Source organism: Campylobacteraceae bacterium (assembly GCA_013215945.1).
GTDB lineage: Bacteria > Campylobacterota > Campylobacteria > Campylobacterales > Arcobacteraceae > NORP36.
Genome location: JABSOM010000013.1, coordinates 57,672 through 112,354, shown reverse-complemented (window position 1 = coordinate 112,354; position 54,683 = coordinate 57,672). Strand labels below are relative to the sequence as shown.

At 28.9% G+C, this 54,683-nt stretch carries 51 protein-coding genes and 2 pseudogenes (1 of these 53 only partly in view); 42 read left to right on the top strand and 11 right to left on the bottom strand.

Features of this window, described 5'->3' with window-relative positions; genetic code table 11:
• Positions 1-141: phosphopyruvate hydratase (eno, locus tag HRT41_13260; GenBank protein NQY24990.1), on the bottom strand; the 141-nt coding region annotated here is incomplete at its 3' end.
• Positions 142-328: 187 nt separating this feature from the next.
• The gene (gene recA / locus HRT41_13255; protein ID NQY24989.1) at positions 329-1,357 is read right to left on the bottom strand and encodes a recombinase RecA; all 1,029 of its coding nucleotides are present in this window, start codon (positions 1,355-1,357) and stop codon (positions 329-331) included.
• A gap of 178 nt (positions 1,358-1,535) precedes the next feature.
• Between recA and HRT41_13250 the strand changes: the two genes are divergently transcribed.
• The 14 genes from HRT41_13250 (at position 1,536) to HRT41_13185 (ending at position 15,778) form a co-directional block, all read left to right on the top strand.
• The gene (locus tag HRT41_13250) at positions 1,536-2,228 is read left to right on the top strand and encodes a class I SAM-dependent methyltransferase (protein ID NQY24988.1); all 693 of its coding nucleotides are present in this window, start codon (positions 1,536-1,538) and stop codon (positions 2,226-2,228) included.
• A 195-nt stretch (positions 2,229-2,423) separates the two neighbouring features.
• Positions 2,424-3,125: an NTP transferase domain-containing protein gene (locus HRT41_13245; GenBank protein ID NQY24987.1), complete on the top strand. Its 702-nt coding sequence runs from the start codon at positions 2,424-2,426 to the stop codon at positions 3,123-3,125.
• A gap of 49 nt (positions 3,126-3,174) precedes the next feature.
• Positions 3,175-4,473 carry a sugar kinase gene (locus HRT41_13240; protein ID NQY24986.1) on the top strand — a complete coding sequence of 433 codons (1,299 nt, stop codon included), beginning with the start codon at positions 3,175-3,177 and terminating at the stop codon, positions 4,471-4,473.
• Complete coding sequence (locus tag HRT41_13235; GenBank protein ID NQY24985.1) at positions 4,463-6,352, top strand: N-acetylneuraminate synthase family protein; 1,890 nt, start codon at positions 4,463-4,465, stop codon at positions 6,350-6,352. Before HRT41_13240 ends, HRT41_13235 begins: the two co-directional genes overlap by 11 nt.
• Positions 6,352-7,053: an acylneuraminate cytidylyltransferase family protein gene (locus tag HRT41_13230; GenBank protein NQY24984.1), complete on the top strand. Its 702-nt coding sequence runs from the start codon at positions 6,352-6,354 to the stop codon at positions 7,051-7,053. Before HRT41_13235 ends, HRT41_13230 begins: the two co-directional genes overlap by 1 nt.
• On the top strand, positions 7,054-7,881 hold the full coding sequence (locus tag HRT41_13225; protein NQY24983.1) for a hypothetical protein: 828 nt from the start codon (positions 7,054-7,056) through the stop codon (positions 7,879-7,881).
• Complete coding sequence (locus tag HRT41_13220) at positions 7,871-9,253, top strand: aminotransferase class III-fold pyridoxal phosphate-dependent enzyme (GenBank protein NQY24982.1); 1,383 nt, start codon at positions 7,871-7,873, stop codon at positions 9,251-9,253. Before HRT41_13225 ends, HRT41_13220 begins: the two co-directional genes overlap by 11 nt.
• Positions 9,246-9,674, top strand: a complete 429-nt coding sequence (locus HRT41_13215) for a VOC family protein (GenBank protein NQY24981.1) — start codon at positions 9,246-9,248, stop codon at positions 9,672-9,674. The genes HRT41_13220 and HRT41_13215 overlap by 8 nt, the downstream gene beginning before the upstream one ends.
• A complete protein-coding gene (locus HRT41_13210) occupies positions 9,674-10,609 on the top strand; it encodes a class I SAM-dependent methyltransferase (protein ID NQY24980.1) in 936 nt (311 codons plus the stop codon). The genes HRT41_13215 and HRT41_13210 overlap by 1 nt, the downstream gene beginning before the upstream one ends.
• 14 nt (positions 10,610-10,623) lie before the next feature.
• Positions 10,624-11,433, top strand: coding sequence for a sugar phosphate isomerase/epimerase (locus tag HRT41_13205; protein ID NQY24979.1), 810 nt, complete (start codon positions 10,624-10,626; stop codon positions 11,431-11,433).
• Positions 11,434-12,150, top strand: a complete 717-nt coding sequence (locus HRT41_13200) for an SDR family oxidoreductase (protein ID NQY24978.1) — start codon at positions 11,434-11,436, stop codon at positions 12,148-12,150. It begins immediately after the preceding gene.
• 8 nt (positions 12,151-12,158) lie between these two features.
• The gene (locus tag HRT41_13195) at positions 12,159-12,986 is read left to right on the top strand and encodes an SDR family oxidoreductase (GenBank protein ID NQY24977.1); all 828 of its coding nucleotides are present in this window, start codon (positions 12,159-12,161) and stop codon (positions 12,984-12,986) included.
• On the top strand, positions 12,983-13,765 hold the full coding sequence (locus HRT41_13190; protein ID NQY24976.1) for a carbon-nitrogen family hydrolase: 783 nt from the start codon (positions 12,983-12,985) through the stop codon (positions 13,763-13,765). The genes HRT41_13195 and HRT41_13190 overlap by 4 nt, the downstream gene beginning before the upstream one ends.
• A 9-nt stretch (positions 13,766-13,774) precedes the next feature.
• Positions 13,775-15,778 carry a DUF115 domain-containing protein gene (locus HRT41_13185; protein NQY24975.1) on the top strand — a complete coding sequence of 668 codons (2,004 nt, stop codon included), beginning with the start codon at positions 13,775-13,777 and terminating at the stop codon, positions 15,776-15,778.
• A 298-nt stretch (positions 15,779-16,076) separates the two neighbouring features.
• On the opposite strand, the gene HRT41_13180 is transcribed toward HRT41_13185, so the two are convergent.
• From HRT41_13180 to trmA, 4 genes and pseudogenes are all read right to left on the bottom strand, one after another.
• A complete protein-coding gene (locus tag HRT41_13180; GenBank protein NQY24974.1) occupies positions 16,077-16,631 on the bottom strand; it encodes a hypothetical protein in 555 nt (184 codons plus the stop codon).
• Between the two features lie 1,125 nt (positions 16,632-17,756).
• Positions 17,757-18,287: pseudogene (locus HRT41_13175) on the bottom strand (flagellin).
• A gap of 163 nt (positions 18,288-18,450) precedes the next feature.
• Positions 18,451-18,660, bottom strand: a complete 210-nt coding sequence (locus HRT41_13170) for a hypothetical protein (protein NQY24973.1) — start codon at positions 18,658-18,660, stop codon at positions 18,451-18,453.
• Between the two features lie 56 nt (positions 18,661-18,716).
• Positions 18,717-19,835, bottom strand: coding sequence for a tRNA (uridine(54)-C5)-methyltransferase TrmA (gene trmA, locus HRT41_13165; protein ID NQY24972.1), 1,119 nt, complete (start codon positions 19,833-19,835; stop codon positions 18,717-18,719).
• A 107-nt stretch (positions 19,836-19,942) separates the two neighbouring features.
• Between trmA and HRT41_13160 the strand changes: the two genes are divergently transcribed.
• Genes HRT41_13160 through HRT41_13115 form a run of 10 tightly spaced genes read left to right on the top strand, consistent with a single transcriptional unit; the run spans position 19,943 to position 32,507 of the window.
• Positions 19,943-21,520 carry an RNA helicase gene (locus HRT41_13160; protein ID NQY24971.1) on the top strand — a complete coding sequence of 526 codons (1,578 nt, stop codon included), beginning with the start codon at positions 19,943-19,945 and terminating at the stop codon, positions 21,518-21,520.
• Positions 21,521-21,566: 46 nt separating this feature from the next.
• Positions 21,567-23,513, top strand: coding sequence for an ankyrin repeat domain-containing protein (locus tag HRT41_13155; protein ID NQY24970.1), 1,947 nt, complete (start codon positions 21,567-21,569; stop codon positions 23,511-23,513).
• Positions 23,514-23,527: 14 nt separating this feature from the next.
• Complete coding sequence (glmU, locus tag HRT41_13150) at positions 23,528-24,829, top strand: bifunctional UDP-N-acetylglucosamine diphosphorylase/glucosamine-1-phosphate N-acetyltransferase GlmU (GenBank protein NQY24969.1); 1,302 nt, start codon at positions 23,528-23,530, stop codon at positions 24,827-24,829.
• Position 24,830: 1 nt separating this feature from the next.
• Positions 24,831-26,048 carry a bifunctional phosphopantothenoylcysteine decarboxylase/phosphopantothenate--cysteine ligase CoaBC gene (coaBC, locus tag HRT41_13145; GenBank protein NQY24968.1) on the top strand — a complete coding sequence of 406 codons (1,218 nt, stop codon included), beginning with the start codon at positions 24,831-24,833 and terminating at the stop codon, positions 26,046-26,048.
• Positions 26,035-26,727 (top strand): di-trans,poly-cis-decaprenylcistransferase, encoded by a 693-nt coding sequence (locus tag HRT41_13140; GenBank protein ID NQY24967.1) that lies wholly within the window; start codon positions 26,035-26,037, stop codon positions 26,725-26,727. The genes coaBC and HRT41_13140 overlap by 14 nt, the downstream gene beginning before the upstream one ends.
• Positions 26,702-27,478 carry a prepilin peptidase gene (locus HRT41_13135; GenBank protein ID NQY24966.1) on the top strand — a complete coding sequence of 259 codons (777 nt, stop codon included), beginning with the start codon at positions 26,702-26,704 and terminating at the stop codon, positions 27,476-27,478. The genes HRT41_13140 and HRT41_13135 overlap by 26 nt, the downstream gene beginning before the upstream one ends.
• Positions 27,478-28,494 carry a YjgP/YjgQ family permease gene (locus HRT41_13130; GenBank protein NQY24965.1) on the top strand — a complete coding sequence of 339 codons (1,017 nt, stop codon included), beginning with the start codon at positions 27,478-27,480 and terminating at the stop codon, positions 28,492-28,494. The genes HRT41_13135 and HRT41_13130 overlap by 1 nt, the downstream gene beginning before the upstream one ends.
• Positions 28,494-29,219 (top strand): tRNA pseudouridine(38-40) synthase TruA, encoded by a 726-nt coding sequence (truA, locus tag HRT41_13125; protein NQY24964.1) that lies wholly within the window; start codon positions 28,494-28,496, stop codon positions 29,217-29,219. The genes HRT41_13130 and truA overlap by 1 nt, the downstream gene beginning before the upstream one ends.
• Position 29,220: 1 nt before the next feature.
• A complete protein-coding gene (locus HRT41_13120) occupies positions 29,221-31,752 on the top strand; it encodes a PAS domain-containing protein (protein ID NQY24963.1) in 2,532 nt (843 codons plus the stop codon).
• Between the two features lie 50 nt (positions 31,753-31,802).
• Positions 31,803-32,507, top strand: a complete 705-nt coding sequence (locus tag HRT41_13115) for a response regulator (protein NQY24962.1) — start codon at positions 31,803-31,805, stop codon at positions 32,505-32,507.
• Between the two features lie 67 nt (positions 32,508-32,574).
• On the opposite strand, the gene HRT41_13110 is transcribed toward HRT41_13115, so the two are convergent.
• A complete protein-coding gene (locus tag HRT41_13110) occupies positions 32,575-33,519 on the bottom strand; it encodes a TAXI family TRAP transporter solute-binding subunit (protein ID NQY24961.1) in 945 nt (314 codons plus the stop codon).
• A 248-nt stretch (positions 33,520-33,767) separates the two neighbouring features.
• On the opposite strand from HRT41_13110, the gene HRT41_13105 reads away from it, so the two are divergent.
• From HRT41_13105 to HRT41_13080, 6 genes are all read left to right on the top strand, one after another.
• A complete protein-coding gene (locus HRT41_13105) occupies positions 33,768-34,784 on the top strand; it encodes an amino acid ABC transporter substrate-binding protein (GenBank protein NQY24960.1) in 1,017 nt (338 codons plus the stop codon).
• 75 nt (positions 34,785-34,859) lie between these two features.
• Positions 34,860-36,047 (top strand): amino acid ABC transporter permease, encoded by a 1,188-nt coding sequence (locus HRT41_13100; GenBank protein ID NQY24959.1) that lies wholly within the window; start codon positions 34,860-34,862, stop codon positions 36,045-36,047.
• 1 nt (position 36,048) lies between these two features.
• The gene (locus tag HRT41_13095; GenBank protein NQY24958.1) at positions 36,049-37,134 is read left to right on the top strand and encodes an amino acid ABC transporter permease; all 1,086 of its coding nucleotides are present in this window, start codon (positions 36,049-36,051) and stop codon (positions 37,132-37,134) included.
• A 66-nt stretch (positions 37,135-37,200) separates the two neighbouring features.
• Positions 37,201-37,929 (top strand): amino acid ABC transporter ATP-binding protein, encoded by a 729-nt coding sequence (locus HRT41_13090; protein NQY24957.1) that lies wholly within the window; start codon positions 37,201-37,203, stop codon positions 37,927-37,929.
• A 137-nt stretch (positions 37,930-38,066) separates the two neighbouring features.
• Positions 38,067-39,449, top strand: a complete 1,383-nt coding sequence (locus HRT41_13085) for an L-serine ammonia-lyase (protein ID NQY24956.1) — start codon at positions 38,067-38,069, stop codon at positions 39,447-39,449.
• A 99-nt stretch (positions 39,450-39,548) separates the two neighbouring features.
• Positions 39,549-41,783 (top strand): Cache 3/Cache 2 fusion domain-containing protein, encoded by a 2,235-nt coding sequence (locus HRT41_13080; protein NQY24955.1) that lies wholly within the window; start codon positions 39,549-39,551, stop codon positions 41,781-41,783.
• 32 nt (positions 41,784-41,815) lie between these two features.
• Here HRT41_13080 and HRT41_13075 read toward each other — a convergent pair whose 3' ends face one another.
• Entirely contained in the window at positions 41,816-42,439 is a 624-nt protein-coding gene (locus tag HRT41_13075) for a LysE family translocator (protein ID NQY24954.1), read from the bottom strand.
• 241 nt (positions 42,440-42,680) lie between these two features.
• Complete coding sequence (ald, locus tag HRT41_13070) at positions 42,681-43,790, bottom strand: alanine dehydrogenase (GenBank protein ID NQY24953.1); 1,110 nt, start codon at positions 43,788-43,790, stop codon at positions 42,681-42,683.
• A gap of 264 nt (positions 43,791-44,054) precedes the next feature.
• Here ald and HRT41_13065 point away from each other — a divergent pair, with 264 nt between their 5' ends.
• The 6 genes from HRT41_13065 to HRT41_13040 all read left to right on the top strand — a co-directional run bounded on the left by HRT41_13065 (position 44,055) and on the right by HRT41_13040 (position 49,788).
• Positions 44,055-44,633 carry a cupin domain-containing protein gene (locus HRT41_13065; protein ID NQY24952.1) on the top strand — a complete coding sequence of 193 codons (579 nt, stop codon included), beginning with the start codon at positions 44,055-44,057 and terminating at the stop codon, positions 44,631-44,633.
• Between the two features lie 230 nt (positions 44,634-44,863).
• The gene (locus HRT41_13060; protein NQY24951.1) at positions 44,864-45,655 is read left to right on the top strand and encodes a heat-shock protein; all 792 of its coding nucleotides are present in this window, start codon (positions 44,864-44,866) and stop codon (positions 45,653-45,655) included.
• 9 nt (positions 45,656-45,664) lie between these two features.
• The gene (grpE, locus tag HRT41_13055) at positions 45,665-46,255 is read left to right on the top strand and encodes a nucleotide exchange factor GrpE (GenBank protein NQY24950.1); all 591 of its coding nucleotides are present in this window, start codon (positions 45,665-45,667) and stop codon (positions 46,253-46,255) included.
• Positions 46,256-46,382: 127 nt separating this feature from the next.
• On the top strand, positions 46,383-48,263 hold the full coding sequence (gene dnaK, locus HRT41_13050) for a molecular chaperone DnaK (protein ID NQY24949.1): 1,881 nt from the start codon (positions 46,383-46,385) through the stop codon (positions 48,261-48,263).
• A 57-nt stretch (positions 48,264-48,320) separates the two neighbouring features.
• Positions 48,321-48,605 carry a hypothetical protein gene (locus HRT41_13045; GenBank protein ID NQY24948.1) on the top strand — a complete coding sequence of 95 codons (285 nt, stop codon included), beginning with the start codon at positions 48,321-48,323 and terminating at the stop codon, positions 48,603-48,605.
• A 94-nt stretch (positions 48,606-48,699) separates the two neighbouring features.
• Positions 48,700-49,788, top strand: a complete 1,089-nt coding sequence (locus HRT41_13040) for a murein transglycosylase A (protein NQY24947.1) — start codon at positions 48,700-48,702, stop codon at positions 49,786-49,788.
• A 50-nt stretch (positions 49,789-49,838) separates the two neighbouring features.
• Here the strand turns inward: HRT41_13040 and HRT41_13035 are convergent, their stop codons facing one another.
• Entirely contained in the window at positions 49,839-50,081 is a 243-nt protein-coding gene (locus tag HRT41_13035; GenBank protein NQY24946.1) for a hypothetical protein, read from the bottom strand.
• Positions 50,082-50,228: 147 nt separating this feature from the next.
• On the opposite strand from HRT41_13035, the gene HRT41_13030 reads away from it, so the two are divergent.
• The 3 genes from HRT41_13030 to HRT41_13020 all read left to right on the top strand — a co-directional run bounded on the left by HRT41_13030 (position 50,229) and on the right by HRT41_13020 (position 51,822).
• The gene (locus HRT41_13030) at positions 50,229-51,032 is read left to right on the top strand and encodes a phosphatidylserine decarboxylase (protein ID NQY24945.1); all 804 of its coding nucleotides are present in this window, start codon (positions 50,229-50,231) and stop codon (positions 51,030-51,032) included.
• A 105-nt stretch (positions 51,033-51,137) separates the two neighbouring features.
• On the top strand, positions 51,138-51,359 hold the full coding sequence (locus HRT41_13025; GenBank protein ID NQY24944.1) for a hypothetical protein: 222 nt from the start codon (positions 51,138-51,140) through the stop codon (positions 51,357-51,359).
• A gap of 52 nt (positions 51,360-51,411) precedes the next feature.
• The gene (locus HRT41_13020) at positions 51,412-51,822 is read left to right on the top strand and encodes a rhodanese-like domain-containing protein (protein NQY24943.1); all 411 of its coding nucleotides are present in this window, start codon (positions 51,412-51,414) and stop codon (positions 51,820-51,822) included.
• Here HRT41_13020 and HRT41_13015 read toward each other — a convergent pair.
• Positions 51,819-52,160, bottom strand: coding sequence for a rhodanese-like domain-containing protein (locus HRT41_13015; GenBank protein NQY24942.1), 342 nt, complete (start codon positions 52,158-52,160; stop codon positions 51,819-51,821). The genes HRT41_13020 and HRT41_13015 overlap by 4 nt on opposite strands.
• A gap of 268 nt (positions 52,161-52,428) precedes the next feature.
• On the opposite strand from HRT41_13015, the pseudogene HRT41_13010 reads away from it, so the two are divergent.
• From HRT41_13010 to HRT41_13000, 3 genes and pseudogenes are all read left to right on the top strand, one after another.
• A pseudogene (locus tag HRT41_13010) lies at positions 52,429-52,656 on the top strand (thioredoxin family protein).
• 76 nt (positions 52,657-52,732) lie between these two features.
• A complete protein-coding gene (dsbD, locus tag HRT41_13005) occupies positions 52,733-54,478 on the top strand; it encodes a protein-disulfide reductase DsbD (GenBank protein ID NQY24941.1) in 1,746 nt (581 codons plus the stop codon).
• 76 nt (positions 54,479-54,554) lie between these two features.
• Positions 54,555-54,683 carry the start of a TIGR00303 family protein gene (locus HRT41_13000; GenBank protein ID NQY24940.1) on the top strand. Its footprint extends 939 nt past the window's final position, so only the first 129 of its 1,068 coding nucleotides appear in the window; its start codon is at positions 54,555-54,557; its stop codon lies off the right edge, out of view.

Sequence of the window (54,683 nt, the reverse complement as noted above, 5' to 3'; positions counted from 1 at the left end):
TTCTCTTTTTCCAGTACTAGCACCACTTGGTACAATTGCACTTTGTTTTGTTCCATCACTTAAAACAACAGTAGCTCGTACTGTTGGGTTTCCTCTGCTGTCTAAAACTTCGTCTGCGTATACATTATCAATAAATACCATGTGTTCTCCCTAAATATAGCTGTAATTTTATGCATTGTATCTAAATGTAACTGATATGTAGTTAAGAGTTTATATCATCATAATGACATAACAAATAAAAATTCATAAAAAAGTGTTGAAGGAGTATTTTTAAGTAGGTAAAACGAAGTTTTTAAACTTCGTTTTTAGAATAAATTAGGAGTATATATTAGTCGTCTTCGTTATCATCAACAGGTAGAGATTCCCCATTAACACCCATAGCATCAAGAATTCTTTTTTCAATTTCTTCTGCAATTTCTGGATTGTCTTTTAAAAATAGTTTGGAATTTTCTTTTCCTTGCCCCATTTTATGGTCACCATAAGAGAACCAAGAACCTGATTTATCAACAATATCAAGTTTAACCCCATAATCAATAAGTTCCCCTAATTTAGATATACCCTCACCAAACATAATATCAAATTCAGCAATTTTAAAAGGAGGTGCTACTTTATTTTTAACAACTTTTACTTTTACCCGGTTTCCAATAGAATTTTCACCTTGTTTAAGTGTAGCTATTCTTCTAATGTCTAAACGAACAGTTGCATAAAATTTTAATGCATTTCCACCCGTAGTAGTTTCAGGACTTCCATATCCAGTCATTCCAATTTTCATTCTAATTTGATTAATAAAAATAACGGTTACATTCATTTTATGCAATATACTGGTTATTTTTCTCAAAGCTTTTGACATTAGTCTTGCTTGAAGACCTACTTGAATATCATCCATATCTCCATCAATTTCAACTTTAGGAGTTAAAGCAGCAACAGAATCTATAATTATTAAATCAACTGCACCTGAACGAATAAGCGTTTCAAGTATGTCTAATGCTTGTTCACCATAATCAGGTTGAGAAACTAAAAGGTTATCTGTATCAACACCTAAGTTTTTAGCATAAGCCACATCCAAAGCATGCTCTGCATCAATAAAAGCACAAACACCACCTTGTTTTTGACACTCTGCAATAGCATGAAGCGTCAAAGTAGTTTTACCAGAACTCTCAGGTCCATAAATCTCAACAACTCTACCACGAGGCAATCCATGAACACCTAAAGCCATATCTAAACCCAAAGATCCAGTAGATATTACTTCAATAGGTTCAATATCTTTATCCCCTAATCGTACCAGCATCCCTTTACCAAATGCTTTATCAATTTGTTTAATAGCCAAGTCTAAAGATTTTTTCTGATTGTCATCCATTATGTTTCCTATTATTAATTCTTTTTTTGTTGTAATTCTAACAAGTTTTTTCTAAAGCCTGTATTTATATTACAATTTGTTATGTTTTTAGTCTTTCAGTTAATTAAGAGAACATGGTGAGTTGTAAAAAATAATTTATGATATAATCATTTAATTAAATAAAACTAAAAGGTAATTTTTGGAAAATCTAAATAACTATATTATGAATCATAACCCTAAAATAGATGAAGTTTTTCATCAATACAATATAGAAAATATTGGAAATGTTGTTTACTGGCTAGATTTTTTTTCTAAAGCAAAAAGTGTTAAAGGTGATGTCGTTGAATGTGGAGTAGGTAGAGGCCGTTCATTACTAACGATTGCAACATTAAATGAATTTTTAAGTAATGATGAAGGTGGAAATCGAAGAATTTATGCATATGACAGCTTTGAAGGTTTTCCTGTACCTTCAAAAGAAGATACTTCAAAAAGAAATCCTAAAGAAAAAGAATGGTCACATTCTGTTAGTGGAAAATATAAGTATTCGGTTGAATTTACTGAAAATGTATTAAGAGAAGCAGGAGTTACAAATTTTGAGAATATAGTTATTACAAAAGGATATTTCAACGAATCGTTAATTCATCATCCTAAAAGAAAGATTGCTATTTTACATGTCGATGGAGATTTATATAATTCCTATATAGATACACTTACTCATCTTTATCCTTTGGTAGAAACTGGAGGAATTGTGGTTTTTGACGACTTTCAGGCTGTAGATGGACAGGCTGATTGTTTCCCCGGAGCACGACAAGCAGTAAATGATTTCTTTGGAGAAAGAATAGCAAATTTAAAAGTTAGTTTAGCAGGAAAGTACTATTTAATAAAAGATTAAATATGTACATCAAACCTATTATATAGTATATCTAATCTTTAACATTTAGCTTAAGGCAAAAATGTATATAATATTTTTTAGACATGCAGTAAAAAATTATATAGATTGAAATCAAAATATTTACAGGATAAATTAAATGAGTGATAAACTAGATATTGGATATGAAATTTGTATAAATTTTTCTAAGATAATATTATGACAATATTAATCCTTGCAGGTGGTTTTGGAACAAGATTAAAGAAAGTAGTTGCCAATGTCCCAAAACCAATGGCGGATATATGTGGAAAACCCTTTTTAACTTACCAAATAGATGCGATTAGACGCTATTACCCTCAGGAATCTATATATTTATTAACACATTATAAATCAGAAATCATTCAAGAGTATTTTCAAGAAGATAATAAGATTAGAGTTATAGAAGAAAAAGATCCATTAGGTACTGGTGGAAGTATACTCAATGCAATAAAAATACTAAATTTGAATATAAATGAGACTTTGCTAATACTCAATGGTGATACTTTTTTAGAAGTGGATTTTTATAAAATTGTAAATAAATCATTTTATGATGTGACACTCCTCGCTTCTTTTCAAAAAGATTGTAGTCGATATGGGAGTCTTATTGTTTCAAAAAATGAAATTAAAGAGTTTAAGGAAAAAATAATTCACACAAAAAATGAATATATAAATGCAGGATGCTATTTCTTTAAAAATCTAAATTTTTTTTCAAAAATTAAAAACAAAAGGAATTCATTTTCAATAGAAAATGAGTTTCAAGAATACTTAAAAAACAATAAAATTGGGGTTTGTAAATACGAAGGAGTTTTTATTGATATTGGAATACCAAATGACTATGAAAAAATGAAAAAGTATATGAGTGCTAAACATGATAAAAAATAATTTTTTAATAGATGAAAAGGAATCGATAGAAGTTGCGATAAAGCAGATTATGTTAAATACAAATGGGATTGTATTTATAACAAAAAATAATAAAATTATAGGCTCAGCTACTGATGGTGACATGAGAAACGAAGTTTTAAAAGATAAAGGAATTAACACACCAATTAAAAATGTAATGAATAGAGATTTTGTATATTTATTAAAAGAAAATGCCTCAAGAGAAAATATTTTAAAACTACTAGATACAAATATAAAGGTAATCCCCATATTAAATAATGAATTGGAATTGGTTTCTATTGCATCTGAAAAAAATATAGATTGGAACAATGATTATAAAATAATATCAAAAGCTAAATCTCCAGTAAGAATAAGTTTTGCAGGTGGGGGTACAGATTTAACAACTTATTTTACTCGTGAGGATGGAGTAGTACTTAACACAACAATTAATAAATTCTCTCATGCGATTTTACAAAAAAGAAAAGATAAAAAAATCGTAATCCATTCTTATGATTTTGATATTTGTTTGCGTTTTAAGAATATAAAAGAGATTGAATACAATGGCGAACTAGATTTAATAAAATCGGTGATAAAATTGCTAAATCCTAATTTTGGCTTTGAGTTAGTAACTTATAGTGATGTTCCTACTGGCTCTGGCTTAGGTGGCTCAGCGGTTGTTTTATCTGCAATAATTGGAACATTTAATAATTTTAGAATTAATAAACTAAATTCTCATGACATTGCGGAATTAGCTTTCCAAGCGGAAAGAATAGAACTTGGTTTAAGTGGAGGCTGGCAAGACCAATATTCTACTGTTTTTGGTGGCTTTAACTTTATGGAATTTACAGAAGAAGAAAATATTATTAATCCTTTAAGAATTTCAGAAGATATATTAAATGAGTTAGAAGATTCTTTAGTACTTTGTTATTCAGGGATGAGCCATAATTCAGCTGATATTCATGATAGTCAAAAAGAAAATATGAAAAAAGAAAAAGAATTTGCTGAAATTACAAAAGAAATTGCATATAAAATGAAATCAAGACTTTTAAAAGGAAGGCTTGATGATTTTGGTGAACTCTTGCACACAGCTTGGACGGCTAAAAAGCATTTCTCCTCAAAGATTAGCAATAAATACCTAGATGATATTTATAGTTTTGCTTTAAAAAATGGTGCCTTAGGTGGAAAACTTTTAGGTGCTGGAGGTGGGGGATATTTTTTATTTTATGTACCTACTTTCAAAAAATTAAAATTTATGGCTCTTTTAAAAAACAAGGGTTACGAGATTGATACTTTTACTTTTGATGAAGTAGGATTAAGATCTTGGATTACAAAGGAAAAATATGACAATTAATAATCATAAAATTGGAAAGAATGACAAAGTATTTATAATTGCAGAAATTGGAACAAATCACAATGGTTCTTTCAAAAATGCAATTAAAATGATAAATCAAGCGAGTGAACTTGGTGTTGATTGTGTAAAATTTCAAATGAGAAATTTAAAAGAGTTATATACACAAGATGCGCTTGATATGACAAGTAGTGATCTATCTACTCAATATACAATGGGTTTATTGGAAAAGTTTGAATTGAACTTTGAGCAGTATAAAGAACTAGCAGTTTATTCAAAAAGTAAAAATCTTATTTTCATGTGTACTCCTTGGGACAAATCAAGTGCAGATTTAATTGAAACAATTGGGGTACCTGCATTTAAAACTGCATCAGCAGATATGACAAATTTCGATTTACTAGAATATTTGATTAATAAAAAATTGCCTTTGATTCTTTCAACCGGTATGAGTACAAAAGAAGAAATTGATGAAACAGTTGAGTTTTTAACAAGACATGAGGCTGATTTTGCACTATTACATTGTAACTCTACTTACCCAGCCCCCTTTAAAGATATAAACCTTCGATATATAGATAAATTAAAACAATACAATATTCCAGTAGGTTATTCTGGGCATGAACGAGGAATTGCTGTATCTATTGCAGCTGTTGCTATGGGTGCTTGTATTATTGAGAGGCACTTTACCTTGGATAGAAATATGGAAGGTCCTGATCATACGGCTAGTTTGGAATTTGATGATTTTAAAAGATTAGTTAATGGTATTCGTGAAGTTGAAATATCTTTGGGGACTTCAAAAGATAGAGTTATTACTCAAGGTGAATTGATTAATAGAGAAAACCTAGCAAAAAGTATTTATGCAAAAAGAGATATTAAAGATGGTGAAGTTTTTATAAAAGACATGTTTGAAATAAAAAGTCCAGGGCAGGGATTAAGTCCACAATATTTAAACAAAATCATTGGATATAAAGCATTACGAGATATAAAAAAAGGAAAAGCTCTTTTTAAATCTGATTTAGGTGGATTAATAAGAGCGAAAAAGACTTATAATTTTAATAGGACTTGGGCATTACCTGTACGATTTCATGATATTAATGCTTTGATGGAAAATACTAGACCAGATTCGATTGAATTTCATATGAGTTTTAAAGATTTAACTGAAGACTTATCACAATTTTTGACACGAGAATATGCTTGTGAATATATTGTTCATGCTCCAGAATTATTTGAGAATGATCACTTACTTAATTTGTGCTCAACTAATGAAGCGTATAGAAAACTATCTATTTCTCATTTGCAAAGAGTAATTGATAAAACACTAAGCATGAAAAAATATTTCCCTAAAACAAAAGTTCCTCAAGTTGTTGTTCATTGTGGAGGTTTTACAAAAGATGAAATTATGCCAAAAGAGGAAAGACCTCTTCATTATAAAAACTTGATAGCTTCAATTAAGGAACTAGATTTAACAGGAATAGAATTATTGCCTGAAAATATGGCTCCTTTTCCTTGGTTATTTGGAGGTCAACGATATCAAAATATTTTCATTGATCCAGAAGAAATCATTGCTTTTTGTGAAGAAACAGGTTTAAGAATTTGTCAAGATATTTCACATTCTCATTTAGCATGTAATAAATTTTCTTGGGATCATGTTGAATATACAAGAAAGTTAGCTCCTTATACAAATCATTATCATATTTCTGATGGAACAGGTGTTGATGGAGAAGGAATACAAGTAGGAGAAGGAAATGTGGATTTTGAGAACATTTATCCTGTTATTAATAGTTTATCTCCTAATGCTTCATTTATACCAGAAGTCTGGCAAGGGCATAAAAATAATGGGGAAGGTTTTTGGATAAGCTTAGAGAGAATGGAAGGAAAACTTTAGTGAGTAATGATTTGAAAATCCTTTGTATTATTCCAGCAAGAGCAGGAAGCAAAGGCGTTCCTAAAAAAAACATAAAATTAATAAATAATAAGCCACTTATTTCTTATAGCTTAGAGGTTGCACAAGAATCAAAATTAATAAATAAAATAATTGTGACAAGTGATTCTAAAGATATTGTTGATTTAGTGAATAAAGATATAGTATATGCCCCTTTTATAAGACCTTCCGAATTTTCACAAGATAATTCTACTGATAAAGACTATATAAAACACACTCTTAAATATTTAAAAGACAAAGAAGGTTATGTGCCAAATTATATTGTTTTATTAAGACCAACAACTCCTCTTAGAAATTATACTTTAGTTGATGAAGCAATAAATAAATTTATAGATGCAACTTCCGCTAGCAGTTTACGGTCTGCTCATTTAGTTCCTGAATCACCATTTAAATGGTTTAAAATAAAAAATGATTGTTTTGAACCTATTTGTAATGAATTTTCTTTAGAAGATACAAATAAACCAAGACAATATTTTGATGATGTTTATTTGCCAAATGGATATGTAGATGTTCTTAATTCTACTTTTAGTGATGCGGATTTATATGGAACAGATATTCTTAGCTACATTACTCCACTGAGCTATGAAATTGACTCAATAGAAGATTTTGATTATATTGAATATTTAATGAAAAAGGCTACTTAAATGAATAAACATGTAAACCTAACTTCATATGATGACGTTGAAAAATTAGATAATTTTACAGACTTAGAATTTATGAACTATTGTGATGAAAAATTATTTTTGTGTGAAAAACACTTAGCTTTTATAAAAAAAATGTTTCCTAAAAATGAAAAGATTGATATATGTGAAATTGGATCAGGAAATTCAAAGTTATTGTATAAACTAGAACAAAATAATATGATTAATAATGCTATTGGTATAGAAATTAGTAGATCTAGATATTTATTTGCAGAAAAGTTTAAAAAATATGTAAAAAGTGAAAAAGTTACTAATATAAATAAAAATATATTTAATGTTACTTTTGAAAAGAAATTTCAAATAATAGTTGGAGTTGATATTGTATTTCAACTAATTACAGCAATTCAAAATGGCTATGAAGAAAAATTATTGTCATGGATAGACAATAATTTAGATGAAAATGGATATTTAATTCTTGAATTGTGGAGTTTTGAAAGTATAATTAAACAATTACATATGAATGATAATGTGCTTCATATTTGGTCTGAATTTGCAGTTTCTGACCCCTTTAAATATGTTCTTTCAGACTTATCAATAGATAAAGATAAAAATATTATTTGGAATAAAAAGTTTATAAAAAGAGATTCTCATGGTGAATCTTTTTTCAATAATATTTTAAAGCCTTATTCTAAGGATTTAATCGTAGAGATATTAAAAAAACATAATTTCAAGGATATCAAAATATATGATTCTTGGGATAAAGAAGATGATTGTGAAAAAGATGAATATATTGTTGTTGCAAAAAAACAGGAGTTAGTAAATGAAAGTTAAATATGATCTAGAATCAAAAGATGTTACGTTAATTGAAACAAAACACAGAAAAATATGTTCTTCTATACCCCATCCTAATTCAATAAAAATTATAGAAGAGTTAAGAGAATATGAAAGTGATTCAATGCATGATCAGTTACCTCTTTTATGGAATAGTGCAATCGATTATCAGATTTTTGATGGTTATGGAAATATTTTCATTGATTTAACTGCAAGTATTTTTATTGCAAATATAGGACATTCGCATCCCAAAGTAACCAAAGCAATAAAAGATACTTGTGATAAATCTTTAATAAACAATTATTATTATCCATCACATGAAAGAAAAGATTTTGTCAAAAAATTATTATCTATCATGCCAGATCATTTAAATAGAGTAATTCTTTATTCCACAGGAGCAGAAACTACAGAAGCTTCATTTAAAATAATGCGTCAGTATGGTCATTCAATAAATAAAGAAAAAATAACAATTTTAAGTTTTGATGGATCTTTTCATGGAAAAACTACTGGTTCCCAACAACTTGGAGGAAAAACAGGTGGAAAAAATTGGATTAAAAATTTAGATACTAATATTGTTCATCTACCTTTCCCAACGTCATGGTATCTAGAAGATAGTGGTTTAAGTCCAGAAGAATTATTTAGAAGAGATATGAAGAAATTAGAAAACAAAGGAATAGTTCTTAAAAATATTGCGGGTATTATTATGGAGCCTTATCAAGGATGGGGAGCACTTTTTTATCCTAAAGAGTATATAAGTGAAATGGCTAAATGGGCAAAAGAGAATCAAGTAATAATTACAGTAGATGAAGTGCAAGCTGGTTTTGGACGAACTGGTAAACTATTTGGTTTTGAACATTATGATTTCAAACCAGATTTAGTTTGTATGGGAAAAGCAATATCATCAAGTTTACCCCTCTCTGCTATTGTAGGAAGAGAAGAGCTTCTTAACATTGATGCTTCTTTAAATAGCACTCATGGAGGTAATCCACTCGCTTGTGCAGCATCTTTAGCAGCTTTAAATGTTCTTATAGATGAAAATTTAGTACAACAATCCTATGAAAAAGGTATAATCTTACATGAAGAATTACTTGACTGGCAGAAAGAATTTCCTGAAATAATTTCTTATATAAGTACAAGAGGTCTATTATCTGCGATATTCTTTGTAAAAGAAGGAAGTAATGAACTTGATATTGAATTAGTAGATCAACTCATTTATAAAGCAATGTTAAAAGGAGTTAACTCTGTGAGAACATTAAGTGGAACTATTAAGATAGGACCTCCTTTAAGTATTCCTGTTGATGCTTTAATAGAAGCGATTAATGTATATAAAGAGTGTTTAATTGAAATTTTAGAAGAAAAAAAGAATGCTTAAATTAAGACATATTGGTATAGTTGTTCGAAACTTATCAGAATCTATATTGTTTTATCAAGATTTATTTTCTTTAGTTATAAATAAACAAATGATTGAAGAAGGAAAATATGTTGAAAATTTAGTTGGAATTAAAAATGCATCTATACATTGGGCTAAATTAGAGGCAAAAGATGGAACAATAATTGAATTATTAGAATACAAAAATAATGAACATAAAGAAAAAGATAATTATACATCAAATAGATTGGGATGTTCACATATTGCTGTTTCAGTTAAGAATATAGATGAAACATATAAAAAACTTTTGTCGTATAACTGTAAATGTAACAGTGAACCCCTTCTTTCTCCCGATGGAAAAGTAAAAGTTATGTATGCACATGATATTGATGGCACAATTTTAGAAATAGTGGAGGAGTTATAATGAGTTTATGCCCTATTTGCGAAAGTTCTAATACAGAACTTTTAACAAATAAATTAAGAAGAGGAAATGGAAAGGTCCATTTTTGCAAAAGTTGTGACTTGGGTTTCTTGCAAAAAATGATAGTTGATGCAAAAGATTATTATGATAAAGAATATAGAAAAGAATATTCGCATAAAGCAGAACTTAATCAAACAAATGCACAAGAAATGTTTGATATTTATGTAAATTATCAAGAGCAAAGACTTGTATTTTTAGAGAAATTCAGTAATGATAAAGAGTCAATTCTTGAAATAGGTGCATCTGCAGGACAATTCCTTTATCATCTTAAAGACAAGTTTAAAGAAATCAATGCAATTGAATTGGATTCAAATTGTTGTGAATTTCTTAAAAATAAATTAAATATTTCTTGCGATGAAAGATACTTGGAAAATTCTAGATTCTATAAAGAAAATCATTATAGTGCTGTTAGCGCATATCAGGTTTTAGAGCATACTTCTAATCCTCGGAGCTTTTTAAAAGATATTTATCATGTTCTTAAAAAAGGAGGAATTGCTTATGTGGAGGTTCCTAATTTGTATGATCCCTTATTATCCGTTTGGGACGTTCCTTCTTATAATAGTTTTTATTACCACAGTGCTCATAGTTTTTATTTTTCAGAAAAATCTTTGTCGAAATTAGTAAAAGAGGCAGGTTTTGAAATCCTTGATATATCTTTTACTCAAGATTATAATATCCTTAATCATTTAAATTGGATTATGAATGATAAACCTCAAGATAATTGTAAAATTGGTCTTTCTGTTCCTCAACTAAAGGGAAAAGACAAAGAAATAGTCTCATGGATAAATGAAGAAATGAATATATTAAATAAAAAATATATAGAAAAACTTTCAAAAGCTAAAAAAACATCTAATATCTTAATAGTAGTAAAAAAATGAGTACTATAGGAATAATGCAAGGTAGATTACTTCCTAAATACAAAGGTAGATATCAGGCTCATCCAGTAAATTATTGGCAAGCAGAATTCTATATTGCGAGAGATTTAGGTTTTAATCAAATAGAATTTATTTTAGACTTTAATGATGTTGAATTAAATCCTTTACTGAATAAGTCTGGAATTAAAGAAATAATGAATATTATAAAAGATACTGGAATTGAAGTAAAATCTATTTGTGCTGATTATTTTATGGAGGCTCCTTTACATTCCTCTCATAAAGAAAAAAGCTTAAAAGTACTTAAAAATCTGATTCTTAATGCAAAAGAATTAAATATTATTGATATTGTTATTCCTTGTGTAGATCAATCTAGTTTAAAATCGCAAAAAGATATGAAATCTTTTGTGCAAGCTATAAAAAGTGTTTTGCCTTTAGCTGAAGAGTTGAATATTAACATAAATTTTGAAACAGATTTGAATCCAAAAAACTTTAAAAAGCTTCTTGAAAATTTTAATTCTAAAAATATAAAAGTAAATTACGATATTGGTAATTCCTCTTCTTTAGGATATGACCCTATAGAAGAGTTTGAAGCATATGGTGAGTATATTTCTGATTTACATATAAAAGATAGGCTATTACATGGAGCTTCTGTTGAACTAGGAACAGGTAATGCCAAGTTTAAAACAGTTTTTAAACTTCTTAAAAAATATAAGTTCGCAGGTAATATTGTTATGCAGGCTGCCAAGGACGAAGAGTATATAAAAGATTTAACACTAGTGAAAAAACAAAAAAAGTTTATTACTAAATATATAAACAAGTATTTATAAATGAAAAAAGTTGCCTTTGTCACTGCTTCTCGTACTGGAATTGGAAAAAAAATAGTTAAAAAATTATTGAAAAAAAATTATATTGTATATTCAAACGGCCTAAAAAAAGATGAAAATCTAAGTTCTATGTATATTTGTGCGGATATGACAAATGAAAAAGAAATAGAAAAAAGTTTAAACAAAATCGCTCAAAAAGAAGGACGACTAGATTTAATTGTTGCAAATTTAGGTTCAGGAAAGAGTATTTCCGGATATGATGTAAATATTAACGAGTATAAAAGAGTATTTGACATTAATTTGTTTTCTTCTATATGTTTAGCTACAAAATCAATTGAATTTTTAAAACAAACAAATGGAAATATAATTTTTATTTCTTCTATTGCAGGATGTGAATATTTAGGAGCTCCACTTCCATACACTCTTGCAAAAACGGCACTTTTGAGTTTTTCAAAAGCTTTATCCTTTGAAGTAGCAAAATATAACATACGCGTTAATTGTATTTCTCCTGGTAATGTTATGTTTAAAAATAGTACCTGGGATAAAAAGATACAAGAAAATGAAAAAGAAACAAAAGAGTATATTAAAAACAACGTTCCTTTAAATGCGTTTGTAAAAGCAAACGATATAGCAAAAGCAGTTATGTTTTTGGAAAAAAGCAAGGTGATTACTGGTTCGAATATTGTTATTGATGGTGGGCAAATACAAAAAATAATATAGGATGAAAAATGATACTTAATAAATTTGATTTAAAAGATGAACTTATTGTAATTACGGGAGGTGCGGGTTTATTAGGAGCTAGATATACAAAAGCTCTTTTAGAGGCCAATGCTACAGTTATTTTATTTGATATTAATAAAACAGCATTAAAAGATGTCAAAGATAAATTTAAAAATAAATATAAGAACAAATTATTTACTTATAAAGTTGATATAACAAAAGAAAAAGAAATTTTAAAAAAGAAAAAAAAGATTTTTAAAAAATTAAATAAATATCCAAGTATTTTAATAAATAATGCAGCCATTGACCCAAAATTTGAAGAAAATAGTAAAATTAATAAATCACGATTAGAAAATTTTGAACTTAAACAATGGGACTTAGAAATATCTGTTGGCCTTACAGGTGCCATGCTTTGTAGTAAAATATTTGGTACCGAGATGGCCAAAATGAATAAAGGTGTTATCTTAAATATTTCATCAGACTTAGGTGTAATTGCCCCTGATCAGAGATTGTATGAGCAAGATAATTTAAAAGAAGAAGAACAAAATGTTAAACCAGTGACCTATTCTGTTATTAAACATGCTTTAATTGGGCTTACGAAGTATACTGCAACCTATTGGGCGCATAAAGGTGTACGATGTAATGCATTTGCTCCAGGTGGAGTATTTAACAATCATTCGGAAGAGTTCTTAAATAAAATTGCAAGCCTAATCCCAATGAAAAGAATGGCAAAATTGGATGAATATGAAGCTACAATTGTATTTTTATGTTCACCTGCAAGTTCTTATATGAATGGAGCGACATTAAATATGGATGGTGGAAGATCTATAATATGAAAATTGCTAGTATTTCTTTAAATCCATTTTGGCAAGATAAAAAATCAAGTTTTGATTTATGTCATAAATATATAAAACAAGCATCTAAAAAAAGTGTGGATTTGATTATTTTTCCAGAAATGACACTTACTGGTTTTTCAAATAATGTCAAGTTACTTGCTGAAGAAAAAGATAATAGTTCAAGCATCTTAAAATTTTCAAAACTTTCTAAAAAATTTAAAATTGCCATTGTTTTTGGAGTGGTTATTAAAATTAAGTCAAAAATATATAATCAATGTGTTTTTATAAATAAAGAAGGAAAAATTTTAGGTGATTATTCTAAAATTCACTCTTTTTCTTATGCCCAAGAAGACAAATATTTTGCTTCTGGTAAGAAAATTAGTATTATTAGTTTTAATGATTTTAAAATAGGTTTAAGTATATGTTACGACTTAAGATTTCCAGAACTTTACTCAGCTTTAGCAAAAAAAAGTGATATTATTATTAATATTGCCAGTTGGCCTAAAAAGAGAATAAATCACTGGAGAACACTTTTAAAAGCTCGTGCTATAGAGAATCAACTCTATGTTATAGGGGTAAATAGAACAGGGATTGATGGAAATAAGCTAAAGTATAATGAAAGCAGTTTATTTTACAATGCACTCGGAAAGAAAATAAAGTCAGAAAACTTTTCAAAAATGAAAATATATACATTGTTAAAAAAAGACATATTAGAATATGAAAATAATTTTAATGCTAAAAAAGATAGAAAAATCGAATTATACAAAACAATCATATAAAGGAATTAAATGTTAGAAGAAATACAAAATAATGCCATTTTGACGTATAATATGAATTTAGAGTACTTAAAAGAACATCAAAAAGACTTGTTTGAGAAAGTTCAACTTTTTGATACGGGTTTAAATATAGCTGAAATAGAAGCAAGGTATGAGCTTGAATATAAAGATAAGTATTTTGATATATATGATAAAAAAGAGAACAGCTGGTTTTATAATACTGATTCTGTTTTATATTCTTCCAAAATCTTAGATAATTTAAGTCAAGAGTCAAAAAAAAATACTTTTAAAACATTTTATGGCGTTGAATATGGTGATGAAATTGTTTCAAGAACTAAAGATATATCTATGTTATCAAGTTCTACTTTTGGTAATGCTCCTATAATTGATTATGTGAATAGACATCTTCCTTCAAAAGAAGAAATGAAAGAAATTTTTGTTTATTTAATTTTTGGTGTGGGGCTGGGACTTCATATTCCTTTACTTCAAAATAAAACAAAAGCAAAATTGCTTTATATTATTGAACCTTCCTTAGAGATATTTAGGCTGTCCTTATTTACAGTTAATTACTCAGAACTCTCTAAATCTTCCCAATTACATTTTGCTATATCAAAAAATAGTAATGAATTTAATAAACATTTTGCTTCTTTTTTATTGAAGGGTAATTTTTACACGCATTATATAAAATTTCATATGTTTTCTAATAACTGTGATATGTATGTTAATATAATCCAAAAATCTTTTGTAACCCAGCCCCATTTATTATTTTCTTATGATAGGGAATTAAAAAGTCTTTTAAGAACTTATACTTATGCACGCAAAAATTTTGCTTTTATTGACATATCGAAGCAGCAAAAACTAGCTTCTTTTAAGGACAAAGCAATACTACTTTTAGCGGCTGGTCCTTCTTTAAAGAAAAATATTGATTTTGTAATGAAAAACAAAGATAAGTTCTTTATAGTAGCTATTTATGGAATAATAGCATTTTTAGAAGAAAATAATATTGTTCCTGATATTATGGTTCAGTATGATGAATCAGAAGAAGAAACAATGAGAGCAATCAAAGAAATTAAGAATATCGATTTTTTTAATAAAACAATCTTTTTATTTTCTTCACATATTAGTAGTAACCTTCTTCATAGTTTTGATAAAAAGAATATTTTTATCTTTCAGGCAATGCATGAAGCAAAAATTGACTATGGACGGCTCACTTCTCCTTCTATAGGTGATATAACTTATTCACTTCTTCAAATTTTAGGTGCAAATTTAGTTTATTTATTAGGTCTAGATATGGCTTTTGATCCAGACACAGGTAAAAGTCATTTTGATGGATATGATAATGATCAGTCTTTTATTGGAGAAGATAAAAATAAAACAAATAATAATTATAGCCTTAGAAAAAGTACCTTTAGCGTGAAAGGAAATTTTCAAGAACTAGTAGAGACTTTAGCAGTATTTAAAGTTTCTATAGACTCAATTAATGATGTAAGTAATAAATATAAAAAATTCTCAGGTGCAAAGATGTATAATTTATCAAATGGTGCCTTTTTTGATAATGTAAAACCCTTAAATACTTCAGATATAAATACAGATAATTTAATCTTAATTAATAAAGATAAATTACGAGATGATTTGTTATTCGATTTAGAGAAAGTTTCTTCATGTGAGTTTTCTTCAGCTGAAAAGAAAAAGAACAGTGAAAAAATGGAGGCTGCCTATAAACTTAAAGAAGTATTTGATTCTTTTTATATAGGTAGAAAATATTCAAGTATGACCAAGTTTAATGATGTATTATTATTAATGCATAGTAAATTATGTGAGGAAAGTGCGTGTAATGATTTATATAGAATAATAAACAGTTACTTTTGCCATAATATTCATTATATATTCTATTTTATTAATTTAAAAGATGTACCCAATCCAAAAAAGCATATTAAAAGTTTACATAAAATTTTTTACACACAAGTGGATAAAATTATTTTAGCGTATATTGAAATTTTAAATCTAAAGGTGTAAGTTTAGAAGGGTAATTAATTGGGATTAAATTTGGAATTTATTAATACACATTTTTAATAAAATTAAAAATAGTTACATGGGACTCGGTTTTACAAATTATAGTAGTAAGATAATAAGACTTTATAAAAGATATTTTACTATTTAATTTAGTGTTCTTAGATTACTTTTGAGTAATCTAAGAATTTTTTAACAAGCTAAAATAATAGCTTATTTTACTATTTTTGATTACTATTGAAGTAATCTAAGAACATTTTCAAGGAAACCTTTATCGTAGCAGCTTACGCTACTACTTTATCGATTATTGTAATAATCTTAAAACATTTTGAGCAGCGGAATTAGCTTGACTCATCGCATATGTTCCTGCTTGAGAAATAATATTTTGTTTGTTGAAGTTTGCAGATTCTTTTGCATAATCAACATCTCTAATAATAGACTCAGCAGCTTTTACATTGGTTGATTGTGTCATTAAGTTTCTAACAGCAGATTCAACTTGATTTTGTGTTGACCCTACGTCCCCTCTATAACCATTCAGTACTGTAATAGCATCATCAACTACACTTTGGAATGAATCGGCTAACGCTTTTGTTAACTCACCTTCACCAAGAGCAGCTAAAGCACTTAATTGAAGTTTTCCATTATCCATGGTATTCGTACCATCACTTGAAATAGCTAATGTATTTCCAGTTGTAGTATCTTTATTTTCAACACTTAACGTTGTATTTGTTGAAAGTTTAATTTCTGCAGCTGCACTACCTGCACCTGCAACAACATTCCCTGCATTACCACTAACTGTAGTATCTCCACCAGCAGAAATTAATTGTCTTTCAACATTAACAACATCGGCTAGTCCCATAGAAAGAGTAACACTTCCTGTACCTAGAGTATCTTTTAATTGATACTTTGATCCTCCAAGATTAAGGAAGTTTCCTGATGATAAAATTTCTTGGGATAAAGTATCTCCCCCACCAGTTGCAGTTGTATCATCAGAAAAAGTAATAATATCTCCTGCTAGAATTGTTTGGCTGACTGTAGTACCAGTAGTACCAGTAGCTCCAGTTACTGTGAATTTAAATATATCTTTATTTGTTGCATTAACTTGATCACCTGTTGCAGCTACATCAATAATTGTAGTTGTACCTGTTAATCTGAAGACAGTAGTTCCATCAACACTAATTGCAGATTCTGTAAGACCAGTAGTAATTGCAGCATTGGTTACTGCAATACCTTGAGTGATTTTAATTGATTCGTTTAGTCCAATATTTAAATCACCTGCTGTAAAGTCTTTTTTAACAACGTAAGTACCTGTAGTCGCACCTGTAGAAAACTTACTAGTATCTTTTAATTCAAGGTCTAATAAAGAACCTGTTGTTACATTTGTTGCTGTAATAGTATCACCTGCATCAAATGTTCCACCACTTGTTCCAGAAGCAAGATTATTTAATGTTGTTACCGTAATTGTTTCACCAAGGCTAATATCTAGTGTTTCTGAACTAAGTGCTCTGAAATCTCCATCAGTACCTTTTGCAAATTTAGACGCATCATTTAATTTGTCAAATAAAGCTCCAGATGTAACACCCGAATCCAAGTTAACCATTTGTCCCGTAGCAATTACTTGAGAAGTTCCTGCACTACCAGAAGTAGAAATTTCTACAGTAGCTTGTACAGCATCAACCGTACTAAAATTAACATCTGACGCAGTTGTACCTTGTGTAGTTACCGTATATGTTCCAGAAGCATGAGTTAAATCTCCAGCAGTAACAAGTAGATCTAATACCACTTTAGTATCAGCATTTACATCTTTAATGGTCATTCCTGCAGTTAATGTTAACGCATCAACATCTCCTGTTAACGTAACATTTTCAGTTGCAACTGTACCAGAGGCATCTGTACCTTTAATAGTAATTGAACCGGCACTTGCAATAGTAAGTGTAGCACCTTGTGCAACTAAAGATCCGTCACTATAGGATTCTTTTGAACCTAATCCATCTGTATTAGATTGAACCGAAGTATTAGAAATAATATCATTTTTAGACTCACCAATTTGGAAGTTTAAATCAGCAGAAACAGCTCTATCCGTTACTGAATCTCCAGCACCACTTTGTAATAAAACATTACCATTGTAGTTTGTTTGTTCTGCAATATTATCTAGTTGTTCTAATAATTTAGAAATATCTTTTCTAATTGATTCTCTACCATCATCAGATGTAGTATCAGTATTAGCTTGAATTAATTTAGCTTTAATTGTATCAAGAATATTTGATTGCTCAGACATTGATTTATCAGCAATTTGTAATAATGTAACTGCTGAGTTACCATTTGCAATACCTTGATCAATAGAAGTACCTTGAGTTCTAAGTTTATCAGCAATTGCTAAACCAGAAGCATCATCAGCTGCTTTATTAATTTTAAGACCAGAAGATAGTTTTTCTAAAGAAGAACTTAATTTAAATTGTGTGTTTGCTGCATTTTCTTGTGCTACAAGGGAAGCAACGTTAGTATTTATTCTCATAATAAAATCCTTTTAATTATGACACATTGTGAAAAAAGTTTCTCACATCCGCTAACGTTCTCATCTTACTGAGCATAGAGTTCAAACTCTTCGGTATTAATTAATACCTAATTTAGACAAAGAGTATGACACACCAATTCTTAAAATTAGATTAAATTATGGATTATTTTTCTGTTTTTATATCTTTTATTTGGTCCATTTTTTCAATGGTATTAATATGAGAGTTTAAACGCCTTAACATAGAGTGTTTTTTTATATGCTTGGATAAGATTTTGGAATACTTTTTATAGTTTCTTGAATCTTTTTCAAAAGTAGCTAATTTTTTTTGTATTTTAAGTATATCTTCTGGTATTGAAGCTGTTTTATTTTCCAAATATCTTTTCCTTTCTTTAACTTTGTTCTTTTGTTTAAATGTTTTATGGGAGGACATTATTTTTTTACTAATATCACGCCGGATTCAATATGCTTAGTATAGGCAAATTGGTCAAACAATGCAAAGTGTGTAATGTTATGCGTTTCTTTCAAAGCAAGTAAATCTCTATGAAGCGTCTCTGGATTACAGGATACATAAATTATTTGTTGATATTCTTTACATAAAGCTCTTGTTGTATCATCTAATCCAGCACGTGGAGGATCTACAAAAATACTCTCTTTTGAAAAAGAATTTACATCCAAACCTTCTAAGCGTCTAAATTCTCTTTTTGATTCCAATGCTTTTACAAAATCTTCTGCACTCATTCTTACAAAATCAATATTAGAAACATCATTTAACTCACAGTTTCTTTTTGCGGATTTAATAGATGTTTTTGAGATTTCAGTTGCTATTATTTTATCAAATACTTTTGAAAAAGGAATGGTGAAATTTCCTCCCCCACAATACAGCTCACATAAATCCCCTTTAGTACTAGCATTGTTTAAGACCCATTCAATCATTTTTTCGTTTACTTTTGCATTGGGTTGGGTGAAACCGCCTTCTTGGTATTCAAAATGAAACGCTTTATTATTAATAGTGAGTGTTTCTTCAATATAATCGTTTGATACAATTACTTTCTGTCCTCTGCTTCGTCCTATTATTTTAATACTAAGCTCTTTTTCTAATCTTGTTGCTAACTCTAACCATTCTTCATCTAATTTTTTGTGATAAATCAAAGTAACCAACATATCTCCCGTTGTCGCATTTAAGAACTCACAGGCATAAATCTTGAATTTTAGTTTTTCATTGTTTACTATTTTTTCTAATAGTTTTGGCATTAAGTTTTTAATATCCATTGATACAATAGAACAGGTCGTGATTTCTAAGGCCCGTCTGTCATAATCGTTCATAGCATAAGAAAGAGTAGGTATATCTCCTTCATCAAAGTTTCTCCAGAATCTAAACTCTGCTCTGTTTCTAAAATTTTCATCTTTTGATTTTACAATATCAAATTCTAAAGAAGTGATATCAGAAAAACGCTCTTTTTCTCTATTTATTTTATAATTTAGTTGTTCTTCATAATTTTTATCATGTAGGGTACAGCTCCCACATTTTGAAAAATACTCACAATTCATTTTGTCCCTTGTTCTGTTTTATTACAAATGTTTACATATTTAAATGTAATTTATAAACTTTTTATTGTTTTAATACTCTATTATATACAATTCAATATAATACGCTTATGAAAAACAAATGGCAAGATCAATTACACAGTCTTTTAAATTGTGATTTAAAAGAATTATACCCCCTAGCACGTAGCATGAAGAGAAAATTAAAGTTTTTTGTAGGACCTACAAATTCTGGTAAAACTTATGCTGCTATGACTGAGCTTAAAGCTTCAAACTCAGGTCTTTATTTAGCCCCTTTGCGTTTATTAGCGCTTGAAGGTTATGAGGACTTAAAGAAAAATAACATTGATGTTTCTTTAATTACAGGAGAAGAACAGCTTTTTAATGAAGATGCTGCTCATGTATGTTCCACTATTGAAATGATGGATTTTGATTTGGATGTTGATATTGCTGTCATTGATGAAGTTCAAATGTTAGCTGATATTGATAGAGGTTGGGCTTGGGTGAATGCCATTATTGGTTGTCCTGCTTCTACTATTATTATGACAGGTTCTGTAAATGCCCTAGATGCTATTAAAACAATTGCAGCGTATTTAGATGAAGACCTAGAAATTGTTAAATTCCAGCGGAAAAATCCTTTAGAAGTAATGACAAAACATACTTCTTTAAACTCTCTTGAGCCTGGCACTGCCATTATCGCTTTTTCAAGAGCAGAAGTATTAAAACTAAAATCAAGGCTAAATAAAAAACATAAGGTCTCTGTGATTTATGGAAATCTTTCTCCTGAAGTAAGACGGGATGAAGCCAGACGTTTTAGAGAAGGAGAAACAACTATTTTAATAGCAACGGATGCTATTGCTATGGGTTTAAATCTTCCTATTAAAACTATTTTATTCTCCAATCATAAAAAATTTGATGGTATTTCAAAACGCGGTTTACTAGTAAATGAGATTGTTCAATTAGCAGGACGCGCTGGTCGTTATGGTTTACATGAAGTGGGTTATTTAGGTGCAACATATAAAGATACGCTTGAGTATATTACAGAAGAATTTAAAAAACCAGTAAAAACAATCAAACCTCCTTTTAATGTAAAAATAAACAATGCCCAATTAGAAAGTCTGGCGTCACATTTACAAACCCAGTCTTTAACAAAAGTACTTAGTTATTTTGCAAAAAACATGAAATTCTCAGGACCTTTTAGAGCGGCTAATATTTCTTCAATGTTAAGTGCAGCAAAAATAGTGGATGAAAAATTCAATTTAAAATTAGAAGATAAATATTTATTAGCACAAGCGCCTATGACTACAAAATCACCTTTAATTCTTCAAGCATACAGTGCATATATAGCAACAGTAATTAAAAATAAAGTCTCACGATATAAACCCTCAATTACTCTTCCTAAAAAAGCAGTGACTACAAAAGATTTATTATTAGTTGAAGATGAGATTAAGAAGATATCTTTATACTTATGGTTAGGGCATAAAATGCCAGAATTATTTCCGGATGCAATTAAAGCCGTACTTCAAAGAAATGTATTAAATCAGTTTATAGAGAAGTCTTTGCAAAATACAAATTTAAAAGAAGAATTCAATAAAAACAGAACGAATAATAGGAATAAAGATTATAAACGTTTGGACTTAAATCCAAAAAGAAACCATAGAAGAAGAGAAAGATCTGGTCCCAAGTTTTAATAAACTTCGATATAATAGTTAAAAGAGAATGAGAAGGAAGAAAAGAATGCTTGGCATTTTTAAGACAGATGGTTTTGAACAATTACAAAAAGAGCTCTTAAAAGAGACCCTGAATGAAGATAAAATTGCTAAATTAATTGCTTCTGATATTGATATTAATCAAAAAGACAATAAAGGCAGAACTATTTTATTTTCTTTTGTAGCCAAAGGAAAAATCTCTGCTATTAAAATCCTTCTAAAAAATGGTATGGATATAAATCTTGAAGACAAGTATGGTAAAACAGTCTTAGATGAAGCCATATATAAAGATGATAATATGATGATTCGTTTTATCTTAGAAGAAGGTGCTTCTTTAGATAAATACAATTCTTCTGGTCGAACGCTTATGCAAGATATTGCCCTAGAAGGTAATTCGCGTGTTTTTAGAATTCTTATGAAATATAATCCCAATTTAGAACTAAAAGATTCTTATGGTAAAACAGTTCTTTTTGATGCAGTTGAGGGTGGAAACTTAGATATTGTAAAAGAAATCCTTAATAATATCGAAGATATTAATGTTTTAAATGAAGAAGGACAAAGTGTTCTTTTTAATGCTGTTTTTAAAGAAGATACCAGTATTTGTCAATATTTAATTGATTATGGGGTTGATGTAAATATTTTGGATGTTAACAGACAAAATGTTTTATTTAACGCTATTGTTATGGGCTCTTCTCATATGGAGATTATTTATTCTTTGGTTGAACATAATATTAAACTCAATCAAAAAGACATTCATGGAAAAAATATTTTGGTTGAAATACTAAAAATACTAAGTATTTTAAAAACAATGAAAGACGGAGATAAAAAGTTTGATAATAAGTACAAATATATCAATGGTGAGCGGGACTATTTAAGACTTACTAGTTTTTTAATTGATTCTGGTTTAGCCGTAAACCGAATTACACAAAGTGGTAAAACCTTATTAAAAAAAGAAGTAGATGTTAAAAACTATGAAGCCATTGATTTTTTATTAAAAGCGGGTGCTAATATTAATGCTGTGGATAAAGAAGGTAAAACGGTACTTTTTGATGCTGTATTAAAAGGGCCTAATAATCAAAAAATGATTGATTATTTGATTGAAAATAATGCCGATTATGATCACAGAGACAATAATGAAAAAACAATTGTAGATGAATTGGCTGAGGTTATTTTAATCCAAGACAATAATAAAAAACCAAGCTCAAGAAGGTTTTTAAGTATTGATGCTGGGGCTGATTATTATGCGCTTTTAAAACATTTTTTAATTTACCGGCCTGCAATTAATCGAGCAAGAAAAGATGGTCGAACTATTTTATTCGATATTATTATTTTTAATAACTTAGAATTATTAAAATTATTCTTTAATGCAGGTATTGATGCCAATATTATCGATAACGAGAGAAATACTCCCTTATCTGTTTTGGTTGATGATGGTTTACTTATTGAAAAAGTTCGTAAAAAAGAGCTCTTTTTAGAGAAATTGGTATTTTTCCTTAAATTTCGAATTGCTATGGATATCACAGATAAAAATGGAAGAACAGTATTTCATAAAGCAGTACTTGCAGATGATATTGATGTAGTTGAAAAACTCTTAAGTAAAAAAACAGATTTAAATATAAAAGACAAACAAGGCAGAACTGCTTTACATCATACACAATGGAAGGGTAATTATAAAATTGCCAGACTTTTAATAGCAGCTGGGGCTAATCTAGATATCAGTGATAATGCTGGGTTTTCTCTTTTAAATTACGCTGCTATCTTAGGACATACACGTTTAGTTGTTGCTCTTATTGCTTCTGGTGTTTTAATGTATAACAAAAGTAAAAAATCTCAAAAAATTGCACAATACTTTAAAGATAAAGAAGAAGGTTTAGAGCGTTTAGTTAAAACAAATCTAAATGATGAAAAAATGAAACAAGCAATGAAACAAGTGGTTGAAAATCTTAAAAATGAGATTCAAAACGCTTTAAAATAAGGATAAAAATAAGAATGAATAATACTTCCATAATAATTTTAGCAGCAGGTGCTGGCAGTAGAATGAAATCTTCTTTGCCAAAAGTTTTACACAAAATATCTGGTAAAGAGATGTTGTATTATTCAATAAAAGAAGCCTTAAAATTAAGCGATGACATCACTGTTATTTTATACCATGATGCACAAAAAGTACAAAAATGTATGGAGGAATATTTTCCTTTAAAAATAAAATATGTGCTTCAAGATGTTAAAAATTATCCAGGTACGGGTGGAGCTGTTAGAGGAATTAGTCCTAAGTATTCAAAAACATTGGTTCTAAATGGAGATATGCCCCTTATTCAAGCAAGTGAATTAGAAAAATTTGACTTAGATGCTTGTATTGTTATGAGTGTTTTAGAACTTAATGATGCAAGTGGTTATGGAAGAGTCATTATGGAAAATGACAAAATTACAAAAATTGTAGAACAAAAAGATGCCAATGTCGAAGAATTAGCTGTAAAAACTGCTAATGCAGGAATTTATCTTTTTGAAACAGCGTTTTTATTAGATGCTTTACCTAAACTTTCAAATAACAATGCTCAAAAAGAATATTATATTACAGACCTTGTAGAAATAGCACTTTCTTTAAATAAAACATTAAAACCTCTTTTTGTAAATGAAGAGAATTTTAAAGGGGTTAATTCAAAATTAGATTTATGCGATGCAGAAATTATTCATCAAAATAGAATTAAAAATGAATTTTTAAAAGCAGGGGTTATTATGCGCTTGCGTGATACTATTTATATAGAAGAAAGTGTTAAGATTGAAGGTGAGAGTATTCTTGAGAACGGAGTGACTCTTTTAGGAAATACCAGTATTATTTCTTCTCATATTAAAGCACATACTGTAATAGAGAATGCAATACTTGAGAACTCAGATGCTGGTCCCATGGCTAGAATCAGACCTGGGTCTGTTTTAATTAATACCCATATTGGTAATTTTGTTGAGACCAAAAAAGCTAAACTTACGGGTGTAAAAGCAGGTCATTTGTCTTACTTAGGGGATTGTGAAATCAATGAAGGTACAAATATTGGTTGTGGTACGATTACTTGTAATTATGACGGTATGAATAAACACAAAACACTTATTGGTAAAAATGTTTTTATAGGTTCAGCTACTCAATTAATTGCACCCATTGTTTTAGAAGACAATTGTATGATAGCAGCTGGTAGTACTATTAGTTCTGATGTAAAAGAGGGCGAATTAGCAATTACAAGAGCGAAAGCCAAAAACATTAAAGGCTTTTTTTATAAATTTTTTAATAAAGTAAAGTCTTAGTATGTTAAAAAATAAAAATATTTTAATTGGAATTACAGGATCCATTTCTGTTTATAAAAGTCTGGAGCTTATCCGCTTGTATATTAAAGCAGGCGCAAACGTAAAAGTAATCATGACACAAGCCTCGCAAAAATTTGTTTCTGCTTTAAGTTTTGAGACTATTTCACAAGCCAAAATATTAGATGATACAAATGAAGATTGGGATAAAGACTCACTATACAATCACATAACAATTGGAAAATGGGCAGATATATTTATACTGTGTCCTTTAAGTGCTAATACTATTAATAAATTAAGCAATGGAATTGCAGATAATATTCTAAGTCAAACTGTCCTTGCTTATAATAAAAAAATCCTGCTTTGCCCTGCTGCTAATACCAATATGCTTGAAAATCCTATTACACGTGAAAGTTTAAAAAAACTAAAAAACAATGGCATGACTATAGTTGAACCTTTGGTAAAAGAATTGGCCTGCAGAGATATTGGAAAAGGTGCTTTAGCTGATATTTCTGATATTTATTATGAAAGTATCAAAATTTTAAAAGAAGATGAATACTGGAAGAATAGAAAAGTTGTAATATCTGGAGGGGGAACTGTTGAAAAAATAGATGATGTAAGGTACATCTCTAATTTTTCTTCTGGGAAAATGGCTGCATCTTTGGCTTTGGCTTTATATTTAAAAGGGGCAAATGTTGTTTTAGTAACAACAAGAGGGTACGAAAACTTACCCTTGGGTCTTAATATTAAAGAAGTTACTTCAAGTAAAGAAATGCATGAACACTTAGAACAAGAATTAAACATTGATGAAAGTTTAAAAAAACCGTATTTATTTATGGTGGCAGCTGTTAGTGATTATCTTCCAAGCCTTGAGATTTCTGGTAAACTAAAAAAAGAAGACCTAGGAAATGAGTGGAATCTTTTGTTAAATCAAAACTTAGATATCTTAAACCAATTAAATAAAGAAAAAGTATATTCTATTGGTTTTAAAGCAGAAACCAATAAAAAAACAGCAAAAAAGAATGCTCTTTCTATGTTAGAAAATAAAAATCTTGATGCTGTGTGTTTAAATATTATTAATGAGAACAACCCTTTTGGTGGAAATAATAATGAAATTGAACTTTTATTAAAAAACGAAGCCTATTCCTTTAAAGGCAGTAAACTGGATATCTCTTTTGATTTAATTACCTCTTTAAAGAAGCTTTTTAATGATAAGTCTTAAAAAAGAACTGCCAGCTCATATTGCTATTATTATGGATGGTAATGGAAGATGGGCAAAAGAGCGAAATCTTAAAAGAACAGCAGGTCATGAAGAAGGTGCCAATACAGTAAGACGTATTACAAAACACTGTGCAAAACTAGATATTAAGTTTTTGACTTTATATGCATTTTCAACTGAAAATTGGAACAGACCTATTTTAGAAGTGGAATTTTTAATGCGTTTATTGAATAAACATTTAAAAAAAGAACTGGTAGTGTATTTAGAAAACAATATTAGATTTAAAGCCATTGGTGATTTAAGCAGATTTTCTAAATCTTTACAAAACACAATACAAGAAACACAAAATAAAACTAAAAAGTGTACAGGACTTACTCAAGTACTGGCGCTTAATTATGGTTCAAGAAATGAAATTACAAGAGCTCTGCAAAAACTTGTTGATAACAAACTTGACATTACAGAAGAAAATATTTCTGCTTCTTTAGATACTTCTTTTATGCCAGATGTTGATATGTTAATTAGAACATCAGGGGAAGTTCGATTATCTAACTACTTACTTTGGCAAAATGCTTATTCTGAGATGTTTTTTACTTCTACGTATTGGCCAGAATTTACAAGTTTAGAATTAGATGATATGTTAAGTGATTTTGACAATCGTGAAAGACGTTTTGGTGGAATATAGTTTTGTCTTTATATTAGGAGCAGTATTTGGCTCTTTTTTAAATGTATTAATTGTTCGATTGCCTTTAAATATCTCTGTTGTTTATCCTTCTTCTAAAACATTATGCTGTAAAAGAAAAATAAAATTTTATCATAATATTCCTATTCTTTCTTATCTTTTTTTAAAAGGTAAATGTGCTTATTGTAAAGCTAGATATTCTTTTGTTTACTTTTTTGTTGAATTATTTTCTGCATGTTTGGCTTTATATATAATTGTTATTTATGGCTTGTCCCTAAACAGTGTTTTTTTGCTTCTACTTTTTTATACCTTGCTTGTTTTATCTTTTATTGATTTAAAATACAAAGCGGTTCCTGATTACCTTTTAATTATTGTTTTACTCTTGTCTCTTTTTGTAAAGTCTGATAATCTGATAGAGGCTTTTAAAAATGCCTTCTTATTTGCAGGAGCAATATCTTTATTGCTTGTTTTTTTAAACTTTTACATACAAAATATCAAAGCTAAATTTTTAAAAAAAGAGGAGCTGAAAACACAAGAAGCCCTTGGTGAAGGTGATATAGTAATTTTTGCTATCATTGGAATAATCCTAGGCGTAAAAGCAGGTTTATTTGCTATTTTTTTAGCCAGTATTTTTGCTATACTTCCAGCACTCTATTTACATATCAAATGTAAAGAATATCAAACACCTTTTATTCCCTTTTTATTTTTAGGATTAATATGTGAGTTTGTTTTTAATATATCAAAGGTTTTTTAGTGAAAATTAAACAATATCTATACTCCAATATAGCAAGTACATTTTTTCCTATAATATTTGGATTATTTTTTATTACTTCAATTATATTTTTAGTAAAAATCGCTTCCTTAACATCAATTATTACTTTAAATGTCTGGGAGTTGATGACCTTATATTTATATGTTGTTCCTAAAATATTTTTTTATACTATTCCTATTTCATTTTTTATCTCACTTGTAATGTCGATGGCCAGACTATCAAATGAATATGAGCTTATTGTTATTACATCTTTTGGTTTTAATCCCACGCGTATTATTAAAATGCTTTTTCCCATTTGTTTTTTATTGTCTTTTGCTTTATTGGTTGTATCTGTTGGTTTAATTCCAAAAGCAGAACATTTAAGTTCTGTTTTGTTAAATCAAAAAAAGAAAGAAGCCAATTTTAATATTAAAGCTTCCGAATTTGGTCAAAAATTTGGCGATTGGTTGATTTATATTGATGAAAAAAAAGACAATAAGTTTAAAGAAGTGCGTTTGTTTAAAACACAAAATAATACAGATCAGTTTATTGTTTCAAAAAATGCAGTATTACAAAATGACAAAGGAACTTTGTCTTTTATACTTAATGAGGGACGTTCTTTTTATATTGAAGAAAAAACAATTAATCAAATAGATTTTGAAGTAATGAATATTTCAGATTCTTTAGGAAAGAATAAAAACGATATCTTTATAAATTCATATCTTTACTGGAAAAATAATATCAAGAATAACAAAGATGTGGATAAACTTTCTTTTTATATTCTTGTGTCTTTTTTTCCTTTAATGTCTTTATATTTAGTTATTGCTTTTGGTTATTTTAACCCACGGTATGATAAAAATAAATCCTTGGCATATTCTGTTTCTTTTGTTGTTTTGTTTTATGTATTTGCCCAAAATGCAAGTGATAAACTTTTTTTATTGTCTTTATTTGTAGTACCTTCTTTTTGGATTATTATGAGTTATTTTATATACGTGAAAAAAATAAAAGCCTTGTATTAATGAATGTTAAATTCACCATCCAATACGATGGAACAGATTTTTTTGGTTCTCAAAAACAGCCCAATAAACATACTATTGAAAATGCACTCTTAAAAGCATTTTTGAAAATTAATATCGATACTAAAATCATTCTTTCAGGGAGAACAGATAAAGAAGTGCATGCTTCTGGACAAGTATTTAATACTAATATTCCACTTCATTGGAAAAACAATTTTATAAAATTACAAAAAGTATTAAATCAACAATTGCCTTTGAGTATAAGAATTAAGAATCTTGTTGAAGTCAATACAGACTTTCATTCGCGCTTTGATGCAAAAAAGCGTGTATATAGGTATTTAATAAGTACAAAAGAAAAGAATGCTTTTTCTTATAAATATATTTCTTATGTCAAAGAGATCAATGAAGACTTAATAAAAGAAGCAATAAAAGTTTTTGTAGGTATTCATGATTTTTCTTTGTTTCATAAACTTGGAAGTGATAAAGAATATTTAGTACGAGAAATTTTTAAAACAAGTTTTTATAAATACAAAGATATTTATGTTTTTAAATTTACAGCAAATTCTTATTTACGTTCTCAAATTAGGTTAATGGTGGGTTTTTTATTAGAAATATCTAGAGGTAAGTTAGGTATAGAGGATTTGAAACTTCAAATTCAAAATAAACACTGTTTTTTCAAAAAACCTGCAGATCCTTATGGTCTTTATTTATCTAAAGTGATTTACTAAAATGTTTTTTAAAAAAAATAAATTTTATACCTTAAATGATATTAAAAAACGAATTACCTTAATTCCTTTATTTTTTATAGGTTTTTTTACTGTTGCTTCTATTGTAGTATCTGGATATTTTTTAAAAACTAAATTAGCAGAAGATATTTATAATGTAGAAAAACAAAACAACATTGTAATCCAAGAAGAGTTAAAAGATTTTACTTTAAGTATAGAAAAAAACTTAGCGTTAAAGTATGAAAACGTACAAAATGATTTAAAAGAATCAAATTATGAATTAATTGGTTTTATTAATGCAAAAAAAGGAAGTCAATCTTTTGTTTTGCAAGATCTTTATTCTTATATCCATTATTTAGAAAATAAAAAAAACATTTCTTTGCTTTTATTTGACAAAGAAAAATATTCTTTGTTGTATGGAGAAGAAATTCTTAAAACAATAAAGGATGAATATTTTAAGAACAAAAGTTCTTTTACTTTTTCAAAAGATTTTTTCAAACAAACGTTAAAAAATAAGAAAAAAGATATTTTGATATATGAAAATAAAGAACATCTTTTATTGTCTTCTTTTTCTTCTGTAAATTCTTTATCCTGGGAACTTGCTTTTTTCTCGCCGCTCTTAGATAAAAGAATGCAATTTTTGAAAATTTTTGAAAAAAGCATATATAAAAGAAGCAAAAAAATAGAAGGTCATTTTGTTTTATTAAATCATAATAAAAAAAGTGTTTATAATTATTACAATCAAAACAAAGAAATATTAATAAAAAATATATATGATTTTACTTATGATAAAAATAATGTTCATCTTTTTGAAGCTTATTCTCTAAGTTTGTTACTTAAAAAAGAATATCTTCCTTCTTCTTTATTTTTACTAAAAGAAAAGTTCTATAATTCTCTAAGTTATGCGGGAATCGTAATTTTTATTATCACTTTATTGTTATTTCTTTTTACAATCTTTTTTACGCGTTTTTTATCCAGAGTATTTTATTTGTATGATTTACGATCAAAAGGTAAAACTAACTTATATAAACAATTAAAAGACAGATATGCCCTTGCTATTATTGCTTCAAATGACAGTTTATGCGATATAGATTTAGAAAAGAATATAATCTTTTTTTCAAAAAAATGGGAAGATACTTTTTTTTACGATAAAAATAAAATTAATTCGATTGATGCTTGGCATGAATTAATTCATGAAGAAGACAAAGAAGTAGTTAAACAACTTTTTACTGAGCATTTAGAAGGAAAAAATAAAAAGTTTGTTGTTGAATACAGAATTAAACATAAAGATGGAATGTATAAATGGGTTTTAGCACGTGGAGAAATATTTAAAAATAAAAAAAATAAAAATATTAGAATGTTAATGACACTTATGGATATAGATGAAAGAAAGAATCTTTTTAAAGAACTTTCCAATGTTGAGAGGCTTGTAGAATCAGGAAGAATCGTAATTTTTAGATGTTCAAACGATAATAAATTTCTTTTAAAAACTATTTCCTCAAGTATTTCCTCTTATGGTTATGATAAAAAAGATTTTATTGAACACAAAATTAAGTACTTTGATTTTATTTTTGAAGAAGACCTAATGGATTTTAAAGCTTCATTAAAAGATGCAATAGTTCGAAACTTAAGCGCTTTTTCTACCATCTACAGAGTGAAAGAAAAATCTGGTTCCATTAAATGGGTTTTTTCTCGTATTGTTTTAATTAAAGATCACTTGAATACAGTCACAGAATTTTATGGATATATAAATGATATAACCCAATTAAAACTCAATGAAAAAGAGTTAAAAGAAAAGATTAAAAAAGAAGTTGATAAAAATATTGAAAAAGACAGATTATTGGTGCATCAAAATAAGCTGGCATCTATGGGTAAAATGTTAGGAAATATCGCCCATCAATGGAGACAGCCATTAAATAATATTTCTTTATTAATCTATTTTGTACGTGATCATTATTTTAAAAAAGAGTTTACAAAAAAAGAATTAAATGAAAACATAGATCACATTAAGTTTCAATTGGATTTTATGTCAAATACCATTGATGATTTTAGAAATTTTTATTTACCAACTAAGAGTAAAAATTCTTTTTGGATTCAAGAGTCTATTCAAACAGCTTATAAAATTGTTAAATCAGAGTTTGATAGTTCGAATACAAAATTAATATTTAACACTTTTGATATAGAAGTTAATACTTATAAAAATGAGTTCCAACAAGTGATTGTAAATATTTTAAGCAACAGTCATGATGCAGCAATAGAAAAATTAAAAAATGAGACCTTTTCTCCTTTTGTTAAGATTAATATTGAAGAAATGAAAGAAAACATTAAAGTAGAAATACAAAATAATTGTGGAAGTGCAAGTACTGAGGTCATTAAACGAATGTTTGAACCCTATTTTACTACAAAGTTCGAAAGTCAAGGAACAGGAATTGGTCTTTATATGTGTAAAGTTATTATTGAAAAAAACATTAAAGGCTCAATTGATGCATTTAATACACAAGATGGGATGAAATTTATTATTGTTTTACCTAAATAGGTAATTTTTAGTTATAATACTTTTAAATGATAAAAATATGGAGAGTATGTATGAGTGATTATAAAACTAGGGTTTTATTAGTAGAAGATGAAGAACTTGCAAGAAAAACTCTGTCTTTTTATTTAAATACGATCTTTGATGAAGTTTTAGTTGCTTGCGATGGAGAAGAAGGTATTAACCTTTTCAAAGAGCAAAGCTTTGATTTGGTATTAACAGATATTAGAATGCCTAATAAAGATGGTATTACAATGATTGATGAAATGTTGACTCTTGTTAGTGATCAACGATTTATTATTGTATCTGCTTATAAAAACGAAGATGACTTATTAAAATTAATTAATTTAAAAGTATTGGGTTATTTTGTTAAACCTCTTAATATTGACGATATGATGGATATGCTTCAAAAAGCAAAAACGGAACTTTTAGAAGATAAAGCGGGACAAGATAAAAAAGACAATGACGAGATTGTTAAATTAAATAAAACCTATTCTTATAAAAAAGGTAGAAATATTTTATATCGAAATGGAGAAAGTGTTAAACTTTCTAATAAAGAAAGTCAAATACTAGTAACGTTAATTTCAGATATTGGAGAAGTTATTTCTGTTGATTCTTTTAAATTAAAAGTTTGGGACGATCTTACTACTTCTGATAGTGCATTTAGAACAGTAATGAAAAGATTAAAAGATAAAATCAAAGACAACGATTTTATTGTTTCACATAAAGGTTATGGTTATATTATAGATTTACCTTTATAAGGCAAAATTTTTGTGATAAAAAAAGGTAGAAACAAATGTTTCTACCTTTTTTTATGTCCTGAATATTTTATAAAAGTCCTGCTTCTTTAAAATATTTTTTTGCACCTTTATGTAAGGGCGCAGATAATCCATCTAACAATGACGCTTTGGTAATGTTGGCATATACAGGGTGTAGTTTTTTAAAAGATTCAAAGTTTTCTAAAATAACTTTTACCAATTCATAAATGGTTTCATCTTTTACATCGGTACTTGCAACTAAAACTGCTTTAACTCCAAACGTTTCAATTTTTTTATTGTTATTTTTATACATACCTGCTGGAATACTTGCTTTTGCAAAATAAGGATATTTTTTTAATAAAGAATTAATTGTTTGACCTTTTAAAGGTATGATTTTAGCATCACTTGCATCTGTCGCAATTTTTATATTCGCATTTGGGTGTCCTACTATATAAAAATAAGCATCAATTTTATTGTCTCTTAATGCATCAGGCATAGAAACTGCATTTAAAGAACCTGCATATTTCAGCTGTGATTTTTTAATATTATTTTCTTTAAAAAGAGTAAGAACTGTACCTTCTGTTCCTGAACCTTTATTTCCAATATTTATACGCTTGTTTTTTATATCTTTTAGTGATTTAATATTAGAATCGGTTCTTGTTACGAAAGTCAATAACTCTGGATATATAGCCATTACAGAGCGAAGTTTTTTTACTTGTTTACCCTTAAATTGACCATTTCCACGGGACGCTTGGTATACAACATCACTTTGCGCAATTCCCAAATCAAGTTCAGAATTATTAATGCTGTTTATATTGTAAACAGAAGCTTGAGTCGCTTCAACCGAGCATCTGATTTTGACATCTTTGCTAAGTTTATTTACCATTCTACAAATGGCTGCTCCTGTTGGGTAATACGTTCCTGTTAATCCACCTGTTCCAATGGTAATTCTCTCCAAAGCAAAAGAAGGATGTGATATTAAACTTAAGATTGCAATTGCGCCAAGTTTTGTCATACTTTCTCCTCGTTATTTTTATAATTATATTATCTTATCTTATATAAGATTTAAGTTGTATAAATAATCCTTAAACACCAAGAAATATTAAGAAAAACCCTTCATTATTTTTAATAAAAAAATTTGTAAATATAATAAAATTGCTATGTTAATGCTACGCTTAACTTATATACTAGTTATTGAAAGTTTAATTTAGTTTAATTATTTAAATCATATTAAATTACCAACATAATTCAAAAGGACAAAAAATGAACGTATTAAAAATTGCTTCTTTAAGTGTAGCTTCTCTAGCTCTAGCTGCTACAGTATCTAGTGCAGATACTTTATCGAATGTTAAAAGTAAAGGTGTTTTAAATTGTGGTGTTTCTACTGGAATCCCAGGTTTTTCTACTACTGATTCAAAAGGTGTTTGGAAAGGGTTAGATGTTGATTTTTGTAAATCAGTAGCTGCTGCTGTTTTAGGTGATGCTTCTAAAGTTAAATATATTCCAATGACTGCTAAAGAAAGATTTGTAGCATTAGCATCTGGTGAAATTGACTTACTTGCTCGTGCATCTACGTGGACTGCAACTAGAGATACTTCTTTGGGTGTTACTTTTGCTGGTGTAAATTATTTTGATGGTCAAGGTTTTTTAGTTAATAAAAAATTGGGTGTTACTAAAGCTTCTGAATTAGATGGTGCTACATTTTGTATCCAAGCTGGAACTACGACTGAGCTTAACTTAACAGATTATTTTAAATCAAATAATATGGAATATAAAGCAGTTACTTATGATACTTCAGGACAAACTGGTGATGGATTTAAAAAAGGTAGATGTGATGCTATTACTTCTGATGCATCTCAATTAGCTGGTATTAGATCTAAAATGGATAATCCTGCTGGATATGTGATTTTATCTGATATTATTTCTAAAGAGCCTTTAGGACCTGTTGTTAGACAAGGTGATGATAAATGGTTTAATATTGTTAAATGGACTATGTATGCAACACTTCAAGCTGAAGAGTCTGGTGTTACTAAAGAAAATGTTGATGCACAACTTAAATCTAAAAATCCTTCAATTCAAAGATTATTAGGTGTTTCTGGTAAAACAGGTGAAAACTTAGGTTTAGATAATGCTTGGGCTTACCGAATTGTTAAACAAATTGGAAATTACGGTCAATCATATGATATGCATGTTGGTAAAGATTCTCCTTTAGATATTCCTAGAGGATTAAATAAATTATGGAACAAGGGTGGTTTAATGTACCCTATGCCAATTAGATAATTGATTTGAGAAAAAAGGGCTTTGCCCTTTTTTTTTGTATATATTAATAACAAATTTATATCTTCGAGGTAAAACATGAAAAATAACAAAAAAACTGCTCTCTTTTCTAAAGGATTTTTTAACAATCCAGAAAATAGAGCAGTTATTTATCAAATTGTTACATTGGGAATAGTTGTTCTTATTACTATGTATTTAGTAGGAAACCTATTTGACAATGTTGAAAAAAGAGGTATTACAACAGGATTCGCTTTTTTAGATGAAGTAGCTGGTTTTGGAGTAAGTCAAAATTTAATCCCATACGATGATGTAAGTTCAACGTATGGAAGAGTATTTTTAGTTGGTGTTTTAAATACACTTTTAGTATCTGTAATTGCATTAGTATTTACTACTATTATAGGTCTTATGATAGGAATTGGACGTTTATCAAACAACTGGTTGATTTCAAAATTGTGTATGGTATATGTAGAAATATTTAGAAATATTCCTATTTTATTACAAATATTATTTTGGTATAACGTTGTATTAGCGGCACTTCCAAGCCCTAGAAAAAGTATGGTCTTTTTTGAGCATGCATTTTTAAATAACAGAGGTTTTATACTTCCAAAACCTATTATGGAATCAAACGCAATCTTTATTGGTATTTCGATACTAATTGCTATTGCTTCTGTCTTTTATTTAGTACGATGGTCTAAAAAAAGACACGATGAAACAGGAGAAGAATTTCCTATTTACAAAGTATCAATAGCAATTTTAGTTTTTGCTCCTGTTCTTGTGTATTTTGTATCAGGACAACCAATATCAGCTGATTATCCTGCTTTAAGTGGCTTTAATTTTAAAGGTGGATTCACTATTATTCCTGAGTTATTAGCTCTTGCTTTTGCGTTAAGTATTTATACTGCAACCTATATTGCAGAAGCTGTTCGAGCAGGAATTGAATCTGTACCAGTAGGACAAAAAGAAGCGGCTAAGTCTTTGGGATTAAAAGATCATATTATTTTACAAAAAGTAGTTCTTCCTCAAGCGTTAAGAGTTATTATTCCTCCTGTTATAAATCAATATCTTAACCTGGTAAAGAATTCATCTTTAGCAACAGCTATTGGATATCCAGAGATAGTAACCTTGTTTTCAGGGACGGCACTAAATCAAGTGGGTCAAGCTATTGAGATTATTTTAATGACAATGGCTGTGTATTTGACATTTTCAATTATAATATCCGTTGCTCTTAACTGGGTCAACGCCAAAATTCAATTAAAGGGGAGATAAGATGGCTATTTTTGAATTAAAAGAAGTAAGAGAAGCTCCTTCAGGTTCTAAGGGTCCAATTCATTGGGCAAAAGAGAAACTATTTTCTTCTATTGGGAATACTATTTTAACCTTGCTTGGTTTTTATTTGGTATATATGACTATTCCTCCTTTATTGGATTGGATGATTTTTGATGCAACGTGGTCAGGTACTAAAGCTGAGATTACAAAAGATGGTGCTAGATGGATTTTTATTATTGAAAAATTTGATCAATTTATGTATGGTTTTTACCCTGAAAGTGAACATTGGCGTATATTAACAATTGTTGTACTTTTCCCTATATCTATTGTTTTATTTAAGTATGTATTAAAAACTCCAAAAGCAAAATTGGCTTTATTAATAGCATTTCCAATTGTTTCTTTTATATTAATATCTGGAAATATTTTTGGATTAATGCATGTAGAAACCCATAAATGGGGTGGTTTGATGTTAACTATTGTTGTTGCATCTGTAGGTATTATTGCTTCTTTTCCTATTGGAATTATGTTAGCCCTTGGGCGGCAATCTAAAATGCCTTTAATTAGAACCTTATGTATTGGTTTTATTGAGTTTATTAGAGGGGTACCTTTAATTACTCTTTTATTTATGGCATCCGTTGTTTTACCAATGTTTTTTCATGAAGGTATAGATTTTGATAAGTTATTACGTGCTTTAATAGGTATTACTCTGTTTCAATCTGCTTATATTGCAGAAGTTATTAGAGGTGGATTGCAAGCAATTCCAAGAGGTCAATATGAAGCAGCAGATGCTTTAGGTTTGACGTATTGGCAAGCAATGTTTTTAATTATTTTACCACAAGCTTTAAAAATATCAATTCCAAATATTGTAGGTTCTTTTATTGCATTATTTAAAGATACAACCTTGATTTTAATTATTGGTTTATTTGATATTCTCGCAATGGTTACATTAACCAATAGTGATACACAATGGTTAGGTTTTGAAGTGGAAGGTTATGTATTTGTAACTATGATTTATTGGGCAATTTGTTTTTCAATGTCACAATATTCTAAATCCATTGAACGAAGATTTAATACAGAAAATAAATAAAAGAATAAGAGGCGAATAAAGTCTCTTTCTTACTATAAAGGAAATGTAATGAGTGAAGTAGAATATATGATTAAGATGCAAGGTGTTAATAAGTGGTACGGTGATTTTCATGTATTAAAAGGCATTGATTTAAATATTAAAAAAGGCGAAAAACTTGTAATTTGTGGGCCTTCTGGTTCTGGTAAATCTACTACTATTCGATGTATGAATCATCTTGAACATTTTCAAGAAGGTACTATTCATATTAATGGTACAGATTTAATTGATGATGTGAAAATTGTAAGACATATTCGATCTCAAATTGGAATGGTATTTCAACATTTTAATCTTTTTCCCCATCTTTCTATTTTGGAGAACTTAATTCTAGCTCCAACGTGGGTATATAAAAAACCAAGAAAATTAGCAATTGAAATTGCTATGAAACATTTAGAAAGAGTTAAGATTGCGGATCAAGCACATAAATATCCTAATCAGTTATCTGGTGGGCAACAACAACGTGTTGCAATTGCTAGATGTTTATGTAAAAATCCTGAAATAATGTTATTTGATGAACCAACATCTGCTCTTGATCCTGAAATGGTATCAGAAGTATTAGATGTTATGGTTGGCCTTGCGGATGAAGGTATTACAATGGTTGTAGTAACACATGAAATGGGTTTTGCTAAAAAAGTAGCAGACCGAGTAATTTTTATGGATGAAGGGCAAATTGTTGAAGAAAATGAACCTCATGAATTTTTTGACAATCCTAAATCTCCACGCTTAAAACATTTCTTAGAACAAATTTTAGACCACTAATCTTATCTTAAAATGTGAAGCTAAAACTTCGCATTTTATGCCACTTTTATGCCCCTTTTGAATAGTACAATTTAGTATAGATATAAATATTTTGTTAAATTGATATTTATGAATAAAAATTATTTTTAAGGAAAAATATGAAAGCTAGTATCTTTGATATCTTTAAAATAGGGATTGGTCCCTCTAGTTCACATACCGTAGGTCCTATGGTTATTTCAAATCAATTTTCATCACTTTTAAAAACAAAAAAGTATTTAAACAAAATTAATAAACTTAGTATTGTTTTGTATGGTTCTTTGGCGGCAACTGGTTTAGGACATGCAAGTGATGTAGCAGTCCTTCTAGGTTTATGTGGAAAAACACCACAAAACGTCGATACAGATATGATGAATGAAGAAGTAATAAATATTAAAAAAAACAAGCGACTTCGTTTACTTGATGGCGTGAGTATAGACTTTGATTATGACAAAGACTTAATTATGAAAATGGAGTTTTTACCTTTTCATTCTAATGCAATTACTTTTTATGCTTACGAAGATGGAAAACTTTTAATAGAAAAAACCTATTATTCTATTGGTGGGGGTTTTGTTCTTTGCGAAGATGAGATAAATAAAAAAGAAGACGACAATTCTGTCAATATTCCTTATGAATTTAATTCTTCTAAAGAACTTATTTCTTTATGTAAAAAACATTCTTTAAGTATTTCTGAGCTGATTTTAGAAAATGAAAAAGCCTATCGTAGTGAAGAAGAAATTAACATAAAGTTAAAAGAAATATGGAATGTAATGGAAAAATGTGTAGAAGATGGTTGCAAACATGATGGTTTAATGCCCGGACGCTTAAAAGTACCAAGACGTGCAAAAAAACTCTATGAAAAACTTTCTAAAAAAGCTAATTTTTCTATGATTGATCCTTTGGAAGTAATGGATTGGATTGATTTATATGCGCTTGCAGTAAATGAAGAAAATGCCTGTGGTGGGAGAGTTGTTACTGCGCCTACTAATGGAGCTGCAGGTATTGTACCTGCTGTGATGCATTATATGAACAGATTTATTAATAAAAATTTAGATGAATACGATATGAAAGCTATTAATAAATTTTTATTAACAGCGGGTGCTATTGGTATGTTATATCAAAAAAATGCCTCTATCTCAGGAGCTGATGTAGGATGTCAAGGAGAAGTAGGAGTGGCCTGTTCAATGGCTGCAGGAGCGTTAGCAGAAGCAATGGGTGGAAATGTTGATAAGGTAGAAAATGCAGCAGAAATTGGAATGGAACATAACTTAGGTTTGACCTGTGATCCTATTGGGGGTTATGTTCAAATTCCTTGTATTGAAAGAAATGCAATGGCGTCAATGAAAGCGGTGAATGCGGCTAGAATGGCAATAAATGGAGATGGAAAACATCATGTTTCCTTAGACTCTGTTATAAAAACCATGTTTGAAACAGGTAAAGATATGATGCACAAATACAAAGAAACTTCTTTAGGTGGTTTAGCTGTTAATGCAGTTGAGTGTTAAACTTAAATCAAAGTTATATTTTTTGTGTTGTACCATTACTAAGGTACTTAAAAAGTTATTTATTCTAGAATATAGAATAAATAAATACAGGATTATCAAATGATTAACAGTATAAATAAAAAGTTTTCTATTTTAATAGGAATCACTATTTTGATTTTAATGACTATTTTCACAGCGATTATGATCAGTAATATTAACAAAAATTTAATTAAAGAGTTGGAGTCCAACTTAGCGATTCAAGTGAACAGTTATTACCAAACTGCACAAATATACAATGATACTTTGGAAAAGAATTCTTTGGTACTAATGAATGTTTTTGAGCGTACTTTTCGTAACTTACGTTTAAAAGGTGAGCGAACGGTTAAAATAGATGGCAGAGATACCTTAGCTTTATTTGATGGTTTTTCAAGATTAAATAAAAACTTTGAACCTGTGGATTTTTTTACGAAACAAACGGGTGCTGCTGCCGCTATTTATGTAAAAGATAAGGGTGAGTACTTAAGAATTTCATCTTCTTTAAAAGATGAAGAAGATAAACGAATAATGCTTGATATTATTACTCCAAGCAGTGAGATTGTTGAAAATATAGAAAAAGGTGAGCGTTTTGTTGGGCTTGAAAGCATAGCTGGAAAAAGTTATATGTCTGTATATTCTCCTATTGTTTCTAAGGGGGAAATAATTGGTGCTTTGTATATTGGATATGATTTTACAAAAGGTTTAGAAACCTTAAGTGAAAGACTTAAAAAAGTAGTGATTGGAAAAACAGGTTATATATATGTTGTAAATTCATCTGGAAAAGTTTTATTACACCCTTCTTTAGAGGGTAAAAATATCTTGAAATTAAAAGATGCTAATGGCAATACTTTTGTATCTAATATGATTAAACAAAAAGTGGGAACCATAAGATACAACTATGAAGAAAAAAATGAAGTAAGAAATAAAGTGGCTGCTTTTGTAAGTTATAAAAAATGGGATTGGATTATTATTGCAGGTTCTTATGAAGAAGAATTTTTAAAAATATCAAAAGATGTTCAAAAAGAATTTATTATTGCGAGTATTATCTTAACATTAATTATTCTGGGAGTAATCTTTATTTTAGTGAATAAAATTGTTTCTAATCCTTTAGAAAAATTCCAAAATGGTCTTTTAGACTTTTTCGCATATTTAAATAAATCTAAAAACAGCGTTGAAAAAATCGATGTTACTTCCAATGATGAAATAGGTAAGATGGCAGAACTTATTAATGATAATATTGAAGATATAAAAAGCCATATTAACGAAGACAATATTTTAATCGAAAATGTAAAACTTGTTGTTAATGATGTCAGTTCAGGTTATTTAACAAAAAGAATTGAAGAAAGCTGTTCAACAAACTCTTTAAATGAATTAAAAGAGCTTATTAATAATATGCTGGATAAATTAGAAGCTTTTGTTGGCAATGACATTAACACTCTTGCTTCTGTATTAGAATCTTATTCACAAAGAGATTTTACAAAAATATTAGATGCGAATAATTCGGGTTTAATTGGTAAAGAAATTATAAGTATGAATGAAATGATTAATCAAATGTTGCTTGACAATAAAAATGATGGAATTAACTTAGAACACAGTTCAAGAAATCTTTCCTCTAATGTTAATATCTTATCCCAAAATGCAACCAACCAAGCCGCTTCGCTGGAGGAAGTAGCTGCTTCAATAACTGAAATAACAGAAAATATTAATCAAACAAGTCAAAAAGCACAAAGTATGTTTACTTTATCTTCAAATACTAAAAAATCTTCAGAAGCAGGGAAAAAACTTGCCAATCAAACAGTTGATGCTATGGATGAAATCAATGAAAAAGTGCAAACTATTAATGAATCTATTGCCATAATAGATCAAATTGCATTTCAAACGAATATTCTTTCTTTAAATGCTGCTGTTGAGGCTGCTACTGCTGGTGAAGCAGGTAAAGGTTTTGCAGTAGTTGCGCAAGAAGTAAGAAACTTAGCAAGTAGATCAGCAGAAGCTGCAAAAGAGATAACAGAATTAGTTGTTTCTGCTTCAATCAAAGCCCAAGAAGGAAAAAAGATTACTTCAAATATGATTGATGGTTTTGAGAATTTAGAGAATGAAATCAATGAAACTAATCTAATTATTGATGATGTAGCAAATGCGGCACAAGAGCAAACAACTGTGATGCATCACATTAGTGATACTATTAATTCTTTAGATAAATTTACACAAGAAAATGCAAATGTTGCAGATGAAACCAATATTATTTCTTCTGAAATAAAAACCATTGCAATTGGAGTTGTCCAAAATGTAAATAAAAGTGAATTTAGAGGGAAATAAGTACGTTTTTCATATCTAGGCGCAAGTACTTTTTAAGTACTTGCTAACCAAATCCCAATTAATATCATCATTGAACCTGCAATCTTATTTAAAAGTTTTACATTAGAGGATTGTGATAATAATTTTCGTAAACCATTTCCTCCACTGGCATAAATAATCAAACATAAAAATTCTAAAGATAAAATGAAAAAGATTAAAACACTTAATTGTGGAGCTAAAGGAAGTGTTTTATCAATAAAAGGTGGTAGAAGGGCTACAAAAAATGCCCAGCCTTTTGGATTAGCAATAGCTGTAACAAATCCCTGTAGCGCTAAGTCTTTATTCGATATATTATAATTACCATCCAAACTTAAGGCCATTTTACCGCGGGAAAGCCACATTGAAATACCTAGGTAAATTAAATATGCGCCACCAGCGTATTTTAAAACCATAAAAATGCTGGGATATTTAAGCATAACTGTAGCTACTCCAATAACAGAGGCAGTTGCAACTAATCCAACTCCAACAAGCTCTCCGTACATCATAAACATTGTTTTTCTAATACCAATACTAAGTCCCATGCTTAATGATAAGGTCATGCACATACCAGGCGTAATCGAAACAAAAAAGAAAGTGGGAATAAAAATGGCTAAAATTGATAAATTGATAAAATCCATAAGATTCCTTTATGTATTAATGCAGGCATTATACATAAAAGTCTTATAAAATAATAGAATAAAATTGACGTGATTTTATCTTATAAAAAGTACTTCGAATAAAAGAATTTGGGTATTGTTTATATCTTAAGAAAAATATTCTTTTTAAAAAGCACAAGTGTAGAAGATTATAAAGAAACTCCACAAGAATACTTTTAAAATAAAATATAACTAAGCCAATATTTTAATATTGGCTTAGTTTTTAAGAAAAAGTAACTGGTTCGTAAGGTATACCAAGACTTTTAGCAACTGGTTCATTGGTTAATTTACCATCATAAGTATTAAGTCCATTTAATAAGTGAATATCATCTGCTAAAGCTTTTTCAAGACCTTTATTAGCAATATTTAAACCATGTCTTAAAGTAGTAGACGTTAATGCCAAGGTAGATGTTAAAGAAACAGCACCTGGCATATTAGCAACACAATAATGTAAAACATCATTTACTACAAAAGTAGGATCATCATGGTAGGTTGCATGTGAAGTTTCAAAACACCCACCTTGATCAATTGCAACATCTACTATAACAGAAGCTTTTTTCATTAATTTTAAATCATCTTTTGATATTAATTTAGGCGCAGCAGCTCCTGGAATTAAAACAGCACCAATAACTAAATCGGCTTCTTTGATTGATTTTAATATATTAGCTCTGTTAGAAAACAAGGTAGTTACTTTTGAAGAAAATAAATCATCGTAATAAGCAAGTCTAGAAGCTGAAATATCTAATACAGTTACATTCGCACCTAATCCTACTACCATTTTACAAGCATTAAGACCAACAATTCCTCCTCCAATAATAACAACATTACCACGTTGAACACCAGGAACTCCACCTAATAATACACCACGTCCTCCAAAAGGTTTTTCTAGGTACTTAGCACCTTCTTGAGCTGCTAATCTTCCTGCAATCTCACTCATTGGTGTTAAACAAGGTAATCCACCCTCAGGGCTAGTAATGGTTTCATATGCAATGGCTTTTACTTTTTTAGCTAATAATGCTAACGCTTGGGGTTTATCTGCTGCTATATGTAAATAAGTATAAAGAATTTGACCTTCATGAAAAAAATCATATTCTTCTGGTAAAGGTTCTTTAACTTTTATAATCATTTCAGAATCATCAAAAAGTTTTTGTTTGTCTTCAACAATAGATCCACCTGCTTCAATGTATAAAGCATCATCAAAGCCAGCACCTTCTCCAGCACCTTTTTCAACATAAACAATATTTCCTGTATTTACATAAGACTCAACATCATCTGGTGTTAAACCAACTCTATATTCATGAACTTTAATTTCTTTTACTAAACCTATTGTCATCTTTTTTCCTTTAATCTTTATACAAAATACTTATTTGTTTAATCTGATTAAACTTTAGCACATAGTTTAGTTAAATTATTTAATTAAACTAAAATAATAATCCATGTCCACTATGCTGATACAATTAGTAACAAAAATTGCAAAATAAGAAAGTAAAAGTTTAATTTTATTAAATTAATTTAGTAATAATCGGCTTTTAACTACCCTAAAGTAGATATATACTTAAACTATTCACTTATACAAGTTTCTTAAAAAGGGGTTTTAATGCCAAAAGAGATGGACGTTGGACAAAAAATAAAACTTTTAAGAAAACAAAAAAAAATGACAGCAAGACAATTAGCGAAAGAATCGCTTATTTCTGTTGCTATGTTATCCTTATTAGAAAATGGCTCTACTTCGGGTTCTGTTGAAACTCTAAGAAAAATTGCAAAAGTTTTAAATACTACCTTAGCCCATTTATTTACAAATGATGAAGAAACTCAGATGAATACAAATAATGAGTCTGCTTATGTAGTAAGAAAAAATAAAAGAAAAACAATTTCTTTTCCTGATCCTTTATACTCTTGTGAACTTTTGGTTCCAGATTTACAAGGAGATGTTGAATTGGTTCTTGTTAATTTAGAGCCTAATCGTATTACTGAAGTACTTATTCCTCATACTAAAGGTGGAGAAGAATGTAATTATGTATTAGAAGGTGAAATTGTAGTTACTTTGGATAAAAAAGAATTTATTTTAGAAAAAGGTGATTGTATTCGTTTCAACCCAGATATTCCTCATAAAATTGAGAATAAAGGGCAAATTCACGCTTCTTATATCTCTGTTATTACTCCCGTTTCTTTTTAAAAATACAAATTATAATGAGTTTGTCTTTTGATTGGCTCATTTTAATACTTCTTTGTATCAAACTATAACTTTCAAAAGTCCCATATTAACGTACCTAACTATAGAAAAAAAGAGAATTAGCACTTTTCTATCTGCTTTGCTAAAATATACTTGACAATTAAACACTCAATTGGTATAATATTTTTAGCAGTATATGAATATAAGTGCTAAAATAATAAAAGCAGGGTACAATGGTAGACAAAAAAGAATTTTTATTACAATCTATTATTAAAGCTTATATCGAGCACTTAGAACCAATTGGTTCAACCCAACTAAAATCTATGTACGATATTAGATATTCACCTGCCACAATTAGAGGGTATTTTAAAAAGTTAGGAGATGAAGGTTATTTAGCACAAGAACACGTAAGTTCTGGAAGAACACCCACATCTGAAGCATTAAAACAATATTGGACAAGTAAACTGGATTTTAAACTTGACTCAGTGTTTTCAAAATCAATAGAGCATCTTGCTACTAAAATTGGAGTGAGTGTTTTTGTTTTGGAAGATAAATCAGATGTGCTTGTGGATTTAATAAACATACAAAATAAGTATATGTTATTGGAATTCACTTCTTTTGAGATTACTGTTAAGTATTCTGATCCTTTATTCCGATTTCTTAAAGATATGATAAGCATTGACTTAAAATCAATAGTGAAAATATCTCAACAAGTTGGAGCGATGGACGTTTATAATGCTATTAATGTTTATTTGCAAAACAGTGATTTTAATATTTTTAACATAAAAGAATTTTTATCATTGGCATTACAATATGACTACGACGACATAATAATTAATAATTTTTTAAAAGGTAAAATCCTAGAAGGATTAGAAGAAGGTTTATATTTTTCTGGTTTAATACCAGAAGGATATATCGCAATTTGTCATAATTGTAAAATTGATGGACGAGAGAGTAAAATGTTTGTAGTTGGAGAACTATCCAAAGATTATGAATTTTTTTACAATACAATTACATTGAATTAGGAGAATATATTGAGTAAAAAAGATGAAAAAGTTACAGAAGAAGTAACTGTTGATTTAAATGAAACATCACCAGAAGAAGTACTTGTTGAGGGTGAAGTAGAAGTTGAAACTAAAGAAGCTAAAAAAGAAGATTCTTTAGAAGAGAAAGTAGCACTTTTAGAAGAAAAACTAAAAGAAAGTGAAGACAAATATTACCGTGTTCATGCAGACTTTGAAAACGTTAAAAAACGTTTAGAAAAAGAAAAATATCAAGCTATTGATTATGCCAGTGAAAAATTTGCAAAAGATTTATTAACATCAATTGATACACTTGAAATGGCTTTAGCTTCTTCACATGCTGATCTAAGTGCAGAAGAACTATTAGTGAAACTTAAAGAAGGAATTGATTTAACAATCAAAAACTTTAATACGGCTTTTGAAAAACATGATATTACACTTGTAGAAACGGATGGGGAATTTGATCCTAATTTTCATAATGCTGTAATGCAAATTGATAGTCCTGATCATGAAGATAATTTTATTGTAGAACAATTGCAAAAAGGTTATAAATTCAAAGAGCGACTTTTAAGAGCAGCTATGGTTAGTATTTGTAAAAAGTAAACTTTTTACAAATACAGGGACTAGGGATAGTGTTTAGAGCATAGTTTTCTAGATACTAAAAAGTGACCGACATGTCATTAAACTATTGAAATTAAATTAAAATTAATAATAAATATAAGGAAGAATTATGGGTAAAGTAATTGGAATAGATTTAGGTACAACAAACTCGTGTATAGCAGTTTATGAAGGGGGAGAAGCAAAAATTATCCCTAATAAAGAAGGGAAAAATACAACTCCTTCAATCGTAGCATTTACAGATAAAGGTGAAGTTTTAGTAGGAGATCCTGCAAAAAGACAAGCAATCACAAATCCAGAAAAAACGATATATTCTATTAAAAGAATTATGGGTTTAATGATGGACGAAGAACATGCTAAAGATGCACAATCTAAAGTTGGATATAAAATCGTTGATAGAAATGGTTCTGCTGCTGTAGAGATTGCTGATAAAGTATATACGCCTCAAGAAATTTCAGCAAAAATTTTAGGAAAATTAAAAACTGATGCAGAAGAATATTTAGGTGGAGAAGTAACAGATGCTGTTATTACTGTTCCTGCTTATTTTAATGATGCACAAAGAAAAGCAACTCAAGAAGCTGGTACTATTGCTGGTTTAAATGTTCTTAGAATCATTAACGAACCAACTGCTGCTTCTTTAGCTTATGGTTTAGATAAAAAAGGTGAAGAAAAAGTTCTTGTTTATGATTTAGGTGGAGGAACATTTGATGTTACAACATTAGAAATTGGTGACGGTACTTTTGAAGTATTATCTACTGATGGAAATGCTTTCTTAGGTGGAGATGATTTTGATAATGCAATTATTGATTGGCTTGCAAACGAATTTGAAGCTGAGAATGGTTTTGATGTTAGAAATGACAAAATGGCACTTCAAAGACTAAAAGATGCTGCTGAAAATGCTAAAAAAGAATTATCATCTGCTGAATCAACAGAAATTAACTTACCATTTATTTCTATGGGTAATGCTGGTCCTGTTCACTTGGTTAAATCTTTAACAAGAGCTAAGTTTGAATCTATGACTGAAGACTTAATTAAAGAAACGCTTGAGCACATCAAAACTGCACTTAAAGATGCAGATCTTGATAAGGATGAAATTGATGAAGTAATTATGGTTGGTGGTTCTACAAGATTACCAAAAGCAAATGAAATCGTTAGAGAATTTTTTGGAAAAGACTTAAATAAAGGTGTTAATCCTGATGAAGTAGTAGCTGCTGGTGCTGCTATTCAAGCGGGAGTTTTAAGAGGAGATGTTAAAGATGTTCTTTTATTAGATGTAACTCCTTTATCACTGGGAATTGAAACTCTAGGTGGAGTACTTTCAAAATTAATTGACAAAGGTACTACTATTCCTGTTAAAAAGTCTCAAACATTCTCAACTGCTGAAGACAATCAACCTGCTGTTTCTATTCATGTAGCACAAGGTGAAAGAGAATTTGCTAAAGATAATAAATCTTTAGGTATGTTTGAATTATCTGATATTCCAGCAGCTCCAAGAGGTGTTCCTCAAATTGAAGTAACATTTGATATTGATGCAAATGGTGTTTTAAATGTATCTGCTAAAGATAAAGGTACTGGAAAAGAAAATAAAATTACTATTTCTGGATCTTCAGGATTATCTGATGATGAAATTGAAAAAATGGTTCAAGAAGCAGAAGCAAATAAAGAAGCAGATGCTAAGAAAAAAGAAGTTATTGAAGTAAGAAACCAAGCAGATGCTATGTTACACCAAACTAAAAAAACGTTAGAAGAAAATGAAGAAGCTGTATCTGAAGAAGAAAAAACTGCAATTGTTGATGCAGCAGCTGCACTAGAAGAGACATTAAAAGATGAAAATGCTAGTAAAGAAGATATTGAAACTAAATTAAAAGATTTAACTGAAAAATCTCATAAATTAGCAGAAGCAATGTATAAAAAAGAAGGCGATGCAAATGCAAAACCAGATGCTAAAGCAAAAAAAGATGACGATGATGTTATCGATGCTGAAGTAGAATAAGTCCAATTTATTAAAAAGCAAAGCAGAAGTGCTTTGCTTTTTTTTTGAAAGAATTTAATGCAAACAATTATTTTATTAAGTATATTTTTTTTACTAACTGTTTTTTCAACACTTTTATATCTAAAAAACAAGAATTCAAGAGTGGATTTATTAAATGCGGGAGAATGTCCTTCTTGTCATGAAAAAACGAAAACTTTTTATGATGAAAAAACAAGAACCACCTTTAAAACAGAAGTTATTAAAGCAAAGATATTAAAAAATCATGGCTGTTCAGGAGTAGTTGAAATCGAATATATTTGTAATTGTTGTGAACTAAAAGAAGTCCACACAAGAGCAGGATAAAATTTACTTTTGAAAATTTTATAAGCCACTTTTTATATATACTAGTGCATAATCAATGACAAATTATTTGCCATAAAGGATGTGCTTGAAATCAATTAAAACCCTCGCCCTAATAATACTTCCTCTTTTTATTTTCACAGCTTGTAGCCCCAAACTATATACGTTTAAAGATATTTCAAAAGCCAAGATGCAAAAAATGGAATTTTCTGAATTGGAAGGTTTTGAAGAAGATAATCTGAGCTTAGCCCTAGATGTTTTTAACAAAGGCTGCAAACGCAGTAAAAGAAAAGAGCTTTTTAAAAATGTTTGTGAAAAAGCAAGTACTGCTAAGGATGCAAAAGCATTTTTTAAAAATAACTTCACTCCCTATAAACTGCTTAGCAAAGATAAAAAGGATGAAGGTACAATTACAGGTTATTACGAACCTTTATTACAAGGAAGCCTTAAAAAAACCAATATTTATAAATACCCTATTTACAAAGTACCTAAAGATATGTTTTTTGTAGATTTTTCCAGTGAATATCCTGAGCTTAAAAAATACAGGCTTCGAGGTAAAATAGTAAAAAACAAAATTGTACCTTATGATACACGAGAAGAAATTATAAAAAAAGATAAATTAGAAGTGATTTTATATGTGGATAATAAAGTGGATTTATTCTTTTTACACATTCAAGGCTCGGGAAAAGTAGAATTAAGAGACGGTTCTTATGTGAATATTTCTTATGCCAATCAAAATGGAAGAAAATATAAATCAGTTGGTAGATATATGATTAAAAAAGGTTATATTGGAAATGGCATTGATGCTTCAATGCAAGGCATGAAAAAATGGTTTGTAAATAATCCAGATTTAACCGATATCACCTTAAATCACAACCAGAGTTTTATCTTTTTTGCGAAAGCAAAAAGAGGAGCAACAGGAAGTTTAGGTGTTGAATTAGTAGCTGAGCGAAATTTGGCAGTGGACAGAAAATATATTCCTCTAGGAATGCCTGTTTTTATCCAAACAAAAAATCCTCTAAGCAAGTCTAAGGTAAATCAAGTAATGATAGCTGCTGATACTGGTGGAGCTATTAAAGGCGATATTAGAGCAGACTTTTTTTATGGTTTTGGTCCAATAGCGGAAGCACACGCTGGGCGAATGAAAGAAAAAGGTAAATTGATTTTATTAATACCAAATAAGTGATAAAGATATCACTTATTTTTTGGATACAAAGCGTAATTATTTTAAAATAACTAACAGCTTGTACCCCCACAACAGGATGAAGAAACACTTGATTTAGCAGCAAATGAAATTAAAAAGTTTTCTTTGTCTTCTGTAATATCAAAATTGTGTTTCCCACAGAATTTTTCATTCATGGTATTCTTCATTTCAAGAGCTTTCATTAACGCATCATCTTTTGAAACAATATTTGTTTCAATTTCAAAACCGCTTCTTTTAACACAACCGCATTGGTGTGTAATTGTAATATTATGCATTTTTTTCCTTAGTACGTATAATATTAAAAATAGCAAAATTTTGCTTAATTATCAAAAATATTTCTAATTAGAATCTTAACTACCCAGAGGTATTTTAAAATAAGTGACTTTTAGCTAAAATGTCAACAATATAGTTTAAGGATACGAATGCACATTACAAATATCATTTCTCAAGTTTTTGGGAAGTTCGCCAAAAGAGAATTTCCTTCTTTTATTCAAAGTATAATAAATAATGGATATGTTAAATTTTTAGGTTTAAATATGAGTGAATTTAGACAAGCAAAGTATTATAAATCATTAAACGATTTATTTACAAGAGAATTAGCAATAAACAGAGAAATCAATGTAAATGAAGATGTTTTTATTTCACCAGCAGATTCTTTTATTACACAAGCAGGAAGTTTAAAAGGGGATATAGCTTTACAAATTAAGGGTATGGCATATTCGTTGGAAGAACTTTTGACTTTTCATGCAAGTACAAACATAAGTAAAATGAGAGATGGTAAATATATGAACTTTTATTTATCCCCTAAAGATTATCACCGATATCATGCTTCAATGTCTTGTACAGTAAAAAAATTAATTCATGTTCCTGGAAAACTTTATCCTGTAAATATTCCTTATTTAAAAAAAGAAGTGGGTTTATTTGTTCAAAATGAAAGAGTTATTTTAGAGTGTTATACCAAAGAAAATAAACTTTTTTATATGGTATTTGTGGGGGCCTTAAATGTTGGGCAAATGGTATTTAATTTTGAGCCACAAGTAGAAACAAATAAAGACGTTAAAGAAATTCAAGTATATGAATATGAAGATTTACATATCCAAAAAGGTGAATGTTTGGGCTATTTTAAAATGGGTTCCACTGTTTTAATGTTTTGGGAAAAAGACTTAGTTGATATTGTTGATTTACTTGATCAAAATGTTTCTTTTTCACAAGCAATTACAAAATAATATTTAATCTCTAAATAAATAAAATTGTTTTTATCAAAATTTAATTTATTAGACTCAAAGCAATATTTCGTAAGAATGAATATAAATAACTTTTAAGGATATAAAATGTCTACTACTGAATTATCTACAATTTCTTTACATGGTACGAAAAAAGGTATTATTAAAATCTCTGATATTGTTGAACCTTATGGTGCGGGTTCAAATGATGTTGTTAGTATTGGTATTACTCTAAATGGTTCTGATGTTTCTTGGAAAGCACATATTCCTTATGAAAATATTGATGAATTAATTGAGCATTTACAAAAAGCAAAAGCTGCAAAAAAATAGCCTGTATGTTTATTTGTAATCTTGCAAGTTACACTTATATATAGGTTCTTGAATGAATATATATAAAATAGTGCTTATTTTTTTATTTTTTACTTCTTTTTTATTCTCAAAAGAAGAGTTAATAACAAGTGCTAAACTTGAATTTTTATTGGCTAAAAATATTGTTGTTATTGATATAAGAAGAGAAGATGAATGGCAGAAAACAGGAATAATTCCTAACTCCTATCGTCTGACTTTTTATAATAAAGACAATGAATACAATATGAAACGCTGGTTGTATATTTTTGCGCGTTTGGTTAAAAGCAGAACAAAATCTTTTGTTTTGGTTTCTTCAGATACTACAAGATCAAAAAAACTAGCTAAAATATTATTTGAAGAAAAGAAATACCATAATGTTTATTATTTATCTAAGGGAATTAACGCTTGGATTAAAGAAGACAAAAGAATAAGAGAATTTAACTAAACCGTTTTTTTGTTTAAACGTAACCATAAAGATATCCCACCTTCTAAATGAGAAGTGTTTTTATATTCTAGTTCATTCAATAAATAGTTCCCTAACATGTCAGTTCTTTGTGCATGAGCACATACTAAAACAAACTTCTGGTCTTGAGATTTAACATGTTTTTTAAACTCTTTTATCCAGGATAATAAATCATATTGTCCATAATCATCAAAAAATGTTAGTTTAATGGAGTTTTTAATAATTCCAGTTTCTGCAAACTCGGCTTCTCTTCTGATATCAATTATTATGTCATTTTTTATGTCTAAGTCATCTGGATGTACCAGTTTTAATCTATTCATTCTTATCCTAAGTTTTTCTAAGTTCCTAATTATAGCGAAGCTTGCTCTAAAATTTTGTTATAACTAGCTAAACATAAAATACACATAAGTAATGTATACTAATAATGAAGAATTTACGAAAGGATAGAAAATGAAGAAATTTTTTCTTGTTTTATTGTTGTTTGTTTCATCTTTGTTTGCATTTGAAGATTTGACAAATGAAAATTTTGATCAAAAAATAAGCAATAAAAATGTAATTATAGAATTTTACGCTTCTTGGTGATACGCTTGTAAGGTTTTAGGTAAAAACTTAACAAAATATGAAACAAGCAATCCCAATGATGGTGTTACCATTTATAAAGTCGACATTGAAGCACAAAGTGAATTAGCAAAACGTTTAAAAGCAAGTGTTATGCCTGCTTTAGCGTATATAGAAAATGGTTTAGTTTTAGCTTTAGAGCGAGGTGTTAAAACGCCAGATGAAATAAAAGCCAATGTGGAAGAATATTTCCATTAAAGAATTGTTTACTAATTTAGCTTAGTATACAATTATCAAGTAAGCCTTTAAGGCTTACTATACGAAGGATTTACTATTGAGAAAGATACTATTAATACTTTTTTTTATCGTTAATTTATTTGCTCTTGAGCAAGATTTTTTAAGCCCCACGGATGCAATAAAATTTAATTTTGAAAAAAAAGACAATAAACTTATTGTTGATTTAGTATTAGCAAAAGATATTTACTTATACGATGAAAAATTAAAAATCTCAATAATAAAACCTTCTGTTTTAGATATTACAAAAGAATTAAGTGTTCAAAAACCTGAAATGTATCATGAGTTTATTGTTCATTTTAATGGGCTTCGTATTGATATCCCTCATGAATTATTAATAAGCAAATTTGGAAAAACACTTTATACTATTGAAGCGCAATATCAAGGCTGTTCAACCAATGGTTTGTGTTATGCACCAATGACCAGTACCGTTGAGCTTGATTTAGGAGCAGGAACTTTAGAAAATAATAATCAAGTGCCTATGTTTTCAAATATTGACAAGGATGATTTAAGTGAAAGTGATTTAATTACCAACTCATTAAGAGATGGTAATATTTTTGTTGTTTTACTTACTTTTTTTGGTTTTGGACTTTTACTGTCTTTAACCCCTTGTATTTTTCCTATGATTCCTATTTTATCTTCTATAATTGTAAAAGCGGGTGCAAAAGAAAAACTTTCTTCCAAAAAAGGTTTTTTACTCTCTTTTGTATATGTTCTTTCTATGTCATTTGCTTATACAATAGCGGGGGTATTAGCTGGTTTATTTGGTTCTAATTTACAAGTTGCTTTACAAAATCCCTATGTTTTAAGTATATTTGCTTTTGTTTTTGTACTCTTGGCTTTTTCAATGTTTGGATATTTTAAATTAGAATTGCCTCAAAGTCTGCAAAATAAAATAAATAAAAGCAGTGAAGGAAAAGAAAAACAAGGTTTTGTTGGAATTGCAATTATGGGCTTTTTATCTGCATTAATTGTAGGGCCTTGCGTAGCAGCACCACTAGCAGGAGCTTTGATTTACATAGGGCAAACAGGCGATGCTATTTTAGGTGGGCTTGCTTTATTTGTTCTGTCTTTTGGAATGGGTATTCCTTTATTGTTAATTGGTTTAGGAGCAGGTAAATACATGCCAAAACCAGGCGAGTGGATGGACAGTATTTCCAAAATCTTTGGATTATTGATGTTAGGTATTGCTATTTATATGTTAGACAGAGTACTTGATCCTAGTCTTATTATGTATGCATGGGCTGTTTTAATGCTTGCTTCTGCTTTATATATTCAAGCTTATAAACATATTCTTGTTCGTCTAATCTCAGCGCTTCTTTTACTTTATGGGGCACTTGTTTTTGTAGGAGCTAGCAGTGGAGCTACAAATGTACTAAATCCTTTAGTTAAATTTACAAGTTCTGCTAGTATTATTGGAATAAACAATGAAATTAAATTTACCTATATAAAAAACATAAAAGAATTAGATGCTGCGATTAAAAATTCAAGCAAACCTATAATGCTTGATTTTTATGCCGATTGGTGTATTTCTTGTAAAGAACTGGAAAACTTTACTTTTCAAGATGAGAGAGTGAAAAAGATTTTAATAAATGATTTTTTATTATTAAAAGCAGATGTGACAAAAAACAATGCAGATGATAAAGCTTTGCAAAAACGCTTTAATATAGTAGGACCTCCTGGTTTAATTTTTTGGGACAGGAATAAAAAAGAAATAAAAAGTGCTAAAATCGTAGGGTATAAAAATGCCGATGATTTTTTAGAGACCTTAAATAAAGTAAAATAATCTATTCTCTTTAAGACTAAAAGACAAAATAATCTATTTTTGTTATACTTCCATAATTAGAAAATAAGGAAGTATCGTGACATATAAAACTCTTTTAGGCAAAAGCGATTTTTTAGAAAGTTTGAGAGGCAAAACGGCCTCGTTTTATTTAAGTGCAAGTTATACACAAAGCTCTGATATAGAAGGTATCTCGCAAGCGGGCTTA

What these genes read in the sequence shown, in the direction of transcription:
- recA (NQY24989.1), bottom strand. Translation starts at nt 1,357, where the DNA reads ATGGATGACAATCAGAAAAAATCTTTAGACTTGGCTATTAAACAAATT.
- HRT41_13245 (NQY24987.1), top strand. Translation starts at nt 2,424, where the DNA reads ATGACAATATTAATCCTTGCAGGTGGTTTTGGAACAAGATTAAAGAAA.
- HRT41_13240 (NQY24986.1), top strand. Translation starts at nt 3,175, where the DNA reads ATGTTAAATACAAATGGGATTGTATTTATAACAAAAAATAATAAAATT.
- HRT41_13235 (NQY24985.1), top strand. Translation starts at nt 4,463, where the DNA reads ATGACAATTAATAATCATAAAATTGGAAAGAATGACAAAGTATTTATA.
- HRT41_13225 (NQY24983.1), top strand. Translation starts at nt 7,054, where the DNA reads ATGAATAAACATGTAAACCTAACTTCATATGATGACGTTGAAAAATTA.
- HRT41_13220 (NQY24982.1), top strand. Translation starts at nt 7,871, where the DNA reads ATGAAAGTTAAATATGATCTAGAATCAAAAGATGTTACGTTAATTGAA.
- HRT41_13215 (NQY24981.1), top strand. Translation starts at nt 9,246, where the DNA reads ATGCTTAAATTAAGACATATTGGTATAGTTGTTCGAAACTTATCAGAA.
- HRT41_13210 (NQY24980.1), top strand. Translation starts at nt 9,674, where the DNA reads ATGAGTTTATGCCCTATTTGCGAAAGTTCTAATACAGAACTTTTAACA.
- HRT41_13205 (NQY24979.1), top strand. Translation starts at nt 10,624, where the DNA reads ATGCAAGGTAGATTACTTCCTAAATACAAAGGTAGATATCAGGCTCAT.
- HRT41_13200 (NQY24978.1), top strand. Translation starts at nt 11,434, where the DNA reads ATGAAAAAAGTTGCCTTTGTCACTGCTTCTCGTACTGGAATTGGAAAA.
- HRT41_13195 (NQY24977.1), top strand. Translation starts at nt 12,159, where the DNA reads ATGATACTTAATAAATTTGATTTAAAAGATGAACTTATTGTAATTACG.
- HRT41_13190 (NQY24976.1), top strand. Translation starts at nt 12,983, where the DNA reads ATGAAAATTGCTAGTATTTCTTTAAATCCATTTTGGCAAGATAAAAAA.
- HRT41_13185 (NQY24975.1), top strand. Translation starts at nt 13,775, where the DNA reads ATGTTAGAAGAAATACAAAATAATGCCATTTTGACGTATAATATGAAT.
- HRT41_13180 (NQY24974.1), bottom strand. Translation starts at nt 16,631, where the DNA reads ATGGGACTAGCCGATGTTGTTAATGTTGAAAGACAATTAATTTCTGCT.
- trmA (NQY24972.1), bottom strand. Translation starts at nt 19,835, where the DNA reads ATGAATTGTGAGTATTTTTCAAAATGTGGGAGCTGTACCCTACATGAT.
- HRT41_13160 (NQY24971.1), top strand. Translation starts at nt 19,943, where the DNA reads ATGAAAAACAAATGGCAAGATCAATTACACAGTCTTTTAAATTGTGAT.
- HRT41_13155 (NQY24970.1), top strand. Translation starts at nt 21,567, where the DNA reads ATGCTTGGCATTTTTAAGACAGATGGTTTTGAACAATTACAAAAAGAG.
- glmU (NQY24969.1), top strand. Translation starts at nt 23,528, where the DNA reads ATGAATAATACTTCCATAATAATTTTAGCAGCAGGTGCTGGCAGTAGA.
- coaBC (NQY24968.1), top strand. Translation starts at nt 24,831, where the DNA reads ATGTTAAAAAATAAAAATATTTTAATTGGAATTACAGGATCCATTTCT.
- HRT41_13140 (NQY24967.1), top strand. Translation starts at nt 26,035, where the DNA reads ATGATAAGTCTTAAAAAAGAACTGCCAGCTCATATTGCTATTATTATG.
- truA (NQY24964.1), top strand. Translation starts at nt 28,494, where the DNA reads ATGAATGTTAAATTCACCATCCAATACGATGGAACAGATTTTTTTGGT.
- HRT41_13120 (NQY24963.1), top strand. Translation starts at nt 29,221, where the DNA reads ATGTTTTTTAAAAAAAATAAATTTTATACCTTAAATGATATTAAAAAA.
- HRT41_13115 (NQY24962.1), top strand. Translation starts at nt 31,803, where the DNA reads ATGAGTGATTATAAAACTAGGGTTTTATTAGTAGAAGATGAAGAACTT.
- HRT41_13110 (NQY24961.1), bottom strand. Translation starts at nt 33,519, where the DNA reads ATGACAAAACTTGGCGCAATTGCAATCTTAAGTTTAATATCACATCCT.
- HRT41_13105 (NQY24960.1), top strand. Translation starts at nt 33,768, where the DNA reads ATGAACGTATTAAAAATTGCTTCTTTAAGTGTAGCTTCTCTAGCTCTA.
- HRT41_13100 (NQY24959.1), top strand. Translation starts at nt 34,860, where the DNA reads ATGAAAAATAACAAAAAAACTGCTCTCTTTTCTAAAGGATTTTTTAAC.
- HRT41_13095 (NQY24958.1), top strand. Translation starts at nt 36,049, where the DNA reads ATGGCTATTTTTGAATTAAAAGAAGTAAGAGAAGCTCCTTCAGGTTCT.
- HRT41_13090 (NQY24957.1), top strand. Translation starts at nt 37,201, where the DNA reads ATGATTAAGATGCAAGGTGTTAATAAGTGGTACGGTGATTTTCATGTA.
- HRT41_13085 (NQY24956.1), top strand. Translation starts at nt 38,067, where the DNA reads ATGAAAGCTAGTATCTTTGATATCTTTAAAATAGGGATTGGTCCCTCT.
- HRT41_13080 (NQY24955.1), top strand. Translation starts at nt 39,549, where the DNA reads ATGATTAACAGTATAAATAAAAAGTTTTCTATTTTAATAGGAATCACT.
- HRT41_13075 (NQY24954.1), bottom strand. Translation starts at nt 42,439, where the DNA reads ATGGATTTTATCAATTTATCAATTTTAGCCATTTTTATTCCCACTTTC.
- ald (NQY24953.1), bottom strand. Translation starts at nt 43,790, where the DNA reads ATGACAATAGGTTTAGTAAAAGAAATTAAAGTTCATGAATATAGAGTT.
- HRT41_13065 (NQY24952.1), top strand. Translation starts at nt 44,055, where the DNA reads ATGCCAAAAGAGATGGACGTTGGACAAAAAATAAAACTTTTAAGAAAA.
- HRT41_13060 (NQY24951.1), top strand. Translation starts at nt 44,864, where the DNA reads ATGGTAGACAAAAAAGAATTTTTATTACAATCTATTATTAAAGCTTAT.
- dnaK (NQY24949.1), top strand. Translation starts at nt 46,383, where the DNA reads ATGGGTAAAGTAATTGGAATAGATTTAGGTACAACAAACTCGTGTATA.
- HRT41_13045 (NQY24948.1), top strand. Translation starts at nt 48,321, where the DNA reads ATGCAAACAATTATTTTATTAAGTATATTTTTTTTACTAACTGTTTTT.
- HRT41_13035 (NQY24946.1), bottom strand. Translation starts at nt 50,081, where the DNA reads ATGCATAATATTACAATTACACACCAATGCGGTTGTGTTAAAAGAAGC.
- HRT41_13030 (NQY24945.1), top strand. Translation starts at nt 50,229, where the DNA reads ATGCACATTACAAATATCATTTCTCAAGTTTTTGGGAAGTTCGCCAAA.
- HRT41_13025 (NQY24944.1), top strand. Translation starts at nt 51,138, where the DNA reads ATGTCTACTACTGAATTATCTACAATTTCTTTACATGGTACGAAAAAA.
- HRT41_13020 (NQY24943.1), top strand. Translation starts at nt 51,412, where the DNA reads ATGAATATATATAAAATAGTGCTTATTTTTTTATTTTTTACTTCTTTT.
- HRT41_13015 (NQY24942.1), bottom strand. Translation starts at nt 52,160, where the DNA reads ATGAATAGATTAAAACTGGTACATCCAGATGACTTAGACATAAAAAAT.